Origin of the sequence: Chloracidobacterium sp. N (assembly GCF_018304765.1) — a bacterium.
In the GTDB taxonomy this organism is placed as follows: domain Bacteria; phylum Acidobacteriota; class Blastocatellia; order Chloracidobacteriales; family Chloracidobacteriaceae; genus Chloracidobacterium; species Chloracidobacterium aggregatum.
In genome coordinates, this window is the sequence record NZ_CP072642.1 from 1,662,226 (window position 1) to 1,719,896 (window position 57,671).

General features: G+C 62.6%; 42 protein-coding genes, 1 tRNA gene and 1 pseudogene (2 of these 44 only partly in view). 23 read left to right on the plus strand and 21 right to left on the minus strand.

Features of this window, described 5'->3' with window-relative positions; all coding sequences use genetic code 11:
* Window position 1: a 1-nt sliver of an ABC transporter ATP-binding protein gene (locus J8C05_RS06860; protein WP_211421513.1), read on the plus strand. 1,793 nt of this gene lie to the left of the window's left edge; only 1 of the gene's 1,794 nt is visible here; its start codon lies off the left edge, out of view; the stop codon is cut by the window's left edge — 1 of its three bases falls inside, at window position 1.
* A gap of 74 nt (window positions 2-75) precedes the next feature.
* Window positions 76-984 (plus strand): decaprenyl-phosphate phosphoribosyltransferase, encoded by a 909-nt coding sequence (locus tag J8C05_RS06865; protein ID WP_211421514.1) that lies wholly within the window; start codon window positions 76-78, stop codon window positions 982-984.
* Between the two features lie 3 nt (window positions 985-987).
* Here J8C05_RS06865 and J8C05_RS06870 read toward each other — a convergent pair whose 3' ends face one another.
* Window positions 988-2,154, minus strand: coding sequence for a redoxin domain-containing protein (locus tag J8C05_RS06870; protein ID WP_211421515.1), 1,167 nt, complete (start codon window positions 2,152-2,154; stop codon window positions 988-990).
* 192 nt (window positions 2,155-2,346) lie between these two features.
* On the opposite strand from J8C05_RS06870, the gene J8C05_RS06875 reads away from it, so the two are divergent.
* Window positions 2,347-4,125, plus strand: coding sequence for a SpoIIE family protein phosphatase (locus tag J8C05_RS06875; RefSeq protein WP_211421516.1), 1,779 nt, complete (start codon window positions 2,347-2,349; stop codon window positions 4,123-4,125).
* 381 nt (window positions 4,126-4,506) lie between these two features.
* The gene (locus J8C05_RS06880) at window positions 4,507-4,965 is read left to right on the plus strand and encodes a peptidoglycan-binding domain-containing protein (protein WP_211421517.1); all 459 of its coding nucleotides are present in this window, start codon (window positions 4,507-4,509) and stop codon (window positions 4,963-4,965) included.
* A gap of 43 nt (window positions 4,966-5,008) precedes the next feature.
* On the opposite strand, the gene J8C05_RS06885 is transcribed toward J8C05_RS06880, so the two are convergent.
* The 5 genes from J8C05_RS06885 to radA all read right to left on the minus strand — a co-directional run bounded on the left by J8C05_RS06885 (window position 5,009) and on the right by radA (window position 10,067).
* On the minus strand, window positions 5,009-5,935 hold the full coding sequence (locus J8C05_RS06885) for a YihY/virulence factor BrkB family protein (RefSeq protein ID WP_211421518.1): 927 nt from the start codon (window positions 5,933-5,935) through the stop codon (window positions 5,009-5,011).
* Window positions 5,936-5,964: 29 nt separating this feature from the next.
* Window positions 5,965-7,242 carry a glucose-1-phosphate adenylyltransferase gene (locus J8C05_RS06890; protein WP_211421519.1) on the minus strand — a complete coding sequence of 426 codons (1,278 nt, stop codon included), beginning with the start codon at window positions 7,240-7,242 and terminating at the stop codon, window positions 5,965-5,967.
* Between the two features lie 99 nt (window positions 7,243-7,341).
* On the minus strand, window positions 7,342-7,740 hold the full coding sequence (locus J8C05_RS06895; RefSeq protein WP_211421520.1) for a hypothetical protein: 399 nt from the start codon (window positions 7,738-7,740) through the stop codon (window positions 7,342-7,344).
* 204 nt (window positions 7,741-7,944) lie between these two features.
* The gene (locus tag J8C05_RS06900; protein WP_211421521.1) at window positions 7,945-8,595 is read right to left on the minus strand and encodes a CvpA family protein; all 651 of its coding nucleotides are present in this window, start codon (window positions 8,593-8,595) and stop codon (window positions 7,945-7,947) included.
* Between the two features lie 83 nt (window positions 8,596-8,678).
* A complete protein-coding gene (gene radA / locus J8C05_RS06905; protein WP_211421522.1) occupies window positions 8,679-10,067 on the minus strand; it encodes a DNA repair protein RadA in 1,389 nt (462 codons plus the stop codon).
* 97 nt (window positions 10,068-10,164) lie between these two features.
* Here radA and queA point away from each other — a divergent pair, with 97 nt between their 5' ends.
* The 5 genes and pseudogenes from queA (at window position 10,165) to J8C05_RS06930 (ending at window position 16,907) form a co-directional block, all read left to right on the plus strand.
* Window positions 10,165-11,208, plus strand: a complete 1,044-nt coding sequence (queA, locus tag J8C05_RS06910) for a tRNA preQ1(34) S-adenosylmethionine ribosyltransferase-isomerase QueA (RefSeq protein WP_211421523.1) — start codon at window positions 10,165-10,167, stop codon at window positions 11,206-11,208.
* A gap of 99 nt (window positions 11,209-11,307) precedes the next feature.
* Window positions 11,308-14,106: a M16 family metallopeptidase gene (locus J8C05_RS06915; protein WP_211421524.1), complete on the plus strand. Its 2,799-nt coding sequence runs from the start codon at window positions 11,308-11,310 to the stop codon at window positions 14,104-14,106.
* A 120-nt stretch (window positions 14,107-14,226) separates the two neighbouring features.
* Window positions 14,227-14,439: pseudogene (locus J8C05_RS06920) on the plus strand (recombinase family protein); the annotation flags it as partial.
* Window positions 14,436-15,659, plus strand: coding sequence for an RNA-guided endonuclease InsQ/TnpB family protein (locus J8C05_RS06925; protein WP_211421525.1), 1,224 nt, complete (start codon window positions 14,436-14,438; stop codon window positions 15,657-15,659). The pseudogene J8C05_RS06920 and the gene J8C05_RS06925, both read left to right, overlap by 4 nt.
* Window positions 15,660-15,845: 186 nt before the next feature.
* Window positions 15,846-16,907, plus strand: a complete 1,062-nt coding sequence (locus J8C05_RS06930; RefSeq protein WP_211421526.1) for a PDZ domain-containing protein — start codon at window positions 15,846-15,848, stop codon at window positions 16,905-16,907.
* 84 nt (window positions 16,908-16,991) lie between these two features.
* Here J8C05_RS06930 and J8C05_RS06935 read toward each other — a convergent pair whose 3' ends face one another.
* On the minus strand, window positions 16,992-17,654 hold the full coding sequence (locus tag J8C05_RS06935; protein WP_211421527.1) for a glutathione peroxidase: 663 nt from the start codon (window positions 17,652-17,654) through the stop codon (window positions 16,992-16,994).
* A 194-nt stretch (window positions 17,655-17,848) separates the two neighbouring features.
* Entirely contained in the window at window positions 17,849-18,448 is a 600-nt protein-coding gene (locus J8C05_RS06940) for a zinc ribbon domain-containing protein (RefSeq protein ID WP_211421528.1), read from the minus strand.
* A gap of 386 nt (window positions 18,449-18,834) precedes the next feature.
* Here J8C05_RS06940 and J8C05_RS06945 point away from each other — a divergent pair, with 386 nt between their 5' ends.
* From J8C05_RS06945 to J8C05_RS06960, 4 genes are all read left to right on the plus strand, one after another.
* Window positions 18,835-19,038 (plus strand): type II toxin-antitoxin system HicB family antitoxin, encoded by a 204-nt coding sequence (locus J8C05_RS06945; protein WP_211421529.1) that lies wholly within the window; start codon window positions 18,835-18,837, stop codon window positions 19,036-19,038.
* A gap of 2 nt (window positions 19,039-19,040) precedes the next feature.
* A complete protein-coding gene (locus tag J8C05_RS15700; protein WP_459543842.1) occupies window positions 19,041-19,205 on the plus strand; it encodes a type II toxin-antitoxin system HicA family toxin in 165 nt (54 codons plus the stop codon).
* A gap of 188 nt (window positions 19,206-19,393) precedes the next feature.
* Window positions 19,394-19,723, plus strand: coding sequence for a DUF433 domain-containing protein (locus J8C05_RS06955; protein WP_211421530.1), 330 nt, complete (start codon window positions 19,394-19,396; stop codon window positions 19,721-19,723).
* A 3-nt stretch (window positions 19,724-19,726) separates the two neighbouring features.
* Window positions 19,727-20,065 carry a DUF5615 family PIN-like protein gene (locus J8C05_RS06960; protein ID WP_211421531.1) on the plus strand — a complete coding sequence of 113 codons (339 nt, stop codon included), beginning with the start codon at window positions 19,727-19,729 and terminating at the stop codon, window positions 20,063-20,065.
* A gap of 186 nt (window positions 20,066-20,251) precedes the next feature.
* On the opposite strand, the gene J8C05_RS06965 is transcribed toward J8C05_RS06960, so the two are convergent.
* From J8C05_RS06965 to J8C05_RS06975, 3 genes are all read right to left on the minus strand, one after another.
* Window positions 20,252-21,391, minus strand: a complete 1,140-nt coding sequence (locus tag J8C05_RS06965; protein ID WP_211421532.1) for a response regulator — start codon at window positions 21,389-21,391, stop codon at window positions 20,252-20,254.
* A 145-nt stretch (window positions 21,392-21,536) separates the two neighbouring features.
* The gene (locus J8C05_RS06970) at window positions 21,537-22,916 is read right to left on the minus strand and encodes a sigma-54-dependent transcriptional regulator (protein WP_211421533.1); all 1,380 of its coding nucleotides are present in this window, start codon (window positions 22,914-22,916) and stop codon (window positions 21,537-21,539) included.
* A gap of 5 nt (window positions 22,917-22,921) precedes the next feature.
* Entirely contained in the window at window positions 22,922-25,888 is a 2,967-nt protein-coding gene (locus J8C05_RS06975) for a hybrid sensor histidine kinase/response regulator (RefSeq protein ID WP_211421534.1), read from the minus strand.
* 268 nt (window positions 25,889-26,156) lie between these two features.
* Between J8C05_RS06975 and der the strand changes: the two genes are divergently transcribed.
* Window positions 26,157-27,596, plus strand: coding sequence for a ribosome biogenesis GTPase Der (gene der, locus J8C05_RS06980; protein WP_211421535.1), 1,440 nt, complete (start codon window positions 26,157-26,159; stop codon window positions 27,594-27,596).
* Between the two features lie 23 nt (window positions 27,597-27,619).
* On the plus strand, window positions 27,620-28,594 hold the full coding sequence (queG, locus tag J8C05_RS06985) for a tRNA epoxyqueuosine(34) reductase QueG (RefSeq protein ID WP_211421536.1): 975 nt from the start codon (window positions 27,620-27,622) through the stop codon (window positions 28,592-28,594).
* A gap of 21 nt (window positions 28,595-28,615) precedes the next feature.
* On the opposite strand, the gene J8C05_RS06990 is transcribed toward queG, so the two are convergent.
* Together J8C05_RS06990 and J8C05_RS06995 are read right to left on the minus strand one after the other, a co-directional pair.
* Window positions 28,616-30,634: a tetratricopeptide repeat protein gene (locus J8C05_RS06990; protein WP_211421537.1), complete on the minus strand. Its 2,019-nt coding sequence runs from the start codon at window positions 30,632-30,634 to the stop codon at window positions 28,616-28,618.
* A 4-nt stretch (window positions 30,635-30,638) separates the two neighbouring features.
* Complete coding sequence (locus J8C05_RS06995; RefSeq protein ID WP_246840672.1) at window positions 30,639-31,700, minus strand: ABC transporter permease; 1,062 nt, start codon at window positions 31,698-31,700, stop codon at window positions 30,639-30,641.
* A gap of 184 nt (window positions 31,701-31,884) precedes the next feature.
* On the opposite strand from J8C05_RS06995, the gene J8C05_RS07000 reads away from it, so the two are divergent.
* Complete coding sequence (locus tag J8C05_RS07000) at window positions 31,885-32,739, plus strand: DUF445 domain-containing protein (RefSeq protein WP_211421539.1); 855 nt, start codon at window positions 31,885-31,887, stop codon at window positions 32,737-32,739.
* A 50-nt stretch (window positions 32,740-32,789) separates the two neighbouring features.
* Here the strand turns inward: J8C05_RS07000 and J8C05_RS07005 are convergent.
* A tRNA-Arg gene (locus J8C05_RS07005) sits at window positions 32,790-32,863 on the minus strand.
* A 72-nt stretch (window positions 32,864-32,935) separates the two neighbouring features.
* Window positions 32,936-33,649, minus strand: a complete 714-nt coding sequence (locus J8C05_RS07010; RefSeq protein WP_014099933.1) for a DUF2499 domain-containing protein — start codon at window positions 33,647-33,649, stop codon at window positions 32,936-32,938.
* Between the two features lie 124 nt (window positions 33,650-33,773).
* Here J8C05_RS07010 and J8C05_RS07015 point away from each other — a divergent pair, with 124 nt between their 5' ends.
* On the plus strand, window positions 33,774-34,712 hold the full coding sequence (locus J8C05_RS07015) for an ABC transporter ATP-binding protein (protein ID WP_211421540.1): 939 nt from the start codon (window positions 33,774-33,776) through the stop codon (window positions 34,710-34,712).
* Window positions 34,713-34,740: 28 nt separating this feature from the next.
* Here the strand turns inward: J8C05_RS07015 and J8C05_RS07020 are convergent, their stop codons facing one another.
* On the minus strand, window positions 34,741-36,237 hold the full coding sequence (locus J8C05_RS07020) for a mechanosensitive ion channel family protein (protein ID WP_211421541.1): 1,497 nt from the start codon (window positions 36,235-36,237) through the stop codon (window positions 34,741-34,743).
* Between the two features lie 176 nt (window positions 36,238-36,413).
* Here J8C05_RS07020 and J8C05_RS07025 point away from each other — a divergent pair, with 176 nt between their 5' ends.
* A complete protein-coding gene (locus tag J8C05_RS07025) occupies window positions 36,414-37,367 on the plus strand; it encodes an FAD-dependent oxidoreductase (protein ID WP_211421542.1) in 954 nt (317 codons plus the stop codon).
* Window positions 37,368-37,416: 49 nt separating this feature from the next.
* Here J8C05_RS07025 and J8C05_RS07030 read toward each other — a convergent pair whose 3' ends face one another.
* On the minus strand, window positions 37,417-41,253 hold the full coding sequence (locus J8C05_RS07030; protein ID WP_211421543.1) for a UvrD-helicase domain-containing protein: 3,837 nt from the start codon (window positions 41,251-41,253) through the stop codon (window positions 37,417-37,419).
* A gap of 117 nt (window positions 41,254-41,370) precedes the next feature.
* Here J8C05_RS07030 and J8C05_RS07035 point away from each other — a divergent pair, with 117 nt between their 5' ends.
* The 5 genes from J8C05_RS07035 to J8C05_RS07055 all read left to right on the plus strand — a co-directional run bounded on the left by J8C05_RS07035 (window position 41,371) and on the right by J8C05_RS07055 (window position 46,781).
* Complete coding sequence (locus J8C05_RS07035; RefSeq protein ID WP_211421544.1) at window positions 41,371-42,384, plus strand: thiamine pyrophosphate-dependent dehydrogenase E1 component subunit alpha; 1,014 nt, start codon at window positions 41,371-41,373, stop codon at window positions 42,382-42,384.
* Window positions 42,385-42,411: 27 nt separating this feature from the next.
* A complete protein-coding gene (locus J8C05_RS07040; protein WP_211421545.1) occupies window positions 42,412-43,971 on the plus strand; it encodes an FAD-dependent thymidylate synthase in 1,560 nt (519 codons plus the stop codon).
* A gap of 171 nt (window positions 43,972-44,142) precedes the next feature.
* The gene (locus J8C05_RS07045; protein WP_211421546.1) at window positions 44,143-45,024 is read left to right on the plus strand and encodes a hypothetical protein; all 882 of its coding nucleotides are present in this window, start codon (window positions 44,143-44,145) and stop codon (window positions 45,022-45,024) included.
* 33 nt (window positions 45,025-45,057) lie between these two features.
* Window positions 45,058-45,879 (plus strand): phosphatidate cytidylyltransferase, encoded by an 822-nt coding sequence (locus J8C05_RS07050; protein ID WP_211421547.1) that lies wholly within the window; start codon window positions 45,058-45,060, stop codon window positions 45,877-45,879.
* An 80-nt stretch (window positions 45,880-45,959) separates the two neighbouring features.
* Window positions 45,960-46,781 carry a tetratricopeptide repeat protein gene (locus J8C05_RS07055; protein ID WP_211421548.1) on the plus strand — a complete coding sequence of 274 codons (822 nt, stop codon included), beginning with the start codon at window positions 45,960-45,962 and terminating at the stop codon, window positions 46,779-46,781.
* Between the two features lie 14 nt (window positions 46,782-46,795).
* Here the strand turns inward: J8C05_RS07055 and J8C05_RS07060 are convergent, their stop codons facing one another.
* The 4 genes from J8C05_RS07060 to J8C05_RS07075 all read right to left on the minus strand — a co-directional run.
* Entirely contained in the window at window positions 46,796-47,755 is a 960-nt protein-coding gene (locus J8C05_RS07060; RefSeq protein ID WP_211421549.1) for an AAA family ATPase, read from the minus strand.
* Window positions 47,756-47,779: 24 nt separating this feature from the next.
* Window positions 47,780-48,652 carry a Uma2 family endonuclease gene (locus J8C05_RS07065; protein WP_211421550.1) on the minus strand — a complete coding sequence of 291 codons (873 nt, stop codon included), beginning with the start codon at window positions 48,650-48,652 and terminating at the stop codon, window positions 47,780-47,782.
* Between the two features lie 78 nt (window positions 48,653-48,730).
* Entirely contained in the window at window positions 48,731-56,296 is a 7,566-nt protein-coding gene (locus tag J8C05_RS07070) for a tetratricopeptide repeat protein (RefSeq protein WP_211421551.1), read from the minus strand.
* A gap of 191 nt (window positions 56,297-56,487) precedes the next feature.
* On the minus strand, window positions 56,488-57,671 hold the 3' portion of the coding sequence (locus J8C05_RS07075) for an aspartyl protease family protein (protein WP_211421552.1). Its footprint extends 502 nt past the window's final position; 1,184 of the gene's 1,686 nt are visible here — the last part of the coding sequence; its start codon lies beyond the right edge, outside the window; it ends in the stop codon at window positions 56,488-56,490.

The window sequence follows — 57,671 nt, forward strand, 5'->3', positions numbered from 1 at the left end:
ACCGGCCAGAGCAGCTAACCGGACCGGACGGACGCCCTACTCCCCGGCCGGGCCCGTCGGCTATAGTCACCGGCTATGCCAACTGCCGTTGTTTCATCCGGTCTCACCCTGCCCCTGGCCCTGCTCAAGGCGATGCGTCCGCAGCAGTGGACGAAAAACGTGCTGCTGTTTCCGGCGCTGCTCTTTTCGCAAAACCTCTTTCACTGGCGGGAAACGGTGCTGGTGTGTGCCGCATGCGCCGTGTTCTGCCTGCTGAGCAGCGGCGTCTATCTGCTCAACGACCTGCTCGACATCGAAAATGACCGCGCCCATCCGCTCAAGCGCCACCGGCCGCTGGCCTCCGGGGCGCTGCCAGTCCCGGTTGGCATTGCGGCCTGTGGCGGTCTGTCGGCGGGGGCGCTGGCGGCGGCCTTCTGGCTTTCAACGCCGTTTGCCTGGACGGCCGTGGCGTACTTCCTGCTGCAAGTCGCCTACACGGTACGCCTCAAGCACGTCGTCATTCTCGACGTGGGGTGCATTGCAGCCGGATTCGTGCTGCGGGCCGTTGCCGGCGGACAGGTCATCGCCGTGACGATTTCTGCCTGGCTGCTCATCTGCGCCATGCTGCTGTCGCTGTTTCTGGCGCTTGGCAAGCGGCGGCACGAACTGCTGCTGCTCGAAGACGGAGCAACGGCCCACCGGCGGATTCTGGGTGAATACACACCCGATCTGCTTGACCAGATGATTTCGATTGTCACGGCCGCGACCGTCGTCTGCTATACCTTCTACACCGTCGCCCCTGAAACGGTGGCCAAGTTTGGCACGACGCGGCTGGTGTTCACCGTGCCGTTCGTGCTCTACGGCATCTTTCGCTACCTGTATCTCATCCACCGGCGGCAGATGGGCGGCAGCCCGGAAAAGGCGCTGCTCAACGACGGCGCATCGCTGGCCAACCTTGTGCTGTATGGGCTGGCGGTTGTCGCCATTCTCTACTGGTTGCGCTGATCTCTACTGGTTGCGCTGAGCCTCGCCGGGCGTCTGGCGCACAATGGCGCATCCAATGGCCGGCCGGCACAGGACATTGACCGGACGCCCGGACAAAACCGCTTCCAGAGCTTCCTGCAACAGGTGGGCCGTCACCCGCTCCGGGTGATAGGTGTTGTCGTCAATGCGCCCGTGGTACTGGAGCCGCCCGGCGGCATCCACCAGAAAGCATTCCGTCATGCACGTAGCACCCAGCAGGTCAGTGGCCTGACGGCCTTCATCCACGACGACCGGAAAGACGAACGGCTTGGCCTTCTGCCGCTCGCGGATTTCCGTCAGGGACTCATTGGCGTTCGGGTTGAAACCGATAAAGACCACCTGGCGCGGGGCATAGGTGCCGGCCAGGGCGTTGAGGCGGGCGCGGTAGGCTTCGACGCACGGGCAGCGCGTTCCAATCGCCACCAGAACGACGATGCGGCCACGGTAGTGGCTCAGGCGGACGGTCTGCCCGTCGAGGCTCTTGAAGGCGACATCCGGGACCAGCGCGCCAATGGCGATCAGGCTGTCATCACCGGAGATGACGTGGCCAAGGTGATCGAGATCATCGCCCAGCGCGCGTCCGGTGAACACGTCGTAGCCCAATCCGGCCGCAGTCAGCACCAAAGCGGCCACGGTCAGCCCTCCGGCTGCGCCGGAAGCGGCCAGCGGCTGGAGCCGTTCCCACCACCGGCTGTTGGAAAACAGCGACCGCGCCACATCTCCGGGCAACGCGCCAAAGCCAAAGCACAGCATCGCCACGGCTGCCTGCCGGATTTCCCAGGTCGTCAGGGCAAGCAGCAGGGCTGCCAGCAGCAGCGAAGAAACCCGGATGACCACGGCAAACGGATGTCCCAGCCGGGGTGCAACCCAGGGGCGGCGTCCCAGCCGCCAGCGCCAACCCAGCCACCCCAGCGCCAACAGCAATAGCCCCACAGCCGGGACGAAGAACACCTGCCGCCCAAAACCCATCAGGAACGCCGCTTCGGCCACCCAGACACCAAGCTGTCCGGCGAGAATCCCCAGCGCCCCACACCACAGCAGGCGGGCCAAGGATTGCCCCAGAAGGACCCGAACCGGCCAGACCCGTTCGCGGGGCGGCGACCACAAACCATCCAGAATTCCCAGGACAAAGGCACAGGCAAGGAGAAACATAGATTTTGTATTGTTGATCACTGTCGGCCACAGAACAACCCGGTGTCCCCGCGCCGGCTTTCCCGGCCGCCCTTGTGCAGCCAGCATCTATGGCACCGCGCTGAAGTTCGGCCGTAGCGCCGGGCACACTTTTCGACTATTTTTTGCCGCCATGTGCTGACTTCCAGCCAACAGACGCCCGACCCAGACGCAATGTATTCCCTCGTCATTCACCTGCCCAACACACCACCGCGCCGGATATTGCTGGTCAAACCCCGCTACACCCTTGGGCGCAGCGTGCGCGCCGACATCATGGTGCCGGACTCCTTTGCCTCGCGCATCCACGCTGCACTTCAGCAGGATGGACAGACCTACATCCTGGAAGACCTCCGCAGCGCCAATGGCACCTACTACCAGGGACAGCGCCTTGCGCAGCCCATCCGCCTCCACCCAGGGGAACGCTTCCGCATTGGCGAAACCGAACTCGAACTCGTCCCCGAAACGCACTTTACCCAGACTGCCGCGCCGTCGGTGACGTACTCCCAGACTTCTGCGGCTACGGTCCCGGAAGCGCAGATCGGGATGGGGACGGTCAACACAGCAGAAGAAATTCTGCATCGCGCCTTTGAGCGCAGTTCCGGGGGACTCCCCAGAGGTTCCCAGTCTGTGCCGGAGGAAACCATCCTTCTGACCGCAACACCAGGTGCAGCCCCGGCGGAGACTTTCCCGAAAACAAAGCTGGAGCCGCAGCGCCCTGACCTGCTGGCGCTCGTGAGCAAGGTTGGTGTCACGCTGCTTTCCAATGCCAGTTTCAGTGAAACGCTGGAAGAAGTCATGAGCCTGGTCTTCGAGTCGCTGCCGGCGGAGCGGGGATTCCTGCTGACCTACAACCACGCGCAGTATCAGCTTGAATGCCGTGTGGCGCGCACCCGCACCACTCGCCTGCCTTGTGAGGAAGCTGTCGTCTGCCAGAGCATCACCGAACGGGTGTTGACAACCAAAGCGGCAGTGCTGACCTCCGACGCCCGGCAGGACCCGCGCTTCGCCGGCAGCCAGTCCATTCTGCTCGGCGACATTCGCTCCGTGATGTGTGTTCCGCTGTTGTTTCGGGAGCAGCTCCACGGGCTGATTTACGTCGAAAACCCCTACCAGCGCCGTTTTACGCCGGACGACCTGGAGGTGCTGACCACGATTGCCAGCGTGGCAGCCGTCAAGATTGAAAACACACGCCTTCTCGAAGAAGAAATGAAACGGCAGCGGCTCCAGGCCGAAGTGGCCCTGGCCGCCCGCATCCAGGCTTCAATGCTGCCCCAGTGTGAGCCGCTGATTGCCGGCTTCGAGGTGGCGGGGCTGTCACGTCCGGCAGAAGACATCGGGGGTGACTATTACGACTACATCCACGTCGGCGAGGAACGGCTGGCCGTGGTCATCGGAGACGCCTCCGGCCACGGCATCTCTTCGGGACTGCTGATGGCGCTGGCCAAAGGCGCGCTGTTCAACCAGCTTGGTATCTCGCCCGACCCGGTGCACGTGATGCAGACCCTGAACAAACTCATCCATGAAAATGGCACGCGCCGCGACCTGATGACGTTTTGCTACACGCTGCTCGACGTGCCGACCGGACATATCACCATCGCCAATGCCGGACACCCCTACCCCATGGTGTACTGCGCCGCCACGAAAACCGTCCATAGCCTGGAAGGGGGAGCTTACCCGCTGGGGGTACGGCCGATGCTGGGCAGGCTCCCCATCCTGACCCACGTACTCAACCCACAGGATGTCCTCGTGATGTACAGCGACGGTATCCCGGAACTCAAAAACCGCACGGGAAACTACTTCGGCTATGATGGGCTGAAAGCTGTCATCCACCGCCATGTCCACCTGCCGGCGCGCGAGCTGTGTGAAACCATTGTCGAAAAAGCTCTGACCTTTGCCTCCGGGTCCATCCCGGAGGATGACATCACGGTGGTCGTCGTCAAGTGCACGCGCTGACCGGGAAGGCAACCCTGGTCATCATCTGGTAAGGTTCGGGTGGTAAGGTTCAGGGCCGTCATGAGTTTCTCGAAATCATACGGAAAGGAATGTTCCATGCTGCACAGGAGTCGGACGCTGTGCGCCAGACTGGCACTCGTCATCGCATGTTTACTCGTGGGAGCCGGGCTTCCCGCCCCGATGTTTCCCGACGCCCACGCTGAAGAAGTCATCCGCCCCCAAAAACGGCGTGCGGCCGGTCAGCAGCGCGCCCAGAGCCGACGGGCCCGGAGCGGCCGCAGTCGTGGCGCAGCGGCACGGAGCCGCCGGGGACCGTCTGCCCGTGGTCGGGCTGCCCGCGGTCGGGGACGTGCCAGCCGGGCACGTGGACGTAGCGCACGGATGCGCAGTACGCGGGGCCGCAGTTACCGCAGTCGCAGTTACCGCAGCCGCCGGGGGCGTGTCGTGCGGGGACGGAGCGGACGCGCCTACCGCGTCCGGGGCGGACGCTACGGCCGCCGGAGCCGCGTGACGGCCGCCTATGGCACAGGGGCGGCTGCGCCAGCGACGCCCTACCGCCCGCCGCGCAGTCTGGTCATCCCGGAAGCGCGTACCCGCGAAATTCAGGAAAAGCTCAGGGAAGCCGGTTTCTACCAGGGCGAGATCACGGGGCAGTATGATGAAAGCACCCGCGAAGCCATGCGGAACTTCCAGCGTGCCAACGGTTTGAAAGAAACCGGCACGCCAACGGCGCCGGCCCTGCTGCGGCTCGGACTCACCCGACACACGTCGGAAGCCGGCGACACCTCGGCCCCGCCCGTCCAGCTTCCGCCGCCGACCGATCAGCCACCGCCGCAGTGAACGGTTGCCCGGCCTCCGGCGGCCCGCCTTCGGCAGCTACGTTTCAGGGAAGGTGGGCCGTCTCCGCTTTGCCGGTTTCCTCGGTCACACTGGTGAGCAGGACGGACGTGGCCTCGGCTGTGGAGAGCTTTTCCAGCCGGTGTTCAAGTTCCAGAATGGCCAGCCGACGGTTGAAAACCGCTCCGACCAGGAACACGAAGGTGATGACGTACATCCAGACAAGCAGCACGATGACCGTGCCGATGCTGCCATAAATGCGGCCGTAGGCGCTGAAATTGGCCACGTAAATGCCGAAACCCAGCGTGGCCAATCCCCACAGCGTCGTGGCAAAAACGGCCCCCGGCAGAATGTGCCGCCAGCGTGGCGGGCGGCTCGGCGCCAGGCGGTACAGGAGCATCTGAATCAGAAACACACTCAGCACGACCAGAAACCACCGCCCGGCGGCCCACAGATAACCAAAGGTGACGTAACCGCCGCTCCAGCGGGTGATGAGGTGTTCCAGATGGGCGCCGACCACGCCGGCAATGGACGCCAGCACCAACGGCAACCCGACGACAAACACCAGCTCCAGGCATAGCAACTGCTCCCGCCAGAAGGGGCGCCGGGGGGAAATCCCATAGATGCGGTCCAGCGCCCGCGACAGCGTGGCAATCAGCCCGATGGCCGGCAGGAGCGTGGCGACAAAGGACAGCAACGCCACCCGTCCGGGCCGTCCCTGCATAAGCTGCTGCAAGTAGCTTTCCACCACGCTGAACGTTCCCGGCGGCATGATGCGCCGCAGGGCGTCCAGAATCGCCGCCGTCTGCTCGCTGCCCAGCGCCGCAAACGCCGCCACAAAAAAGAGCAGCAGCGGGAAGAAGGTCAGGACGAAGGAATAGGCCGCTTCCTTGGCAAAGCCGATGCAGTCGTACTCAAGCGTATCGAGCGTCGTTTTCCAAAGCAGTTCCCGCAGTTGCCGAAGTCGGCCCATGGCAGCCACTCCCTTCGTTCCTGCCGCGTTCAGATGGTGGTGTTGTCCGGGATAACGGCTTCCTTGGGGATAATGATGATACCGTCACGGATACAGTAGTTCGGACCGTCGGCCTCCCTGACGCCGCTTTCATTCAGCAGACGGACGTTGTTGCCAATCCGCACCCCCTTGTCGAGGATGGCGTTCCGCACCGTGCAGAACTTCCCGACGCCAATATCCGGCCGCCCGGCCGCCCGGTTCTGCTGAAGTTCATCCACGGTTTCATATTCGTCAGCCCCCATCATCAGCACGTGGTCAAAGTGGGTGCCGCTTTCAATCCGGCTGCGGATGCCAACAATCGAACGCCGAATCGTGGCTTCGTTGATGATGCACCCTTCGTTGATGATCGAGTTGATGATCTGGGCGTTGCGCACCTTTGTACCGGGCAGAAACCGGGGCCGGGTGTAGATGGGCGCAGACATGTCGAAGAAGTTGAAGCGGGGCAGGACATCCGTCAGCTCGATGTTGGCGCGGAAGAAGGCACTGATCGTCCCGATGTCTTCCCAGTAGCCGTTGAAAAGATACGCTCCCACCCGGTGGGTTTCGAGGGCGTGCGGAATGACCTCCTTGCCGAAATCCACCCGGCTGGTGTCGCGCAGCAGCGACTCCAGCACATCCATTTTGAAGACATAGATTCCCATGGAAGCGAGATACGGGCGCTTGGCCGCTTCCTCCGGCGCAAGGCCAAACCGGGTCGTGTCCACGCGCATCTCCTCAAGCGCCGCACCCGTGGGCTTTTCCCGAAACTCAATCACCCGCCCGTCTTCATCCACCTTGAGCAGCCCGAATTCCGAAGCCTCGTCGGGAGGGATGGCCGTGACGGAAACCGTGATGTCATTGTCGAACGACTCGTGGTAGGCAATGAACTTGGCGTAGTCCATGCGGTAGAGATGATCGCCCGACAGGATGAGAATCGTCGTTGCGTGCGTGCTTTTCAGATGGCGGAAGTTCTGACGGACAGCATCGGCCGTGCCCTGAAACCAGTCGGGATTTTCCGGCGTCTGCTCCGCCGCCAGGATTTCGACAAAACCATTGGCGAACTGACTGAACCGATAGGTACGGGCAATGTGGCGGTTCAGGGACGCCGAGTTGAACTGTGTCAACACCAGTATCCGTGAGATACCGGAGTTGATGCAGTTGCTGATGGGAATATCCACCAGACGATACTTGCCGCCGAGCGGGACAGCCGGCTTTGAGCGTTCCCGCGTGAGCGGATACAGGCGGGTGCCTTTGCCGCCGCCCAGAATAACAGCCAGAACTTTTTCCATCGCGCCAATCATCGGACTGCTCCCACAACGTAGTCGTTGTCTTTGGTCTGAGATGCCGGCCGGGTCAGGTGGCTTTGGTGAAGGCTGGGGCGGGTTCTCTCAGTCCTTTGGCAGACGTGGACGCGACGCGACGAAAAGCCGCCGGTGGCGATGTGTCCACGCGCGACGCCCACGTGGCACCGGAGGTGTCATACTGCCCCGGCGCAGCAGGGCTATGTCGGCCGACAGACGTTCAATCTGCGCCCGCATGTACCGCTGCTCGGCCTCCAGCTTTTCCAGTACGTCAATCGAGCGGGACTGCACATTCACCAGGCGTCCGAGCGTTTGCTGAAGGGAGTTCGAGAGGCGCGTCCCGATTTCCGCAAACAGACGCTCGACACACTCCACCAGATACGCTTCAAACCGCTGCTTGGCCACGCCATCCGACCGCTCTACCGCACCACCGGACAGCGCACCCGGCGCATCCGGCCCGGCATCAGAAAACGATTCCTTGGACATTGGATATGGATGAGAACTCTTCCACAGAATTTTTGCGTCCGAGGTGTCGCCCCCGGCACGCCTCATGCTAACACTGCCTGACCAGCCGTGACCAAGCCCTGACGCATTACCTGCATAACATCCGGCGCTGCGCGCGCCTGTCATTCAGCAGCTCACCAATCAAACGGGCGACGTATCGCCGTCGTCACCAGCAGTAGCAGCGTCTTACCGTGGCCAGGTCGGTGGCGTCGTTGTCGTACGGCGGGATGAAGGCGGCGTGGCAGGCGCGCCCGGGCTTCCTGCACGGCCCCCGTCGCGCGCCACATCCGGCGACGCGCCCGGTTTTTTCGGGCGCAGCGCGGTTTCCTTCATCCGGCGCAGTTCGGCAATCCCCTGCTCGAAACGGTTTTTCAGGTCGGCTTTCCCAAGTTCGGTCAGAAGCCGCGCGCCGGGTTTGACCAGCGGCGTGACCCGCGCATGAAGCACAAACGCCGGTTGCGCCGGAAAAGCCGTCAGCACCAGATAGATGACCGACAGTACAAGCCAGGCACGTCCGATGCCCAGCGCGCCGCCACCCAGGCGGTCAAGCGTGGCCAGTGGCGTTTTGCGGAAGCGCCGGCGCAGATGACGCACCAGCCACCACCCGCCCAGCCCTGCCAAGGCCACCGGCAGCAGGAACCCCACCCCGTAAGCCACCGGTGCCGTGATACCCAGGTGCTTCAGTCCGGCAGCGAGGTCATCGTAAAACACCAGCGCCAGCGCCAATCCCATGAGAAAAGCGACGCTGGAAATGACCGTTTTCGTCAGCCCCCGGACAGCGCCGCTCACGGCCGAAAACGCCACGACCACCAGCGCCAGCCAATCAAATGCCGTCACGAGCAACCTCCACGTGGAAACACTCCCCGTCACACACGCCTCGCCTCTGCTTTCGCCCGCCGGGGCCCATCAGAAGGGGCACATCAGAACAGGACATCGAGCGCCTCCAGAACCGACCGGACGCCAATGACCTGCAACCCGTCCGGCCATTCCAGACCTGGCACATTTCCCGCCGGCATCACCACCCGCGCAAAGCCCATGGCAGCCACTTCCCGGAGCCGCGTGGCCGGCTGGCTGGTGGCACGCACCTCGCCCGCTAGGCCGACTTCCCCAAAGACGACCGTCGTCGGATCAACCGCCGTGTTCCGAAAGCTGGACGCCAGCGCCGCCACGATGCCCAGGTCCGCCGCCGGCTCGGCCAGCGTCAAGCCGCCGGCCACGTTGACAAACACATCATCACCCAGCATGTGCAGCCCGGCCCGTTTTTCGAGCATGGCAATGAGCAACGCCACGCGGTTGGGTTCGACGCCTTCGACCGTCCGGCGACCCGTCCCGTACTTGCTGCTGCTGACCAGCGCCTGCAACTCCACCAGCATCGGGCGCGTGCCTTCCATGCAGGCCACGACGACCGACCCGGCCACGCCAACCGGACGCTGCTCCAGAAACAGCGCCGACGGATTGCTCACCGGCACAAGTCCCGCGCCGGTCATCTCAAACAGGCCGAGTTCGTTCGTCGCTCCAAAGCGGTTTTTGGTCGCACGAATGAGGCGGTGGTTGTGGTGGCGCTCCCCCTCGAAGTAGATGACGGTATCCACAATGTGTTCGAGCGTCTTCGGCCCGGCCAGAACGCCATCCTTGGTGACGTGCCCGATGAGAAAAATGGGAATGCCCTGCTGCTTGGCAATCAGCAGGCACTGCCCGGCGGTTTCGCGCACCTGGGAAACACTGCCCGGTGCACTGTCCAGCCGTTCGGAATAGGCCGTTTGCACCGAATCCACCACGATGAGCGTCGGCTTGAGGTTCGTGACCACCTCCCACACGCGCTCCAGACAGGTTTCCGGCAACAGGTGCAGATCGCCCGGACGCAGGCCCAGCCGGTCTCCCCGCAGCTTGATTTGCCGCTCGGATTCTTCCCCGCTGACATACAGCACCCGTTCCCCGGCAGCGCTTAGGCCCGCGGCCATCTGAAGCAGCAGCGTGGATTTGCCAATGCCCGGATCGCCGCCGATGAGGAGCAGGCTGCCCGGCACGATGCCCCCGCCCAAAACACGGTCCAGCTCGGCGATGCCGGAGGAAAGGCGCGCGTCATCCTGGCTCGGAACCTGCTCGTAGCGCGTCGGCGCAATTTTTGCCTTTGCGCCTTTGCCGGACGCCCCGCCCAGCCCACGCGCCAGCGCCGCCGCCGAAAGGGTGCTGTCTTCGCGTTCCTCGACCAGCGAGTTCCACGCGCCACAGTCCGGGCAGCGCCCCAGCCACTTTCGGCTTTGGTAGCCACACTGCTGGCAGGTATAAACGGTTTTTTCTTTCGGCATGGCGGCTTGCTTCCGGCGCCTGATTTCAGCAATGAACCACTGGCCCGATGCCAAAGCTTTTCACGAACCCGTGCTTTCCGACAACGCCCCGTAACCAATGCGCCTTTCCGACCTGCACTACGACCTTCCCCCGGAACGCATTGCCCAGCATCCCTGCGAACCGCGTGACCAGGCCCGCCTGCTGGTGCTGGATCGGCGCACCGGCGCACTTGAAGATGCACACGTCAAGGACCTTCCCCGCTGGCTGTGCGCTGGCGATGTTCTCGTACTCAATGATACGCGCGTCTTCCCGGTGCGACTCATCGGCCGGCGCGAACCGACCGGCGGACTCGTTGAGGTGTTCCTGGTACGTGAAACCGCCCCGCAAACCTGGACGGCGCTCGTCAAACCCGGACGCCGGGTGCGCGTCGGCGACCGGCTCACCTTCGGTCAGGACGAGCTGCGGGGTGTTGTCACGGGCCGGCTGGAAGACGGACGCCGTACGATTGCTTTTACCTGTGAGGGTGATTTTTTTGCACTGCTCGACCGGATCGGGCGCACGCCGCTACCGCCCTACATTGCCCGTGAAGCCGACACCCCGTCCGACCGGGAACGATACCAGACGGTCTATGCCGCCACGCCCGGCTCGATTGCGGCCCCGACGGCCGGCCTGCACTTCACGCCGGAGCTGCTCTCCACTCTGGCTGCCCAGGGCGTGGAGATTGTCAAGCTGACCCTGCACGTGGGTTACGGAACGTTTCAGCCCGTCCGCACGGAAAATCTGGCGGCGCACCGCGTCGAACCGGAAGTCTATGTCGTGCCGGAAGCCACAGCGCAGCGCATCAATGCAGCCAGGCGCGAAAGGCGCCGGGTCATCGCCGTCGGAACGACCTCGACGCGCACGCTCGAAACCGTGGCCCAGGACGGCGTGGACGGCAACCTTGTCCGTGCCGGCCAGGGCATGACGGATTTGACGATTGTGCCGGGCTTCCGCTTCCGGGTTCTCGACGGACTGCTCACCAACTTTCACCTGCCGCAGTCGTCCCTGCTGGCGCTGGTCGTCGCCTTCGGCGGCTATGAACCCGTCATGCGCGCCTACCGCCATGCCGTGGCGGTAGGCTACCGGTTTTACAGCTATGGCGACGCCATGCTGCTGATATGATTCGGTGTTGCCATAATCTCTCTGAAACCCTTACAGTCTGCCCACGTTTGTAGCGTTGGCAATACTCAATCATCCTTTCTGTCCGAGGTTTCCCGCCTTATGAAGTTCGCCTTTTTGCGTGGGCTGGCCAGTGTTTGTCTGGCAACCGCCCTGTGCCTGCCAAGTCCCCTGCTGCTTGTGGTCGTCAAGGCCGACACGCCGGCCAAAACCATCACCCTGCCGCCTGGCGTCACGCGCGTCACGAGTGTGGAAGGCATCACCGAGTACCGTCTGGAAAACGGGCTGCGGGTGCTGCTCTTCCCCGACGAATCCAAGCAGACCATCACCGTCAACATCACCTATCTGGTCGGTTCGCGTCATGAAAACTACGGCGAAACCGGCATGGCGCACCTGCTGGAACACCTTGTGTTCAAGGGCACCCCACGCCACCCGGACATTCCCAAGGAACTGACCGAGCGTGGCGCGCGCCCGAACGGGACCACCTGGCTTGATCGCACCAACTACTTCGAGACCTTTCAGGCAACCGAGGACAACCTCCGGTGGGCGCTCGATCTGGAAGCCGACCGCATGGTGAACAGCTTCATTGCCAAGAAAGACCTCGATTCGGAAATGACCGTCGTGCGCAACGAGTTTGAGGCCGGGGAAAACAGTCCCTACCGGGTGCTGCTGCAACGCACGCATGCGGTGGCCTACGACTGGCACAACTACGGCAACTCGACGATTGGCGCGCGGGCGGACATTGAAAACGTCCCCATCGAGCGGTTGCAGGCGTTCTACCGGAAGTATTACCAGCCGGACAACGCCGTGCTGCTCGTGGCCGGGAAGTTCGATGAAGAAAAGACCCTGAAGATGATTCACGAGTATTTCGGCCCCATCCCGAAACCCACCCGCGTGCTGGAGCCGACCTACACACTCGAACCAACCCAGGATGGCGAACGCACCCTGACGATTCGGCGCGTGGGCGATACCAAGGTCATCCTCGTCTGCTACCACGTGCCGGCCGCGGCGCATCCCGACAAACCGGCCGTACAACTGCTGGCCGGCGTCATTGGCGATACCCCAAGCGGACGGCTCCACAAGGCGCTGGTCGAAACCAAAAAAGCCGCCTTTGTGCAGGGCTTCAGCTTCGATACCAAAGAGCCGGGGCTGGTCAATTTTGCGGCCATTTTACCGACCAGTGCTGACATCGAAGCCGTCCGTCAGACCCTGCTGGCGACCATTGAAGAAACTGCCGGCAGCAAGCCGCCGACGGCTGAAGAAGTGGAACGCATCCGGCGGCAGTACCTGGTCAGCATCGAACAGACCCTCAACAACTCCGAGCGGCTGGGGCTGGAACTCAGCGAGTGGATTGCTGCTGGCGACTGGCGGCTCTTTTTCCTCAATCGGGACCGGCTCAAGGCCGTCACGGTTGAAGACGTACAACGGGTGGCCAGAACCTACCTCAAGCCCGACAACCGGACGGTTGGCATGTTCATTCCGACTGACAAGCCCGACCGGGCCGAAATCCCGCCGACGCCGGACATCACGGCGCTTCTGGCTGATTACAAAGGAAGTGCGGCTGTTGCTGCCGGTGAAGCCTTTGACCCCACCCCGGAAAACATCGAAGCGCGATCCATCCTGCCCAAAGCCCAGGGTGGTTTACAGATGGTGCTGCTGCCGAAAAAGACCCGTGGCAATACGGTAACGTTGACGATGTCCATCCGGTTGGGCAATGAGCAGGCCCTGCGCAACCAGCGGGAAGTCGGATTCTTTGCCGGAGCCATGCTCGACCGTGGCACGAAGAAGAAAACCCGGCAGCAGATCAGCGATGAATTCGACCGCCTCAAGGCACAGGGGGGCGTTTTCGGCAGCGCCAGGCAAGCGAATTTCAGTGTCACGACAACCCGCGAGCATCTCGCGGACGTCATGCGGCTGGGCGCGGAAATTCTGCGGGAGCCATCGTTCCCGGAAAGCGAGTTTGAGCAGCTCAAACAGGAGATCATTACCAGCACCGAGCAAAACCGCCGGGAACCGACCAGGGTGGCCGTCAGGGCCTTTTCACGCCACCTCAATCCCTATCCCAAAGAAGATGTACGCTATACCCCTCTGCCAGACGAGGAGATCGAACGCATCAAGGCCGTGACGCTGGACGATGTCAAACGCTTCTATGAAACGTTTTATGGCATCTCCAACGCCCAGATTGCCGTCGTCGGGGACTTCGATCCGGCTGAAGTTGAAAAACTGGCGACGGAACTCTTCGCCGGCTGGACCGCCAAAACGCCCTTCGCACGTCTGGAAAACCGGTTTCGTCCCATTCCGGCTGCCGATGAGACCTTTGAGACGCCAGACAAAGCCAATGCCTTCTTCATTGCCGGCATGCCGCTTGAAATGCGCGATGATGACCCGGACTACCCGGCGCTGGCGCTCGCCGTGTACATTTTCGGCGATGGTTTCCTGAACTCCCGCCTGGCCGTCCGCATCCGGCAGAAAGAGGGCATCAGCTACGGTGTCGGCGCCGGGTTGCAGGTTGGTTCACTGGACCGCCTGGGCACATTCACCGTCTCGGCCATTTACGCGCCACAAAATCTGGCCCGTCTGGAAGCGGCCTTCAAAGAGGAAGTCGAGCGTGCCGTGCGTGAGGGCTTCACAGCCGAGGAGGTCGAAACCGCCAAGACGGGCTACCTGCAGGATCAGCAGGTGTCGCGGGCGCAGGACCGGGAACTGGCGTCAAGACTGGAGAGCTATCTCTATCTCGGACGACGTCCCACCTGGGACGCTGAATTCGAGGCCAAAATCAAGGCCCTGACGCCGGAACAGGTCTCGGCGGCCTTTGCCAGGTACATCAGCTATGAGCGGATGAGCCGCTTCAAGGCCGGCGACTTTGCCAAGGCCAAAGAGGCCAAAGCCACGCAGCCGTAAAGCCACGGTCAGCGGACAGACTGACATAACCCCTGCCAGGGTTTGAACAGCTTAAATAAAAGTTGACCTTTATTGCTCAGTAGTGTGCATTTTGCGCATGTCGCGCAAGATAGTCAGCACTTTGGCGCGGAACTGGTGTTCGCCATCTGCGAGGCGAAGAACGTCGCAGTGGTGATCCTAAACCAAGGCGAGGACACGCGCTTCGAGGAAGACTTGGCGAAGGACGTGCTGGAGATCATCACGGTCTTCAGCGCCCGGTTGTATGGTAGTCGTTCGCGCAGGAATCAGAAGCTGCTCGATGGCGTGAAGGCCGCCGTGGAGGCTGCGCAGTGATCATCGCACACCGCATCGCGCTCGATCCGAACAACGCGCAGGCAACTTACTTTGCGCGCGCATGTGGCGTCGCGCGCTTCGCCTACAACTGGGCCTTGGCCGAGTGGCAGCGCCAGTACGAGGCGGCAAAGGCCGATCCAGCGCTGCCCAAGCCGTCGCAAGCGGCGCTGCGCCGCCAGCTCAACGCCATCAAGTGTGAGCAGTTTCCGTGGATGCTGGAAGTGACCAAGTGCGCGCCGCAGATGGCGATCATCCAGTTGGGCAAAGCGTTCAGGAACTTCTTTGCGGGCCGGGCCCGCTATCCGCAGTTTCGCAAGAAGGGCGTGCACGACCGCTTTACGCTTTCCAACGACCAGTTCGACATTGACGGCTGTCGCATACGCATCCCCAACCTTGGCTGGGTGCGCATGCGCGAGTCGTTGCGTTTCACTGGCAAGATCATGTCGGCCACCATCTCCCGTGTGGCCGACCGCTGGTATGTCAGCATCACCGTGGACACACCAGACCGTTCGCATCTGCCCAAAGCTGAGAACCAAGGCGCAGTGGGCGTGGATGTGGGTGTCTCTGCGCTGGCCACGCTCTCGACGGGAGAGACCATCCCCGGTCCCAAGCCGCACACGGCTTTGCTCAAACGCCTGCGCCGGCTTTCAAAAAGCCTGTCCAGAAAGTGCAAAGGCTCGCAGAACCGCAAGCGGGCTAAGGCGCGGCTGGCCAAGCTGCATGCGCGCATCGCCAACATCCGCCAGGACGCCTTGCACAAGCTCACGACCAGCCTCACGCACCGATTTCACACCATCGGCATCGAAAACCTGAATGTGCGCGGCATGGTGAAGAACCGGCATCTGGCGCGCTCCATCATGGACATAGGCTTCTACGAATTTCGGCGGCAACTGGAATACAAGGCCGCGATGCGAGGCGGGCAGGTGGTGGTGGCGGATCGCTTCTTTGCCAGCAGCAAGACGTGCTCGGTATGTGGGCACAAGCTCGATGATTTGCCACTCTCAGTGCGCGAATGGACTTGCCCGGATTGTGGAAGCATCCACGACCGGGACGTGAATGCCGCCAGGAATCTCCTGGCGTATGGCTTGGCCGCCCTCAGCGGGCCTACGGCGAGTTCCGCCGGATGTCAAGCCTGTGGAGAGGAAGGCTCTGGCCGCCGTCGCAAGACGGCAGCGAAACCGGCCTCTGTGAAGCAGGAAGTCAGCTTTGTTCCTGTGTGAGCAGGAATGAGTAAGTCTGATGGAACGGTTTGCCAAACCCTGGCAGGGCACACCACCGGGCAGGAATTCCCTGGAACTCGCTTTGATGGTCGTCGTGTGTGAAGGCAGATGACTTCACGCTGTGGGCAGCCCTGGTGCCCGCACGGTCAGGCTGCCACAAGTTTTTCCATGTTGAGGCTCAACACCATGTCGTCCACCTTGTCGTCGTTCACTCCCGTTTCCCACAGTCCGGCGCGGCTGATTCGGCGTTTCTGCCAGACTCTGTTGACGCTGGCGCTTCCACTGTCGCTCGCAACGGCCGCACTGGCGGCCGATACCCGGCCGGTGGAGGACGCACCGGCCGGACAGGGGCCGCAAACGCCCGGCGCGTCACCGGCTGAACCCCGGACGCCCGGCATCTACCTGGGTGTCTTTCCACAAACGCTTTCCGAGCAGCAGGCAGCAGACCTTGGCGTATCACCGGCCCAGGGGGTACATCTGATGAAGGTCATTCCCAGCAGTCCGGCGGACAAAGCCGGGCTTCAGCGTGGCGATGTGATCGTTTCCATCAACGGCCAGCCGGTCGTCAACGTCGAGCACTTCCGGGACCTGCTGCGCAAACAGACGCCGGGACAGGCCATGACGCTGGGCATCGTCCGCAACAAACAGCTCAACACGGTCACGGTCGTGCCGGAAAAGCCGCAGGTCAGCGTCATGATGCTGCCGGACGGACCATTTTCCATCACCGTCCACCCGCCACTTGACGCCGCACAGCTCCAGGAAATTAAGGAGATGGCTGAGCAGATGCGCAGGCAGGGTGAACAATTACGGGAAAAACTCAAGCCGCAACCGGAATTTTTCACCTTCTCAGTGAGCGACCGGGGACGGCTCGGTATTCGGACGCAGCCGCTGTCCGAACAGCTTGCGCGCTACTTCGGCGCACCTGGCGGTCTGTTGATTACAGAAGTGAGACCCGGCTCGCCGGCGGACAAAGCCGGTCTGCGCGCGGGAGATTGCATCCTCAAAATCGGCGACCGGGAAGTGCGCAGCAGCCGCGACCTGCTCCAAGAGTTGCGCCAGGTTGAAACCGGTGACGTCAAGTTGACGCTCATCCGTGACAGACAGCCGCTGGTTGTCACCCTGAAACCGGAGCCGTGCGCTCCGCAGGGCGCTTACCGGTACGATTTCCGTGTGCCGTTGAACGGGACCATCACCCTGTCCCCCTCCGTGCAGGTCTGGTGGGGAACGCTCATTCCGGGTCTGATGTGAGCACGGGCACAGGGCACTATGATGCCGGGTCGGGGGAAATTCCTCCGGCCCGGCAGTTTTGTGTCCGGCGGTTTTTGTCAGGCTTTACGCCGCCGGTTCGGCCAACGCGGCTTCAATGGCCTTTGTCAGCTCATCCGACATCGGATCAACGCTTGATGGGAACACCGCCCGCAGCTTGCCATCCCGTCCGATGAGATACTTCTGAAAGTTCCAGCGGACTTCGCCGGCCAGCTTTTCATTGCCCCCGCCAGAGGTGAGGTACTGGTAAAGCGGGTGCTTGTTCGGTCCCTTGACGGTGATTTTCGAGAACATATCGAACTGCACACCATAGTTTGAGGTGCAGAATTCCTTGATTTCCGCATCCGTGCCCGGCTCCTGGGCGCCAAAGTCGTTGGCTGGAAAGCCCAGCACCCGCAGCCCCCTGGCGCGGTACTTCTGGTTGAGGGCTTCGAGTCCCTTGTACTGCGGCGTGTACCCACAGCGGGAGGCGACATTGACGATGAGCAGGACGTTGCCCTTGTACGCACACAGGTTGATGTCCTTGCCATCAATGCTCTTCATCGTGAAGTCGAGCGCCGGTGGGCAGCCGGGCGTAGGATTGGGATTCGTGTCAGCAGGGCTGGTCACAGGTGAGGTACCTCCTTCGGGTTGGGACGTTGCGGATGACCGCGCCGGGTCGGCCGCGGCCATGCAGCCGGCACCGAGCAGTGCCGTCAGCACCAGTGAAAACAATACATTTCGGTTCATGACGAACTTCCTCAGCAACCGAATCCGGCATCGTCGGGGGGATTCGGCAGGTTTGACGCGAGCGGGTCAGGAGCAATGTGCTTCGTGGGCGCGAACCTGACCGTACGTTTGCCCCCACTTGGCTCACTGAAATGGCTTTCTGAAAAAGCCACCCGTTTTGGAAACACGCAACCTGTCCGTCCTATGTCTTGGGCCTATGCCTTGGGCGAGGACTGATAGGGATCGTTGAGCAGTTGCGTCGTGTGCTCGGTCACACTGGGCGGCGCGGCAACGGTTGGCGGCGCCGGGAAGGCTCCCCGGTAAGGTGTCTCGCCGCCGGAAATGGCGGAAGGTGGCGCAGCGGCACTCCCCAGCGGACCTGGCGGAGGCGTCGGAACGATGACGACCTGCGGAAGCGGTTCCGGCTTGAACGCCATGCGTGCATACACGAGCAGGAGGATGCCGGCAAAAAACATCAACCCGCCAAAGCCACTGAAAGACACAACGAAACGGGCCAACCAGTGGCTGATGTGCTCCAGTACCGAGGCGGAAATGCCGAGTGCCGCGGACAAAAGCGGGCCGCCGACCACAAGCCCCCACTCGGCCCGGCGCAACTTTGTTCGCCACAGGCGGTCTTTTGAATGCTGGAGGCTGGCCAACTGCCCGGCCACCGCTGCTGCCATATCGCTGCCTGCACCAGATGGACCGGGACTCGCCTGCAAGGCACTGGTGACGAGGGTCAGGTTCAGGCCGCAGGCCTTACAGAAGTTTTGCTCCGGCAGTTGGGTCGGCGTACCACAGGTCGGACAGAACATAAGCGGATAAAGCCCCGAGAGGAGATAGTCAACAAAAGCACAATCCGTCGCGGTTGGCTACGTTGACGGGGCACCACGGGTTTCACCATTCGTTCGGGCTGCGGCAGCCGACGAGTGAAAACGCGGGATGAGACCAGCATCCCGTGTTTGGCATCCCGCGTCTTTCCTTTGGTCCAGGCAGACCTCATTGGGGCAAGATACCTGGGTGGAGTCCATGGCATTCCTCCCTGGTTGTAAAATAGATTAAGGATATGCTACGGACACCGCCAATTTCTTCAACTTTCAGCCCCTGTCACGGTTTTGCGAACACCTGCCTAGTAACTCGTGGAATACTCTTTTTTGTGGTGTACGCGAATTTCCAAAGATAGTTTGTAAGGAGAGGAATTATGCGCTTCAAAGTTGTACTTGAGGCAAGCGACGAAGGTGGGTACACAGTTTACGTCCCGTCTTTGCCTGATTGTATCAGCGAAGGAGAGACAGTAGAAGAAGCCTTGAGAAATATACAAGAGGCGATTGAACTGTGTCTTGAGCCAGTCGAAGATGATCTGGTTATGGATGAGAACACGCTGGTGCACGAGATTGAATTGTGAAAGTGCCCAGTCTGCCATATCAGCAAATTATTCGTGCCTTGCAAAGAAACGGGTGGGCCGTGGTACGTCAGCGCGGCAGTCACACTCGGTTACAGAAACACACAGGGATCGAAGTGCTCAAGATAACGGTAGTCCAGTCAAATGCTCTACATTGGTACATATTTTAAAGCAAGCACGACTGGAGGTTGATGATTTCCTGAAATTGTTATGAGTAATACAAAAGAGAAAAAGCCCGCTCAACCGGCATCCAGCCGACGTCACTCTGCTGCGCCTCGTGGTGCGGCTGAAGTGCTGGCCGTTGGTCGCACTTTTAGGTATGCTATGTGTACGGTAGCGAGATATGGAGCGAAGCTTTATGAAGACCCTTCAAGAGATTGAACAACTCCTCACCAAGATCACACCTGCAGAAAAGGCGCAAGTATTGCAATGGATTGTGCGTGATTTGGGAGATGCCTTTCCTGGGGTCGAGAGTATACCGAACGTTTGTGGTAGTGAACCGTGCATTGTACGTACACGAATCCCTGTGTGGGTGTTGGTGCAAGCCAGACGACTGGGCGCGAGTGAGGCAGACCTATTGCGTAGTTATCCCAGCCTGCGGTCAGAAGATTTGGTCAATGCCTGGGCTTATTACCGCCTCCATCGAGAAGAAATTGAACAACAGATCGCTGAGAATGAGGCGGCGTAAACAATGGCACGTTTATATGCCAATGAAAATTTTCCTCTTCCAGCCGTGGAGGCATTGCGACGGTTAGGACATGATGTGCTCACCAGCTATGAAAGTGGTCGGGCGGGGCAGGCAATCCCCGATGAAGAGGTGCTGGCGTTTGCTGTAGCGGAAGCGCGTATCCTGATAACGCTCAATCGTAAGCATTTTGTTCGTTTGCATCAAAGGTATGTGGACCATACGGGTATCATTGTCTGTACCGTTGATCCAGATTTTAAGGCTTTGGCGCAGCGTGTTCATGCTGCGTTGATGACTCAACATCAAATGGCAGGACAACTGGTGCGCATTAATCGTCCCGGATAACCAGCAGGATATGCACCCAACAGGCGCTTGCAACCGAGGGACCGCTCGGTTCCGGTAGCAGCATGCTGTTCCACCTTGTATCTTGTGGACAAGACAACCAATCGTTCAGGCTGCGGCAGCCGACGAGTGAAAACGCGGGAGGTATTCAGCCTCCCGCGTTTGGCACCAATGCCTGGGGTTGCCCGTTCAGACCTCCAGCTTGGCTTCGATCTGGGTCAGCTTGTGCCGGGCCAGCGCAAGGTTGCCGGTGTCTTTCTTGATGGCCACGTAGAGAAAAAGATTCGGCGCGCTTTTGAGCAGGCGGATGAGGTGATACTGGGTGTCGAGGGTGATGAGAATGTCCTCGATGGTTTCCTTGAGGTTGAGATTGGCCATGGCTTTCATTTTTGCCCGGATAACCTCGGTATTTCCCGCAGCGGCAATTTCGAGGTTGTAGGTCGGCGTGCCGCCAATCGTGCCAAGGCACATGCCGCTTTTCCAGTCGGCCAGTGCCGCACCGACGGTGCCTTCAATTTCCATAACAGCGACCAGGGATTCTTTGATGTTGCCCATAGTGAAGTTCTCCTGTGAGATGTGACCGGCCCGGGGGCCGGTGGGTTGAAAGGGTTCGACCGGAGGGCCAGATGTTTGGCCTTCCGGCGAAAGAACCTGTTCCCGCACCTGCTCATCCAGCATCTGGTGTGCATTCAGCAGCAGGTGGTCGAGGGGGGTATGCACGTTTACCGGCTGCTTTTTGACAACGCCGGACATCTCGATTTCAGGCTGTGACCAACCGATGACCTCATAGACCGCCGCTTCACCTTCCCGGTGTTCGGTCCGGGCATTCACCAGTTCGCCTTCCTGGAAAATGAGTGTCGCAAGCTGTTGCCCCTGGCGGATGTTGAGCGTGCAGGTTTTGCGTTCGATATTGAGCAGTTGCAGGAAACTTGACAGGTTGATGCCCCGCAAAAAACCCGCGCTGCGTTTGGCCAGCGTGTTCTCGACGAGGCTGGCCAGCGCATGCAGATCAATGGGCTTTTCGATGTAACCAATGGCCCCGATTTCCCGGACGCGCTTCTCGATTTCGCTCGTTCCAAAGGCGGTCATCACAATCGCCGAAACCTGTGGCTGCTCCGACGCCACACAGGCCAGCAGGTGAAAGCCATCCATCACGGGCATCTTCAGGTCGGTCACAAGCAGGTCCACACCCCCCTGACGGATGATCTCCAGCGCCTCAGCCCCCTGGTTTGCCGTCAGTATCCTGACCCCATCCAGGAGATTGGCGATCCCTTCGGAAACACTGCTGAGGAACAGCTTTTCATCATCCACGATGAGCACGGTCGGCATTGGCTTTACCTGCACCACAGAACGGTCTGCCCACTTGCAGCGCAAGCTCTGTGCCAGCACCGGAAAAATCCGTAAACCACTGGAAATCAAAGATGTATTGGGAAAACACCGGCTGACTTCGTGGCGCAGATGCCAGCCTGACGTGTCATTTTGAAAGGGGGGCTTCCAAATTGGCAGGGGATGCGGCAGCCGTGGGGCGCACCCCATATTCGGTCAACTTGCGCCGGAGCGTGGACAGGGAGATGTCCAGTGCTTGGGCCGTCGCCGTCAGGTTGCGGCCGCAGCGTTCAAACACGGCGAGGATGTGCTGCCGTTCGACATCAGCCAGACGCCGGAGGGGTTCCGCCGGGTGCGGCTGGGACGCCGCCGCCGGGTTGAAAATCAACCGGCACGGGAAAATGTACTGCCCGTCGTGGAGGATCAGGCTGCGTTCAATGAGGTTGCGCAGCTCGCGGACGTTTCCGGGAAACGTATATTCAGCCAGGCGCGCAATTTCGTCCTCCGGGATGTCCACGGCCCGTCCCGGCGCCAAGGTGGCGATGAAGTGCCGGCACAGGGCCGGCAAGTCGTCGAGCCGTTCCCGCAGCGGCGGCAGGTGGATGTGGATGACATTCAGCCGGTAGTAGAGATCACGCCGGAACGTGCCCGCCGCAATGGCCTTTTCCGGGTCAACGTTGGTGGCGGCCAGAACGCGGACGGACACCGTGCGCTGCACTTCACTGCCCAACCGGCGCAGGGACTGGTCTTCGAGCACCCCAAGCAGTTTGGATTGCAGCGCCAGCGGCATTTCGGTGATTTCGTCGAGAAACAGCGTCCCGCCATCGGCCAGCTCAAACAGTCCCTTGCGGGTGGCTGTGGCCCCAGTAAAGGCCCCCTTTTCGACGCCAAACAGCTCGGCTTCAATGAGCGATTCCGGCAGGGCCGCGCAGTTGACGCTGATGAACGGTTTTTCGGCCAGACGCGAGGCGTAGTGAATCGCCTTGGCGACGAGGCTTTTTCCCGTCCCCGTTTCACCGGTGATGAGCACCCGCACCTCGGTGGCCGCCGCCCGTTCGATGAGGCGGTGGATGTCAGCAAAGCGCGCCCCGGCGCCAACCAGCAGCGCCGTCCGGCTCTCCTGATGCGCCTGAAAACGGTGAACTTCCTCGACCTTTTCCAGCGCCGTCGTATGCAGCAGCCGCTCGACGGTCAGGATGACTTCCTCCACCTCGACCGGCTTGGAAAGATAATCGTGAATGCCGGACTTGAGCGCCTGGACGGCATTTTCATAACTCGGAAACGCCGTCAGCAGCAGGATTTTCACGGCGTCATTTGACCGCAGAAGTTCCGGGACCAGCGCCAGTCCGCCGCCATCCGGCAGCTTGTTGTCGAGCAGTACGATGTCAAAGGGCATCCGGTGCAACAGTTGCCGCGCCGCCGCCAGGCTCGACGCCAGGGAAACCAAAAAACCCCGTCCGCTGAACACCTCGGCCAGGGTTTCCCGAAACAAAGGCTCGTCATCAAGGATGAGCATCCGCCTGGACATCCGGCCTATTCCTTCGGAGCAACGGCTTCGAGCGTCACAATGGCTTCACATCCGCCGGTCGGCCCGGGACGCAGTTCGACCGTACCGTTCATCTTGGTGATGAGCTTCCGGGTGATGACGAGTCCCAGACCTGTGCCGTGCGGCTTCGAGGTGTAAAACGGCTTGAAGAGCTGGTCAAGCTGCTGGGGCGTCAACCCAACGCCGTTATCCGCAATGACAATACTCACCAGATGCTCGCGCCGAAAAACGCGCAGCGTAATGGTCGGATCATCGCAGCCCTCAAGGGCATCCGCTGCATTGGTGACGAGGTTGAGCAGGGCCTGATGCAGCGCCCGCTGGTCGGCGCGGACCGTACCGGCATCCTTTTCAAACCGGTATTCCAGCCGGATGCCGCGCTTGGCAAAGTCCTCCTCGATGAGTGAACAGAAACGCTCCAGAAACGGCGCAACCGGCAGCGGCTCCAACACCGGCGTTTCGTACAGGCTAAAGGAACGCAGGGTTTTGAGCAGGTATTCCACCCGGCTGATTTCTGCCAGCGAACGGTCGAGATACTTTGCGATGGTGGCGCGCGAAGGATTCTCCATCTGCTTCAGTACTGTCAGTGCCGTTTTGACAGAGTTGATGGGATTGCCCATTTCGTGCCGGATGCCGGAGAAGATATATCCGGTCGTCTCCATGACATTGACGGCCTCGGCAATGGATTCGTAGCGGAGCTGTTCGGTGACATCCCGGCACACGGCGACAATGTTCTGGAGACGGCCGGCTTCGTCCCACACGGGAGACACTGAGGCTTCTTCCTGGTAGGTCGTGCCGTCTTTGCGGCGGGCCGTGTAGATACCGTGCCACTCGCGCCCGGATTGCAGCGCCCGGAAGATTTCGTCGCGGAGGCTGGCCTGAACGGGGCCCACCGGCAGCTCAAAGAACTGGCAGCCATAGGCAGACTCACGCACCAGCCCCGTGGTCTTTTCAAACGCCGGATTGACGTACTGGACATAGCCGGAGCCGTCCAGCATGACGACGGCCTCGGCAATCTGCTCAATGGCCGCCGTCAGCCGCCGCATCGCACTGTCTGCCTGACGGCGTGCAGTGATGTCCTTGATGACGTGTACCCATCCTGTTCCAATCCCGCGTTCCTGCGGAATCCAGTAGCTGCTCATCTCAAACCACTGATCGCGGCCGGGAAACTGAAACTCCGGCTGGTCGCCGACGGCTTCACGCAGGGTTTTGGCTGTGGCGGACAGATGCGGAAAGAAATAACGAACGGTCGGCTGGCCGATGAGGCGCTGGTAGGTCGCGCCGAGAAAGGTCGTTACCGCCCGATTGCACCGGCGCAGCCGTCCTTGGGAATCCTCCAGCAGGATGAGGTCTGAAATGGCATCCACCGTGGCCGACCATTCCTCATCGCGGCGGCGGAGCACCTCCACCATGGCCTTCTGTGGCGTCAGGTCTTCGACAATGACCACGAGAGTCTGGTCGGACATCACCGGCACCAGGGACAGCCGAACCGGCACAAAACATCCATCCTTTCGGCGTACACTGGTTTCGATGTCTTCGACGCCACCACCCTGGTGCAGCAGCCGGCGGACGGCTTCCCGCAGGGCGGGGCGACGGTGACGGGTCAGGAAGCCGCTCACGCGCTGACGGAGAAGTTCTGACGCCGGAACGCCCAGGATGTGGCTCAGCGCCCGATTGGCAAGCTTCAGGCGTCCGTGGGCATCCAGCACCCCGATGCCGTCGGGAATGGCCTCGATGACCCGGCGCATAAACTGGTTCGCCTGCTGGAGTTGCTCCCGCGCCAGGTGTTGTTCAGTAGATTCCTCGTGGGCCACGACGATCGGCGCTTCCGGCAAATCCGCCAACCGGGCAACGCGCGCTATGAACCACCGTCTGGCCCATGGGCTGTGACGGGGATACTCCAGGGTGTAAGCCGCCTTTCCAGCCATGACCTGCCGGATGCCACGGGCCAGGGCGTGAGCAACCTCGCTTTCAGGGCCTGTCGCCTGCTCACACAGGGCCAGATAGTTCATCCCGATGCCGAAGTTGCCAGTCTGAAGCCCGTTTTCCCGCGCAAAGCGTTTCCACGCTTCATTGACCTCCAGAATGACGCCGTTCTGATCCAGAACGGCAATGTGGGCGGACAGGGTATCGAGCGTGGACTGGAGCATCACCTGCCACTCCCGAAGCTGGTTCTCGGCCTTTTTGCGCTCGGTGATGTCCCGGACAATGAGGGTATAAAACCGCCTGCTGCCGGAATGAAACTCCCCGGCTGTGACTTCAACCATCCGCCCCGGCGCACCCGGAAAACAACTCTCCGTCTCCACCGGGAGCGCGCCCAGGTTTTCCGGTGCGATGGCAAGCAGTTCACCAATCGACCGTCCGATGAGATGCTCCGTCGCCGCAGCAAACAGGTGCGCCGCTGACGGATTGGCGGAAACGACGGTCAGTGTCTGGTCAAGTGTCAGGATGGCATCCGACGCATGGCGAATGACGGATTGCAGCCGGGTTTCTGTTTCGCGCAGTTGACGGTTGCGGCGGTGGGCATTGATCAGTCCGGCAGCCCGAAACCGAAGTGCCAGCGGGCTGGGCGGTTTGGTCATGTAATCGGTCGCGCCGGCGACAAACGCCTGCTCAATGCTCTCCTCCTCAATGACCGCCGTCAGCATCAGGATTGGCGTGTGGGCGGTTTTCGGCCGTTTGCGAAGCTCGGCGCAGGTCTGGATGCCGTCCAGGTGCGGCATGTGGATGTCGAGCAGCACGAGGTCGGGGGTGATGGTTTCCACCAGCCGGAGGGCTTCCTCACCATTCCAGGCTTTCAAGACCTCAAAGCCGTCACTTTCGAGCAGGTCGCCGAGAAACTCGCAGAGCTGAAAGTCATCATCCACCACCAGAACGACTGGTGTCCCATTCGGTGCAGAGGTGGCTTCCACAACCGGATACAGTGCCGGGTTTGAAGTGGCGCAAGCCGAAACCATGGTGTCAACGCAGCATTTCCGATGAGATACGGCATCCCGGAACAGGGCCAAGGCCAGCGGGGGCGCTTCCCGGAGTGTATTCCACTTGCTGACACGTTTGCACGCCTTTTTGTGATAAAAAACACACTTGATATAAACAGGCGAGGTATATCTGGAAAACACCACGACGCAGCGCATCCAGCAACGTGTATCATCTGCCTTTGCAACTGCGCCACGGCGGGAACGTCCTCCCCTGGCGACGCCTCCTGTCCCCTGGCCCAAACCAACGATGCCGCACCCAACCCCACCACTTCTGCCCGAAAGCACCACGCCCGACGACGGGATTCCCATCGAGCAGCTCTCCGACCTCGTGGATGAGCTGCCGCCCGCGCTGCAACCGCCCCAACCGTTACCCAGTGTGGTCATCCTGGGGCGGCCGAACGTCGGCAAATCCACGCTGTTCAACAAGCTGGTCGGCCGTCGTCAGGCTATTGTCGGCGACGAGCCGGGCATTACCCGTGACCGTCACTACGGCGTTGTCGAATGGCTGGGGCGCAGCTTTGAACTTGTGGACACCGGCGGCATCGTGCCCGATGAGGAAGCCATCATCCCGGCCAATATCTTCAAGCAAGCTTCGCGCGCCATCGGGGAAGCCGATTTACTGCTGTGGGTGGTGGACGCGCGCGAAGGCATCACACCGCTTGACGAAGAACTCGCGCGGCATCTCCATACCACGGGCAAGCCGGTGTTTGTCGTGGCCAACAAGGTGGAGTCGGACCAGGTCCGTACGGCTGCCGGTGAGTTTTACCGGTTTGGCTTTGACCAGCTCTTTCCGGTCTCAGCCGAGCATGGGACCGGCACGGCCGAACTTCTCGATGAGATTCTCGCCGTGACGAACGCTCCGGCAGCGGCACCGCCGCGGCCGGAGCGCATCCGGGTGGCTGTCATTGGTCGCCCCAACGTCGGCAAGTCATCGCTGGTCAACGCCATCCTCGGCGAGGAACGGGTTATCGTGAGTCCGATTCCCGGCACGACCCGCGACGCCATAGATACCGACCTCATCCACAACGGACGGCCCTTCACGCTCATTGACACGGCCGGCATCCGCCGCAAAGGACGGACCACCGCCATGGCCGAGAAACTTTCGGTCATCATGGCGCGCAAAGCCCTAGCGCGGACCGATGTGGCCATTCTGCTGCTCGATGCCGTGGAAGGCCCGACCCATCTGGATGAAGTCATTGCCGGCTACGCCCTCGAAAGCGGCACATCCATCCTGATTGCCCTCAACAAATGGGACCTCGTGGAAAAAGACACCCACACCGCCAGACTCTACGAACGACAACTGCGCGAGCGGGTGAAGTTTCTGGATTATGCCCCGGCGGTCTTCGTTTCGGCCCTGACCGGGCAACGGGTGACGCGCCTGCTTGACCTTGCCGCGCGTGCCTATGACGCGCGTTACCGGCGGATACCCACCGGCGAACTCAACCGTTTCTTTGCGGAATACCTCGAAACACCGCGCGCCACCCTGCCGAGCAACACGCCGGTCAAGGTGCACTATGTGACGCAGGCGCGCAGCGTGCCGCCGACGTTCGTCCTGTTTACGAACACGACCGAAAAGCTCCATTTTTCTTATGTCCGCTATGTGGAAAACCGGCTGCGCGAAAACTTCGACTTTTTTGCGACGCCGCTGCGCATTGTGTCGCGCCCCCGGACGGCCAAAAAACGCTAACCCCCCATCGTTTGCATCTGCCCATGCCGCCTCCTGCCGATGACCAGCCAGCGGCGGTAGCCGCGTTTACAGCCCGCCTCAAAGCCCAGGCGCTGGCGCTGGGGTTCTCCAAAGTGGGCATTGCGCGCGCCGAACCACTGGCGGCCGAAGGCATGCGGCTCCACGAATGGCTTGCCCGTGGCTACCACGCCACCATGCACTGGATGGCGCGTACGGCGGACAAGCGTACGGACCCGGCTCAACTCCTCCCCAACGTCAAATCAGTAGTGGCCGTGGCGCTCAACTACGACACGCCGCCGCGCCACGTCGAAGCCCCGGACATCGGCAAAATTTCGCGCTACGCCTGGGGCGATGACTACCACGATGTCATGGGCGAAAAGCTGAAGGCGCTGCTGGCGTGGGTGACAGCCGAACGCCCGGAAGCCCACGGCTACATCGCCGTGGACGCCCAACCCGCCATGGACAAAGCCTGGGCCGTGCGCGCCGGACTCGGCTGGCTTGGCAAGCACGGCAACGTCATCACCCGTGAGTTTGGCTCGTGGGTCTTTCTCGGCGAACTGTTCCTCGACATTGACCTCGAACCCGAAACGGAACTCGTTCCCGACCACTGCGGCACGTGTACGGCCTGCCTGGAAGCCTGTCCGACCCAGGCGATTGTCGCGCCGTATGTCGTGGACGCCCGGCAATGTATTGCCTTTGCCACCATCGAGTCGAAAAGCGAAACCCCGGAGCTGCCCACGCACGGGTGGGTCTTCGGGTGCGATGTGTGTCAGGACGTATGTCCGTGGTCACGGTTTCGCCAGCCGACGACCGAAGCGCGCTTCCTACCCCGCCCCGGCATGGTTGCCCCACGTCTGGACGAACTCGCCGCGCTGACGCCGGAAGCCTTCCGGGAGCGGTTTGCCGGCACGCCCGTCATGCGCGCCAAACAGCGCGGACTGCTCCGCAACGTCGAAGCGGCACGCCCACAGACCACCGCGCCGGAGCAACCGGATTGAAAATACCGTGGAAAGACCGGCTCAGGGTGCCAGCGCGGCTTCAAAGCCTTCGAGCGAGCCATGCAGACGCTTGTACACGGCTTCCAGTTTGGTGCGGCGCTCGGCAGCCGTCGGGGCCTGGGCGTCGTAGCCGAGCCGGTACGCCTCGAAGGCTTCCGCGTCCTGCTTCATTGCTTCAAGAACCGTCCCTAACCGCCAGGCGGCTTCACGGCGTGACGGCGCATTCGGATAGGCTTTCACCGCCTCCCGCAGCCGGACGGTGGCCGCTGCCGTCTCGCCCTGCCGGTAGAGTATCCAGCCCAGTGTCATCTGTGCGCGCACGTAAAACTCCGCCAGGCGGTCTTCGGCCCGTGGGCTGTCCACGCCTCCCCCGGCCACGCGCGCGGCATCCGACGTGGCATCAATGGCCTGCCGGGCAAAACGTTCAGCCATGCCGAGTTCACCCACTTCGGTCAACATCCCGGCGGCGCGCAACAACCGCCATCCGCGTCCGGGGTCCTTGCCGGCGACAAATTCCTTGGCCGCAACTTCAAGCGGCGACTCGGTCAGTCCGCCTTTTGGCAGGCTGCCGGCGCGGGCCTGCTTGGCCAGCATGGCAAAGCGTACGTAACGCTCGATAAATGCCATTTCCTCGTCGGTAAGCAGCGGGGAAGCCACCAGCAATGAGGCGCGGCGTTCGAGGTCGAGCAACCGCGAGAGACGTGCGCTGCGCACCGGCAGCGTCCCGCCCAGAACGGCCTCAAATTCGCCGTCGGGTGTGACCTTGAGGAAGGCTTCAAAGGGTTCCAGCGCCTGTTCGTAGGCGTTGGCCAGAATCAGTGTCGCCCCCAGTTCAAACTGGAGCGTGGCAAACTGGGCGGTTTGCAGGGCTTCGCCCAGAATGTTCTCCGCCTCGGCCAAGTCGCCGGCCCGCCGCATCAGATGGGCTTCGACGATGCGCAGCCAGGGATAGTTCGGCTGAAGGCGCTTGGCCTGCGTGCCGGCGGCAATGGCGGCGGCCACATTCCCGTTGGCAGCCTGCGTGTAGGCCAGTTGGGTCAGAAAACGCACATCCCGGGGATTGATGGTGAGCATGCGCGCCATAGGGGCAATGGCTTCGCTTTCCTGCCCCCGGGCCAGATAGCACATGGCCAGCCCGCCCCACGCCGTCGGGTGCTCCGGCTCGATGTCAAGCTGTCGGCGGTAGTTGGCTTCAGCTTTTTCGTAATCCCCGGCTGCGCGCTGGAGATCAGCCAGCGCCGCCCAGGCCACCCGGCTTTTTGGATCGAGTTCAAGCGCCCGCTGAAAGGCGGCAGCCGCATCGTCCAGACGGAGGCCCATCTGATAGGCCACGCCCAGACTGTGCCACAGCGTTGCAGATGTGGCATCAAGTTCGAGAGCGCGCTTGAACACTTGCTGAGCGTCGGCCGGGACTTCCAGACTCAGGTAAAACAGCCCGACCTGTTCGAGCGCTTTAGCTTCATTCCAGGCCCGTGGCTGGAACTCGCGCATCAGCAGGACGGCTTCCGTACGTCGCCCCTGAGTCGCCAGCAGCAACGGCATCGGCAGGATGAGCGATTGAAAGACCGGAGCGGCTTCCGCTTCGGGCAACGTGTTGAACGCCTGGCGAAACGTGCGCTGCGCCGCTTCGACATCCCCGGCGCGCAACTGCCGCTCACCAAGCTGGCCCTGCACGCGCACGAGTGCCTGCCGGGCCGCACGCTGGAGCGGCGAGGCCGGGTGGGTCCGCAAAAACGTCTCAAGCTGGCGGGCCTGTTCGTCAAGCGTCGCGGCGGCAAGGGCTGCGTCGAGGTCCGTCTGCTCACGCAGCAGGTCAATGGTGGTCGTGGGGGGCGTCAACACCACCATGGACACCGGCGGTTCATCACGGGTCGGTTCCGCCGCGGCCGGCGGCTTGGGGCGGGAAGTGCCGGCCGCCGCGCCGGATTGGGCTGGAACGAACTGGGCCACGGCCACGGAAGCCGGCCAGCCCAGAAGACAACACAGGGAAACACAGCGGACGGCACGGCGCAGCACAGTGGCAGGTACAGCAGACAGCATAGGTTCAGACTTCAGACTTGGTGAGCCGGGCGAAGGCCGCACGCACCGGATATTCGCAAGCCACGCACAGGATGATGACCGCCTGTAAAACAATCGTCAGGTCCTTGGAAACGCGGTCGGTAAAAATCCCGATGAAAAGCTGGGAGCGAATCAACGCGCCGAACAGAATCGCCGCCAGCACGATGCCCACCGGATGGTTGCGCCCCAGCAAAGCGACGGCAATGCCGGTGAAGCCGTAGCCCGGCGAAAAGCCATCGTAGTACCGATGCCGGTAGCCCAGCACCTCGCTGGTGGCCACCAACCCGGCCAGCGCCCCGCTGAGCGCCATGGCCAGCACCATGTTGCGTGGCACACTGATGCCGCCATACTCGGCGGCCGTCGGGCTGCTCCCGACGGCGCGCAGTTCATAGCCCCATTTCGTTTTCCAGAGAAAGACATAGACGGCCGCACAGGCCAGCAGGGCGATGAAAAAGCCCAAGCTCAGCGGGATGCGTTCGGGAATGGCCGGAATCAACCGGTGCATGCGCGCCAGCCAGGCCCCCGGCGCAATTTCGTGCGTCTGGAGAATCGGATCGCCGACCTCGCGGTAGTGATACTGCACCAGGTAACTGACCAGACCGGCAGCGATGAAGTTCATCATGATGGTGTTGATGACTTCATGCGCGCCAAAGCGCGATTTGAGCAGGCCCGGCACGGCCGCCCACAGGGCGCCGGCCAGCATTGCCGCCAGAATGCAGGCCGGCAGCAGCAGTGGTGACGGAAGACCCGTCAGCGTGAAGCCCACCCAGGCGGCCGCAAAGGCTCCGACGGTGAGTTGTCCCTCCGCGCCGATGTTGAGCAAACCGCACTTCAAGGCCACCGCCACGGCCAACCCTGTAAAGATCAGCGGCGTCGCGTAAAAGAGCGTGTAACTGATGCCATCCAGTGAGCCAAAGGCGCTTGAAAAGAACAGCTCATACACCGCCAGGGGGCTGTCGCCCATAACCAGAACAATGCCGCCCCCCAGAACGAACGCAAACACGACAGCCAGCGCCGGAAACAACAGATCGAGAACAAACTTTTTCATCAGTGCCCTACCAGACATCACCACCGGGATGCCCTACGATACCACCAAATCCCGCGCCTGATTTCCAGATGCAAAGCAGCCCGGCGGCGGGTTACACTGCCTGACGCAGCCACCGGCGCGCGGCAGCCACGGTTTCACCCGGCCGCGTGCAACCTTGTCCCGGCATCCTACACGGCGCACGGTCATGAACTTCCTGCGCTTGCTTTTCGATTGCAGCCCCCTGCTCATCGCTACGGCGCACGGTTACGGCGCGGCCTGGCTGGCGGTCAGGATGCTCTTTCGCCCGCTCAAGCCGGTCTATGTCTTTGGCTGGAAACTGCCGTTTACGCCGGGACTGCTTCCGGCCGAACGGGAACGTTTCGTGGATGCCCTGGCCGGCGTCATCGCCGAAAAACTCCTCACGGCGGACATCCTGGCGGCCGCTTTCCATGAACTCCGGCTGGACACCGACGTGGAACGCCTCGCCCGCTCGCGCTATGCCGAACGGTCGCAGCCCGACGCCCTGCTTCCGGTCGTCGCCGGACGCATCACGGAGATGCTGACCACGCTCAAAAACTCCTCCGAGGCCAAGTGGCGTATTGCCCACGAACTGCGCGCCGTGGTCATCCGGCGGCTCGAACGCGATTACCACCCGGCTGTCCGCCAGACGGCGACCTTTCTGGTGGGCGATGCGCTGGTGTACCGCATTGTGGACCGCGCTATCAACAACCTGGCTGACCAGCTCTCCGAAAGTATGGCCATCCGGGAAGTCATGGACGAAGCCCTACGCCGCCTGCCGGAAGCCATCTTCACCAGCGAGCGCCCCCTGCAACAGCGCATTGCCCAGGACATCGTCCGTCACCTCAGCGAACGCCTCGACATCAAGGGCATCATCAAGCGGCGTTTTGAGACCTTCTCGAATGACATCTTTGAGAGTCTCGTCTATGAAACAGCCGGACGGGAACTGCGGGGCATCATGGTGTTTGGAACGTATGTCGGTTTTGCGGTCGGCGTCCTGCAAACCGGCGTCAACCTCTGGCGCACTCTGGCCGGTCATTAGCTGCCAGCAGCCACTCCCACGGCACGGCTTCGGCCATACCCACCGGTGGATGCGCCCGGAGAGACTCGAACTCCCAACCCTCAGATCCGAAGTCTGATGCTCTATCCAATTGAGCTACGGGCGCAGACGCGGCCGGCGTTCTGCCGTATAGCGCGCCGCGGCCCGGCTTTTCAAGCGTCTGCCAAGGGAACGGTTTTCAGGCTGGGACAGTCGTCGCCAGCGCTGGCGCAGTTTCCAGCGACCGCAATGACCGCCGCAACCCAAGCACCAGCACCAGGTTGGCCACCGTCATCGTGCCCTCGGCAATGCCGTGCAGCCAGTCCACATGGGTCAATGACGGCGCGCGATAGACCGTCCGTGCCACAATGCTCAGGGCAATGGTGACGACGACAAACAGGATGAGCAGCCCGTACCCGACAATCGTCTGGACGTTGAAGGCCGCGCGGTCCCACCGCCGGTTGACCGCCAGAAAGACCACGAACAGCAGGTAGGCCAATCCGGCCGACTGAATCATTGCGCCCCGCGTCCCGCCATAGGGCAGCCAGGCCCGCGCCAGCAGAAAGCCGCCGACAGTCAGCGTCGCCACGGCCGTGGCGGCCAGAACGAACCGGGGGTAGCGCCGCGGCCATTCGCGCAGATGCAGCGCAGCCGTCGCCAGCCCGACACTTCCGATGAGTGTCAGCAGTTCGTGCGTACGTGGAATCCACATCAGGCTGGTGTTGTCATTGGTGGCATGCCAGGCCAGGACGCACATCCCGGCGCCCCAGTGCGGCAGCATCGCCACGGCCAGGCGCCGGATGTCTGTCCGGCCCAGCACCGTTCCCAACCGCCACACCAAGGCGATGGCCAGCGTCCACTCGGTCACGCTGGCAATGTGAATGCCCCATACCGGGGGTGACAGCAAACTCATGGCGGCACCTCCCCACGAACGAAGTGGCCCACAAACGAAGTGGCGGTTGAATCAACCTCCCGTTTTCACCATACTGCGCCCACCGTACGAAAAGGGCCAGAAATGTTTGCGGAAAAAGCCAGCGATGCGACCGGTCGTTGAAATCGAGCAGCTTTCCATGGAGTACGTCACTGGCTTCTGGCGCAACAAGCGCGTCCGGTCACTGGTTGACCTGAGCCTTGAAGTCTATGCCGGCGAAGTCTTCGGGTTTCTCGGACACAACGGCGCCGGAAAAACGACGACGCTCAAAATCCTCATGCGGATTGTCTATCCGACGGGTGGCACGGCGCGGATTCTCGGCTGCCCGCTGGATGACATGAGCATGCGGCGGCGCATCGGCTACCTGCCGGAGTCGCCGTACTTCTACGACTACCTGACCGGGTGGGAACTGCTTGACTACGTCGGCCGGCTCTGCGGTCTGGATGCGGCGCAGCGGGCCCGGCGCATTCCCGAAATGCTGGCGCTGGTTGGCATGCAGCATGCCGCCCACCGTCCGCTGCGCAAGTATTCCAAGGGCATGCTCCAGCGGATCGGCATTGCCCAGGCTATTCTGCACGACCCGGAAGTGGTCTTTCTGGACGAACCGATGACGGGACTTGATCCCATTGGACGGCGGGAAGTCCGCGACATCATGGCCAACCTGCGGGACCAGGGCAAAACGGTGTTTTTCTCGACGCACATCCTGTCGGATGTCGAGGCGCTCTGCGACCGCGTGGCCATTCTCAAGCAGGGCCGCCGCGTGGCCTATGGGACGCTGGCGGAAATTCAGGCGGGCCGGGCGGCCACGCTTGAAATCGTGGCCACGGAGACGACACCCGAAGCCGTGGCGGCACTGGAGCGTTTTGCGGCCCGCCTTCGCCGGACAGCCGCCGGGTTGCACTGCGAGTTGAAATCAGCCGACCAGGTGGGCGAAGCCGTCGCCGAGCTGCACCGCCATGGCGGACGCCTGGTTTCCATCACGCCGATCAAATCCGCGCTGGAAGAATTTTTCGTCCGGGACGAAACCCTCAGCGAGACCTTCTGACCGCCGGCGGGAGATGTTTGCCGGCGCGTCATTCCAGCGCGAACAACCGCTTGATTTGCGCCAGCAACTGCGTTGATTTGCTGTCCATGTGGGCCATATCCGGCACGGCCGCCGAACGTGCCGCTTCAAGGCTCAGGCGACGCGCTTCCAGACGTTCCGCCAGCACCCGGCTGAAGGTCTCCGCCAGACGGGGGTTGGTTCGCAACAGGTGACAGAATACGTCCCGGTGAATGGTGCGGACGGTCACTTCCCCAACCGCGCGAATCGTGGCCGAACGCGGCTCACCGGTCATCAGCGCCATTTCGCCAAAGCAATCGGGAGCGTGCATCTGTCCGACTTCCAGCCCATCCACTTCAACGCATACCGTCCCGGCTTCCAGAATGAACAGGGCGTCTCCCGGCTCACCCTGCCGCACCAGGGCTTCGCCCGGCGCATAGCGCAACAACCGCATCCCTTCGGCTGCGACCAGGCGTTCGGACTTGGACAGGCAGGCCAGCAACGGCACGGCCCCAAGCAACTGTTCCGAGGCGGCCACAAGCTGCTGCTGCTTCACCTCCGGCGACACCGGCCGCCGCAGCTCGATTCCCGTCAGGGGCAGCGGCAACTCAACCGCCGCCCGGTCCAGGGCATACCACGCCCGGTCGCGCACCAGACTGGCAATGGCTTCCCGCCGCCCGAAGTTCGCAATGAAGTAGCGGATGGCGTAGCGGATAGTCGCATTTTCGAGAAAAGCGAAGGTGGCCACGACCGGCGGCGGGTCGGCACAAATCTCCGGGATGTCCCGTATCGTCGTCAGAATGGCCGCCCGTACGTGCTCCGGTGGAATGTGATAGGGCGCCTGCACAAAAACCGTCTGCCGTGCCAAGGAGGACGGTTTCGTATAGGTCACAATCTGGCTTTTGGCCAGCAACCCGTTGGGAATGGTCACTTGCTCCTGATCGAGAGTGAAAATCCTGACGGCGCGCCAGTTGATTTCCACGACTTCGCCGGCCCGCTGCCCGTCATCGAGCTGAATCCAGTCGCCGACTTCAAAGGGCTGCTGCACCTGCAGGGTCAGTCCGGCCACGATGTTGCCCAGCGTATCCTGCAGGGACAGACCAATGATGGCCGTAAACAGTGCCGATGTGACGAGCAGGGATGTCACCTGCACGCCAGACCAACTCAGCGCCAGCAGGGCCACAGCGGCATAGACAATCCCCTGAATGATGTCCCGGAAAATCCGTTCTGCCGTCAGCCCCAACCGCCGGGCAATCCCGGCATCAAAAAAGGCCAGAACCGACAACCGTCCCAGCGCCAGAGCCAGACCGATAGCCGAGAGGTGACGAAAGAGCGCCGGCGGGGCAAAGCTGGACAGGAAGGCATCCGCCAGCGCCGCCGCCACCGCCACGGCCACACACCACGCTGGAAAACGGAGCGCCTCCCGTACTTCCGCCGGGGCGGTTTTCCTGATGAACAGCATAGTCAGCGCGGCCGTCAGCACACCAACCACAATCCACCAGTAATAGGTAAAGTCCGTCGGGTTCATTGGACGCTTTCCATCAGGGAAGTCTGCGCCCCCGGTTGTAAAGGCCACGGGCCACGGCTGGCAAGCGCCACACCGCCACGGCAGCGCGATTTCCCCGGCCAGTTTGCGTGACTTTGACTCGCGCCGTCCTGCCGGACATCATCGGTCACTGACATTTTTCAACCGCTCACCCCACTATGGTTACTTCCCGTTCGGCACTGGTCATCGGCTGTGGCATCTCCGGGCTGGCCTGCGCCCGGCGACTGCAAGCCGCCGGCTACCACGTCACCATCATCACCCGCGAACAGCCAAAATCCACGACTTCCAACGTCGCCGCGGCGCTCTGGTATCCCTACCGCTGCGCTCCCCGCGAAAAAGCCCTGCCATGGTCGAAGGCCACCTTTGAAGAACTCCTGCGCCAGCACCGGGACGGCGTTCCGGGCGTCACCCCGACGACATTCATTGAGCTTTTTGACCACAACCGCCCCACACCCTGGTGGGCTGAAGCGACCGGCGGCGTCACCCGTCTCACCGGAAACGACCTGCCGCCCGGTTATGCCGTCGGCTTTGCCGCCACCGTACCGGTCGTGGAAACACCGCTGTATCTCCCCTACCTCGTGGCACAGTTCTCAGCGGCAGGCGGTACACTCCAGATCGGCGAACTCACCAGTCTGGATGAGGCCTGCGCTGCGTACCCGCTGGTCATCAACTGCTCCGGTCTGGGGGCACGGACGCTCGCCAATGACCCCGAAGTGTTTCCCATCCGCGGGCAGGTCGTACGGGTTTCCAATCCCGGCGTACGGCGTGCCCTGACCGATGACGACGGCCCACGCCGCATCAGCTACACGATCCCACGCCAGACGGATGTCATTCTGGGCGGCACGGCGCTGTCCCACGTCTGGGATACCACTCCCGATGCAGCGACAACCGAAAGAATCTTGCGCCACTGCCGCGAGCTTGAGCCGGCGCTGGCCTCAGCACAGGTGCTTGAAGTGCGGGTCGGGCTGCGTCCGGGGCGGACGGCCGTCCGCCTAGAACGGGAACACCGTGGCGTGGGCGTCGTCATTCACAACTACGGCCACGGCGGCGCGGGCTTCACCCTCGCCTGGGGCTGTGCGGACGAGGTGCTTCACCTGGCGCGTGCAACGTAACCTGCCCCCGGCGGCGGGGCTTCACACCGGCTGACACGGCGCGTACGGCTTAGCGGATGGCATCGGCACAAACATTGGCATAGCGGCAAAGCTGACACCGCGCGCCGGGTTTGGCCTCGAAGTCGGTTTCGGCAAACGTCCGAATCGCCACCAGCTCGTTGATGACCTTGTTGACGGCGTGGGCAGCGGCTTCCTTTCCGGCCTGATTGGCTGGCAGCTCAAACTTCTCATCCGGGGCCAGAAAGTGCAGCGTGGCGCGTACTTCCTTCACCTTGGGCGTCAGTTCCCGCAGCGCCAGGGCGTAGATTTGCAACTGCAAGCGGTACCAGGCGACCTTTTCGGCCTTTTCCGCCTCGAAGCCCGGCTCTCCGGGCCGGGTCGCAAAGGCATTGGTTTTGAAGTCCACTATGTGCGCCGTCACCCCCTGCCCGCCGGAATGGGGCATAATCAGCACCTTGTCCATGGCTCCCGTGACCAATGCTGCACCGCACCGGATGGTGAAGACGCGCTCACTCCAGACTTCGCAGCCGCTGGACGGCTCCCGCGCCTGACGCTGTACCGCATCAATTTCCTTCCGAAAGTCGCTTTCGGCATATCGCTTTGCCAGCCACCACACGTCGTCCAGGATGGCCTCGTCATCAAGCATCACACCTTCCAGCCGTCCCTCCGCCCGCAGCGACGCCACGGCGCGTTGCAGGGCCGCCCGCAGCGCCCGGTTATCGGTATCTTCGGGTTGCAGATCCTCGCACAGCCTGTGAACGATGAGACCACGTATGGCCGGCGAAAGCCGCGCCTGCCCCTCCGGGCGTTCGGTATCTTCGACGGGCCGGCGCTCCGGCCCGGCCTCGTCTTCCAGCGGGTCGAGAAAGCGCGCAAAGTAGTATTGGCGGGGGCAGTGGGCAAAGCTGTTCAACTGGGCCACCGAGTAGTGGTACCGCCCCACCATGGCTTCTGGGTCAGGCTCAACCGTTTCCAGTTGGTCTTCGAGTTGCCGGATGAGTTCCCGGCGCGCCCATTCGCGCTGCCCGGCGTCGGCTGCCGCCTGCACGACAAACGCCTCCCGGCTGGATGGTTCCGGGTGAGGGATTGGGGCGGCATCCCCGGCCACGACCGGCGCGCTGTCCCGCAGGACGAGAATCCGGGCCGCGTCGAGTTGCACTTCCGTTCTGGCGGAACCGGCTTCCGGCGCAGCACTTCCGGCATCCTCTTTGGGCAGCAGCCACGGACTCAGCCAGTCCAGAAAACTCTGGACGGAACTGCCTTCCGCGTTTCCGGTTTTGGGTCGCGCCGCGGCCGAGAGAATGAGGGCGTCTTGGGCGCGCGTCATGGCGACGTAAAGCTGGCGCATCCGCTCGAACTGCTCCCGGCGCTCAATCCTTTCCAGCGCCATGCTTTTCAGCGCCGTGGGCCGCCGCCGGCCCAGCATGTCGGGCACATCGAAGCCCAGGCCGCTGTTCCGCTCGAAAACGAACTTCCCGGCGCTTTGCCGCCAGCGACGTTGCAAATCCGGCAGGACGACAACCGGAAACTCCAGCCCCTTGGACTTGTGAATCGTCAGCAGCGCCACGGCGTCGAGACCAAGTTCAAGCTGGGCTTCGGCTTCGCGGGCATCGAGGCGGCGAAACTCGCGGATGTAGGCAACGAAATCCCGCAGCAGATGCGTCTCGCGGCTGGCAAAGCCCCGGGCCAGCGCCACCAGCTTGTCGAGATTGGACAACCGCTGTGGGCCGTCTTCGGCTCCGGCGCACACGATGTCATAGCCTGTCCGGCGAATGGCCTGCTCGATGAGGTCAGGCAGCGGCAGGCGGTTCCGTACGGCCAGCAGCTCTTCCAGAATTTCGACAGCCTCTTCCAGCAGCGCGCGCTGCTCACTGGCAAGTGCGGCCTGTTTCTGTTCGGCTTCGCGGCGCAGTTGGCTGTACAGCGAAACCCACTGGTCGGACGCATTGGCAGCCGTCCACCGCAGCCACAGCAGGGTTTCATCCGACAGCCCGAACAGCGGCGAGCGCAGGATGCCGGCCAGGGCAATGTCATCGGCACGATTGTCGAGAAACGCCAGCAGGTTCAGCAGGTCAGAGACCTCCGGGCGTCCGTAGAAGCCGTGCCCGGCGACGACATAGCACGGCACACCGGCCCGCCGCAGCGCGCGTTCGTAGGTCTTGACATCCGTCAGCGCCCCAAACAGGAAGGCAATGTCGCGGTAGGTCGGCGGCCGGGGCGTCCCCTGCGCGGTATTGACCAGCGGGATTTGCTGCTCCACCAGCTCCCATACGTACCTGGCCAGCCGTTCGGCCTCAACGTCGCGCAGCGATTCGTCGTAAGGCGACGGATTCTCATCGCCCTTGGGCATTTCCGTGTAGAGAAAGACTACCGCTGGCTGCCCTGTGTTGAGCGCCGCGCGAAAGGCCACGCCCGGCTCGTGCGCCACGAATCCGCTCTGCCGCAGTTCGGCCGGCTGGCTTCCTTCCGGCGCGGCCATGATGCGGCTGAACACAGCGTTGAAAAAATCCACCAGGCGCGGGTCGCTGCGAAAGTTGACCTCCAGCCGGAGATGCTGCCCCCCTTTTGCCGTCACCGAATCAATGGTTTCATCGAAGACCTCGACTTCTGCCCCGCGAAAGGCATAGATGGATTGCTTGCGGTCGCCGACGAAGAAAAACGTCCGGTTGCCCCGGGTGCAGGTGTTGGCAAGGGTATCGAGACCAAGAGCATCAATGATGCTCCGCTGGAGGTGATTCGTGTCCTGAAACTCATCCACCAGAAAGTGCCGGTAGCGTTCCTGGACGCGCCGTCGGATGTCGGCAGACTCCAGCAGCTTACGCGCCCGCAGTTGCAGGTCCTCGAAATCGAGCGCCGCCGATTCGCTTTTGGCCTTGGTGTAGAGAAACTCCATGCCCCGCAACACCTCGAAGACAACCTTCTGATACGCCTGTGCGCAGACATCGAAATAGATGGCTTCGAGCTGTCCCCCGCCCTGGCTGCGGGTTCCGAGCGACTCCTGCAGCGGTTTGACCGCCTTGCCCACATTGCCGCGCGCAGCCGGCAGGGCTTCGCGCAACCGCGCCAGCGCCGCCAGAAACGCCGGCAACCCGTTCACTGACGGAGCCGCCGCCTGCAACCCATCGGCTTCCCGGTTCCAGACCGCCAGAAACACCTCGGCTGCTTCCAGGGTTTTGCCGGTCTTTTTGGCGCGCTTTTCCTCGTCAATGGCCGTTTTCAGCGCCGCCACTTGCTGCCTCGTGGACTCCAAGGCAGTTGTGTAATCAGCCAGCGTCAGGGTGTTCTGCGTGGTGATGCGCTCGGCTTCCTCCAGCGGAATGCCCAGGCTGCGGAGCTGGTTGAATACCTGCTTGAGTTCGGTGACGAGTGTTGCCCGGCCGTAAGCGGCCACCAGTTCCGCCACCAGGTCATCGCCTTGGTCAATCGCGCCGGTGACGGCCTGCTGTGCCGCCTGATCGAGCATGACAGCGGCCGTGTACTCATCGAGCGTGGTAAAGGTCGGATCAACTCCGGCGGCAAGCGGAAATTCGTGCAGCAGCCGCGAACAAAAGCTGTGAATCGTGCCGATGGCGGCGGCTTCGAGCTGGCGCTTGCGTTGCCGCCACTGAAGCTCGGCGCCTGTCCCCTGGTGCTTCACAATCTGCGCCTCGATGCGCTGCCGGATGCGCTCGCGCATTTCGTTCGCGGCCTTGTTCGTAAAGGTAATGGCTACGATGTTTTCGACGCCGACACCCGGCTGTTCGAGCAGGTGCAGGAAACGCTCGGTCAGCACGCGCGTCTTGCCGGCGCCCGGTCCGGCCGTGACGACCAGCGGGCGGTCAAGGACCTCGATGGCCGCCTGCTGGGCATCCGTCAAGCCTGTCGTGGGATTGAGTGTGACAACCATCGCTTTCACCTGAAGAACCAACCTGCCGGGGCGACGCGCCGAAAACAACCGTTCGCCGGGCCGAAAGGATTAGGCTATAGTCCGGCGTTCCACTTCATACCGTTTCACCGTCCTGCCATGTCATCCGAACTTGTAGAGTCACCGCCGGCCACCGTACCGCACCCGTCCCTTTCACGGGAACAACAGCACGAAATTTACCACTACCTCAAGCTCACCCGGTTGCTCGAGGAGCGGCTCGTCAACCTGTACCGCCAGACGAAAGTCGTCGGCGGGCTGTACCGTTCGCTGGGGCAGGAAGCCACCGCTGTCGGGAGCGCCTACGCAATGGACAAGGCGCACAACGACATGATTGCCCCGCTCATTCGTGACCTTGGGGCGATGCTCGTCATGGGCGCGACGCCACGGGAACTGCTCCTGCAGTACATGGCCAAGCGCGACAGCCCCACCCGTGGGCGCGACCTGCAGATTCACTATGCCGATTTGCAGCGGGGCTTCATCGGTCCCATTTCCCACCTGGGCGACATGCTGCCGGTGATGTGCGGCATTGCGCTGGGCTCCCGTCTGCGGCGCGAATCGCGCGTCTGTCTGGTCTATATGGGCGATGGCGCTTCCTCGACCGGCGCGTTTGCCGAAGGCATGAACTTCGCCGCCGTGCAGCGGCTTCCTGTGGTCGTCATCGTCGAAAACAACGGCTACGCCTACTCGACGCCAACCAGCCGCCAGATGGCCGTCGAGCGCATCGTGGACAAAGCCGTGGGCTTTGGCGTCCGGGGCGAGCGGGTTGACGGGAACGATGTTCTCGCGGTGTACGATGTCACACGGCGCGCCGTCGAGCACGCCCGTGCCAGCGGCGGTGTCACGCTCATCGAGGCCGTCACTTTTCGGATGAAAGGCCACGCCGAGCACGACGACCAACGCTACGTGCCAAAAGAACTGCTGGCGGCGTGGGCCGCCAAAGACCCTCTGCAACGCTATGAGCGGTATCTGCTCGAAACCGGACTGGCGACGCCGGACGAACTGGAAGCCATCACGCAGCGGATTTCCCGGCAACTCGATGACGACGTAGCTTTTGCCGAAGCCAATCCCATGCCCGAACCGGCTTCGGCGCTGCTCGATGTCTATGCGTCCTGACCACCATCTGCCACGAAAGGTCTGGTCATGTCCGTTGCCCTTCCGTCGCCTTCGTTTCGTTCCGCGCCGCCGCTGGTCAGCCTGACCAAAGCCTTTCCGACGCCTTTCAAAAACGTCATTGCCACGGCGCGAACGTGCTATTCGGCGCGCGGCATCGTCCGCGACGAAGACATCCAGACCGGATTTGAGCCACTGGCGCAGAGCATCTACGAAGCCGGACACCACACGACCTACCAGCACGCCCACTTCCAGTTTGCCCTGGCGAACGTGTCGCGGCAGTTCATCTGGAGCTTTCTGCACGCCCACCCGTTTTACAACTCCGAGCAGGTCAGCCAGCGGTACGTGCCGGTCAAACCGGGGACGTACTTCATTCCCGCGCTGTCTGGCGAGGCGCTGGCGGTGTATGAAGCGGCTGTTGCGCGCCAGTTCGACGCCTACCGGACGCTGACCGAACGCTTGCAGCCGGTCGTCGCGGCCGAGTACCGCAAGCTGTTTTCCAAACACGACCCGCAGCACCCCAAAGTACGCCGCAAAATCGAGAAGCGCGCCATGGAGGTCGCGCGGTACGTCCTGCCCGTGGCCACCTTTGCCTACCTGTACCACACGGTTTCGGGCATCACGCTGCTGCGCTACTGGCGGCTGTGCGAGCAGTACGACGCACCTGAAGAAACGCGCGCCGTGGTAGGTGCGATGGTGGCGGCGCTGCTGGCGCACGATCCGCTCTACCAGACGGTGCTGGAAGAACCCCTGCCGCTGGAAGCCACGCTGGAGTTCGACTTTGCCGGGTGGGGAACCTCTGACGGGCAGCGGCAGGTCTTCCGGCAGGAATTCGATGCGAGCCTGGGCGGGCGGATTTCGCGCCTTGTGGATTGGAAGCCGCAGAATGAAACCCTGCTGGCGGCGACTGTCCGGGAAGTTCTGGGACTGCCGGCGGCGGCGCTGTCCGACGATGACGCCGTGGCGCTCGTGCTTGATCCGGCGCGCAACCGGCTGCTGGGTGAAAAACTCAACCTGACAACGCACGCGAAGCTGACGCGGGCGCTGGCGCATCCGCACTACACCTTCCGCAAGAAACTGAGCCACACGGCGGATTCACAGGACCAACGCCACCGGCTGACGCCCGGCTCGCGCCCCCTGCTGGTCGGACATCTCGACGCCGAGCCGGATTACGAAACCCCGGCGCTCATTCGTCTCGACGAACAACTGGGACGGTTTTACCGCGAAACCATGGCGCGGACGTGGGAAGCCATCGGACGGCTGAAGGCGCTGGGCGTGGCGGCCAGCGATGCGGCCTATCTGCTCCCCAATGCTGTCTCGATCCGCTTCACGGAGTCGTCCGACCTGCTCAATCTGCACCACAAGCACCGCATGCGGTTGTGTTACCTGGCGCAGGAAGAGATCTGGCGGGCATCGGTCGAAGAAGCCCAGCAGATTCGGGAGATCAACCCCCGGATTGGGCGCTGGCTGCTTCCGCCCTGTGGTCAGCGCGCCGCAGCCGGAGTGCGTCCGATTTGCCCGGAGGGCGAGCGGTTTTGCGGCGTCCGCGTGTGGAAGCTCGACCTCGCGGATTACCAGCGTACGTTTTAGGTCCGGCCGACACGGCGCGGGCTGCGGAGGGCTCATGACGTACAGGCTGGCGGGAAAACCCCGTGTCGGCTAAGCCCCGTCGCAGTCCCAGGAAAAGCCCGTTGCTTGACATGCTATGACCGGGCATCTATGTTCGGTCACTTGACTTTTATCTGAGGCAAGGATTGTTTCATGGCGATTGGTGTCAAGCTCACGACCACGCGCAACCAGGAAAAAGCCAAAGCGAAAGCAGCGCAGGCCGCAACGGCCGCGCCGCCGATGACGCCGGAACGCGAAGAACTGCTCCGGCCGCCGGCTTTTGACCTTTTTCTCCAACGCATCCGTCAGGCCGTCGAAGAGACTGAAATCCCGTTAGGCAAAATCGGGCTGGCGCTGCTCATGGTGGTTGTGGTTTCAGGCGGGGCCTACTGGTTTTACAGCTACAACCAGGCGAAAGGCGAGCAGGCATTTGCCGAGGCGCTGGCGATGTACAACGCCGAAGTCAGGGAAGCGCCAAAGGAAGGTGAGGCAGCCGAAGATGAGCCGCCCGTTCCCGGCAAAAAGACCTACCCGGACGAAAAAACCAAGTACACCGAAGCCGCCGCCGCCTTTGACAAAGCCGCCGGCTACGCTTCGCAGAGTTTCATGAGCCGCTACTATGCGGCTTTGTGCCGGCTCAAACTCGACCCGGCCCAGGGCATTCAGGCCCTGCGGGACCTCTCCGTAACTCCTGGTGCCGTCGGTCAGCTCGCCACCCTCGCGCTGGCGGATGCCCTGGCCGCCGAAGGCAAGGTGGATGAAGCCATTGCGCAGTATCAGCAACTCCGTGAGAAGTGCGCGCAGGCTGGCAACAATGCCGTGGTTTCGCCGGAGGTCATTGCCTTCGCACTTGGAAAGCTCTACGAAGCCAAACAGGACCCGGCAGCGGCCGTCAAAGAGTACGCCATTGCAGCCAAGTCACGCAGCATGGCACTGCTTGGGCAGCAGGCTTACCAGCGCCTGGCGGCGCTCGACCCGGAAATGGCCCGTCAGATTCCTGAACCCAAACAGGGGGGTGAAGACGACACCTTCTGAGGCGCTCGCTCCGACGGCGCAGCGCCCTGCCCAATGTCCAACCTTGCCTGGCGCGTCATCACGGCGCTCATCGCACTGCCGCTGTTGTTCTGGAGTATCTGGCTCCCGACGCCCTTTCTCTTTGTCGGATTCGTCATTCTCGCCACGCTGTTCGGGCTGGTCGAGTACTTTCACCTCGCCGAAAAACTGGGCTTCATTCCCTTTGTAAGCATTGGCATCTGCGGACTGCTCGGCGTCCATGGACTGTTCTACGCGCGCGCCATTGAATTTTTGCCGGCGCTGCTGGGCCTGCTGCTCGGCGCCACGATGGTGCAGGGCGTGCTCACCGAACGCGATTTCAAAAAGTCACTTCCTTCCCATGCGGCCACGCTGCACGGCGTCGTCTATGTAGGGGTGCTGTGTGGTTTTCTCATCGGCCTCAAGCGGCTTGAACCGCCCGAACTGGGCAGCCGGTTTCTCACCTTTTTCTTTGTAGTCATCATGGCCGGGGACGTTGCGGCGTATTTCGTCGGACGCGCCTTCGGGCGGCATAAGCTGGCGCCGCTGGTCAGTCCCGGAAAAACGATTGAAGGGGCGGTGGGCAATGTCGGTGGCAGCCTGGCGGCGGCCGTGGCGGTTCATTACGGGTTGTTTCCGGCACTCCCCCTCGCCCACGCCTTGGTTCTGGCCGTCGTAATGAACATTATCGGACAACTCGGCGACCTGTACGAATCGCTTCTCAAACGCGGCGCTGGCACCAAGGATGCCGCTGCCGTGCTGCCCGGCCACGGCGGGCTGCTCGACCGACTCGACAGTTTGCTCTTCAATGCGCCGGTGCTTTATTACTATGCACAGTACGGCCTGCCCCCGACCTGACCGGGGGCAGCCCCAATGGATGTTTGACCAGGATCGGGCCTGCCGCCCCAGCCCATGCGCCCTGGCCCACAAGACAAAGCATGAAACCATCCACTCTGGCGGTTGCCGTGACGTGCCTCGTCATCGGCTTTTTCATCGGATTTGCCTACACCAACAGCCGCAACCGGGAGTTCATCCGCGAGCAGGCTGAGAAAGCCCGCGCCGAAGCCTTTGCCGCCAGCAACCGGACGGCCGGCGGCGCAGCACCCGATGATGACCTGCACCGCAACCCGAACGTGGAGACGGCGCTGGCTGAAGCCGCCAGCAAACGGGATGACTTCGACGCCCAAACCCGGCTGGGCATCTTTCTGGCCGAAAACGGCCGCATTCCCGAAGCGCGGGAATGCTTCGAGGCCGCCGTCAAACTCCGCCCGGACGACTGGCAGGCGCTGGCCATTCTGGGACGGTTGCTCGCCGCCGAATCGAAATACCCGGAAGCCATCGCCCGGTTCGAGGCGGCCTACAAGCTGCAACCCAACAATGGGCAGATTGTGGTTGGGCTGGCCAACGCGCTCTTTGACGCCAAACGCTACGAAGACGCCCAGAAGTGGTACGAAAAGGCGCTCACCCTGACGCCCAGGGATGTCAACGTCATCACCGACCTGGGACTGACGTACTACTTCCGCCGGCCACAGCAGTTGGACAAGGCCATGGCGTACTTCCAGCAGTCGCTCAGCATTGACCCAAACCACACCCTGACGCTTCAGAACTACGCCATTGCCCTGCTGGATGCCAATCGTCCCGCAGAAGCCAGGCCCATCGTGGAAAAGCTGGAACGACTCGCACCCCAGAACGAAATGCTGCCGGCCATCCGGCAGCGGCTGGCCCAGGCGAACACGACCGGCAACATTCCGCCCCACTGACGGGACGGCCCAAACTAGCGTGGGACAGCCAAGCGCCGGATGATGTCCGTGATGATTTCATCGGGCGTGATGCCGTCAATCTGGGCTTCCGAGCGCAGGACGACCCGGTGCCGCAGCACCGGCAGAGCCACGGCCTTGACATCATCCGGCGTGACGAACGTCCGCCCATCGAGCGCCGCCTGGACTTTCGCCGTGAGCAGCAACGCCACGGCCGCACGGGGACTGGCCCCCCACGTCAGGTTGGGTGCGGCCGGCGGACGTGTGGCACGAACGAGATTGACCATGTAGCGGCGGATGCCTTCCTCGACGACGACATCCCGAACCGCCGCCCGGCACTGAAGGATGACGCTTGAATCCGGCAGGCACTCCAGCGGGAGCACGTCGAGCCGCCGGGCATTGAAGCCGCTGCTCCAGTTGGAAACCACCTGGACTTCCTCTTCGAGCGAAGGGTAATCCACGAGAATTTTCAGCAGGAAACGGTCAAGCTGGGCTTCGGGCAGGGGGTACGTGCCCTCGTACTCAATCGGATTCTGCGTGGCCAGCACCATAAACAGCGGCGACATGCAATGGGTTTCGCCATCCACCGTCACCTGCCGTTCCTCCATGGCTTCGAGCAGCGCCGACTGGGTTTTGGGCGGTGTGCGGTTGATTTCATCCGCCAGCAGCAGGTCGGTGAAAATCGGCCCCCGGCGAAAGGTGAACACCCCGGTCGCCGTGTTATAGACGTTCGTTCCGGTCACATCGGCCGGCATCAGGTCAGGGGTGAACTGGATGCGGTTGAACCCGGCCCCGATGACGCGCGCCAGGGTTTTGACGAGCAGCGTCTTGGCCGTGCCCGGCGGCCCTTCAAGCAGAACGTGACCTTCGGTCAGAAGTCCGGTGAGAATCTGGTCAATGATGGCGTTTTGCCCAACGATGACAAGACGCAGTTGCCGCCGGATGAAGTCGGCGACTTCCTGCACAGATGGCCCCATAAGGTTTCCTTTCCCGACCGTGGTTTATGTGCCGTTGGCGTCGAGTCCCAGTTCGCGCAGCCTGGCCGCCAGACGTTGCAAACGTGCTTCAGCGGCTTCCGCCCGATGACGTTCCGCCTCAGCCTGCTGCCACGCTGCCTCCGCCCGTTGCCGCTCGGCTTCCGCCCGCTGCCGCTCGGCTTCCGCCCGCTGCCGTTCGGCTTCCGCCCGCTGCCGTTCGGCTTCGATCCGTTGCTGCGCCAGGGCCGCTTCCTGGGCAGCTTGCGACAGCCGCTGGAGTTCTTCCCGCAGGAGGTCTTCGGGCATGGGCGGCGCCAGAATGGTCTCAACTGGCAGGGTCAGCCCGGCCAGCACCTGCGATGCGAGCACATCCCCCGGCTTGAGCACCTGCTCCTGATAGGTTGTGGCATCCTCCGCCAGATACAGCGCCACAACCTGTTTCCGGCGGCCGTCCACAATCCAGTACTCTGGAATCCGCCGCTGCTCATACTCGGCGCGCTTGTCGTAGTAATCGTCTTTCCAGTTCTCGCTTGTGACTTCGACGACCAGACGCATCGGCTCGCCGAGTCGCAGGACAGCCGGGCCACCCTGCTTCAGCAGACGTTCCCAGTCGTGGCGGTCATACACGGCAATGTCCGGCAGGCGCGACGTGTCTTCCTCGGTCTGGACGCCGGCATTGACCCGCACGACAAAGGGAAGGTCATGCGCGGCAATGAAGCGCATCATCATCGCGGCCAGAAAGCTGATGAGCAGTTCGTGCGCGGCAGTGGCCGTGGGCATAGGAACCAGCACCCCGCGCACCAGTTCGTAGCGGGTGTCCGTGCCATCGTCAAAACGCAGGTATTCCTCGAAGGACATCCGGCGTTCAACGGGCGGAGCCGAAGGCGCGCGTGACATCGTGCATCATCTCCCCAAAGGTTCTACGGTCAAGACGACCGGTTTCGAGCAGGCCGGTTCAGGAGCAAAGCCTGCTGGCTACAAACCTTCACCGACCGCATCGGTAAAGTTCAACTCACTGGTTGGCGTCAAGCCAAACAGGTTCTTCCGCACCGGTTGCTGCTCAAGACGCCGGCGCACTTCGGCCAAAAGCTGTCTGGCTTCATCTGTGGCGGCCGGTGAACTGGCGGCCAGCGCGAGCAAAGCCTGGGCAAACGTCATCGCCAGTTCCTCATCCTGCTGCGCCAGTGCTGCCGCCGCCAGACGGGACAACAACTGCCGCTGTGCAGCAAGCCGCTGGTCAGCAGCCTCCCGGCTGGCCGATGTGTACGCTGCCGCCGGCCAGGAAACCACCGGCTGCTCATAGACCAAACCGGCGGCCGGCAGGCCGGCGGAAGGCGTTTGCGGGACAAACTGCACATTGCGCGCCAGCGCCAGCGCCATTCCGGTCTGGTTGGCCGCCAGTGCTGCCCGAATGACCTGCTCCCGATCAGATGAGGCCCCTTCGCGCAGGGCCTGCACGTAGGCCGGGATGGCCTGCCCTGGCCGGTTCGTCCGTTCCAGAAATTGCCCGTAGGCTTCCCGCGTGCCCGTGGCGTATGGCATTTGCGCCGCCTGCTCAAAGGTTTTCTGGGCCTCGGTCGTACGCCCCAGCGCGTCCTGCAACACAGCCAGGCAGGTCAGACTTTCCGCATCAGAGGACGCGCGGGCTTTACCCAACAGCGCCTCACCGACTGCCGGCTGCTGAAGCACCATGGCGGCCAGTTGCTGAAGTCCGCGCTGCCGTTCCTCCGCCTTCAACCGGCGGTCCTGAGCGAGTTCATAGAGTTGCGTCGCGGCTGCTCCCAGATCGCCCGTACGCGCCAGCAGCCGCGCCATCTCAATCCGGTTTTCGGCATCTCCCGGAAGCAGCCGGTAAAGACGCTCACGCCACTTCAGGGCCGGCGCATAAGCCCCATATTTGGCCGCCAGCGCTGCCGCCTCGGCCAGCACCTGCGGTTCGGGGCGGCGCTCAACCAGCCGGCTGAGCTGCCGCAGCGCCACCTCGGTCTGCCGCCGCATCAACTGGGCTTCGATGTAGCCCAGGGCAACCCCCAGGCTGTCATCCTGGGCCATCTGCAACTGGTAGCAGGTTTCCAGAAACGCCGTGGCTTCCTCCGCTTTGCCTTCGTTCAGCAGCAGGTAGCAGGCATGTTGTGCCCGCTGAATGGCTCCCGTGTCGTTCGGCGCATCCGGCGTGGCCGCAGCCGGAGCGGCGACAAACGCCTTGAGGCGTTCGACGGCCGCCGCCGTGCGCCCACTGCGTATAGCCACTGCCGCCTGCGCCATGACGAGCCACTCGGGTTCGACCGCGACCGTCTCCGGCTCGGAAATGTACAGGTCAGGGGGCGCCTCCTCGCGCATTCGCCCGAACAGCGTCTGGCGCAGCGTCACCATGTCGCGCAGTTCGCGTTCGGCCTCGGCGTAGGCTTTGGAAGCCACCAGCGCCGTTGCCCAGGCCCGCTGCACCTTGGATAGCGCACCGGCAAGGGTGTCGCTGCCAGGGACATCGTCGCTGTACAGGTCATAGTCGCCACGGGCATAGGCCGTGATGATCTGGTTGGCCAGGCGCTCGCTGGTCAGACGGTACAGCGGCAGCCGCGTCCGCTCCGGCAGGGCCTCGGTCAGGGTCAACTGCAGGCCAAGGCGGATGTCATCCGGGGTTGCCGCCAGAACCTGTACCAGCGCCGGCACGATCAGCGACTCCCGACCGGACTGACTGCGGGCCAGCGTGCAAAGCAGCGTCACCAGCGGTTCATAGGTGTCCTCATCGGCGCGCTCCCGCAGCCGGGCGACAAGATAGGCTTCCACCGGCGGTAGGGCTTCGTTGAGCAGGTCGTACCGGGCCAGCACTGAGAGAAACGTCAGGTGGGCGGCAAGCTGGTTGCGTCGTCCGGCGAGCATCCGCCGCCACGTCCCCAGGGCGGCTGTCCGGTTGCCCATTTCATAGAGGGCGGCGCCTTCGGCCGCCATGGCTTCCGGGTCTTCCGGGGCCAGTTCACGCGCCAGCCGCGCATGCTCCAGGGCTTCGGGGTGGCGTTTGCGCGCACACAGAAAATAGGCCAGTGCCGTCTGTGCTGATGCCGAACGGGGAGAAGCTTCTGTTTCGGCCACCAGGAAGCGCAGGGCATCCGCCGCCCGCGAGTCATCCAGAGTCAGCCAGACGCCATAGTTGCGCGCCGTGCGAAACCAGTCTTCCCCGGTGAGTTCGCGTGCCGGGTCCGGCTTGCGGTTGGCCTGCTCGCCTATCGGCCGGATACCCAGCACCTGCCGGTACAGGTTTTCGACCTCCGGCGACCGGTTTCGGAAGTAGAGTTCAAGTTGCGCCAGCCGCGCCTGCTGCCAGGCAACCGGCTGTCCGGCGTTCTCAATGGCCAGCCTTGCCAGTTCCTTCTCGCGCACATAGACCAGAAAGTTGATGAGCTGAAGCTGATAGGGCGAATAGCTGGCAGCCAGTTTCCGCATGGTTTGCCGATCCCCCTGCTGGTGGAGCAGCTCCAGAAGCCGCATCACAAGCGGATTTTCTTCCGTGACAAGCGCGCCGGTACGTTGCTGGTAATACTGCTCCAGTACCGTCCGCTCGGCCGCCACATCCCCAACGTTGCGGCAGAAGTCAGCCTTGGCGGCCGTGAAGTCGAAGGCCCCGGGAAAGCGGGCACGGGCTTCCTCAGCCGTCAGCAGCGCAAGCGCCGCCTTGGTGTCCAGACGGGATTCATAGAAGGACAGCAGCGCCCGCAGGGCATTCACATAGTTGGCATCTTCTGCCGACGTCTGCTTTGCATAAGCGTCATCCTTGCGGCGCAGCAGCGCCTGCTCCGTCGCCCGGTACAAGCCCAGATTGGCGGTGATGCTGGCCAGACGCTCAAACTCGGCCGACCCGACAACAGCCCGCGTCAGGCGTTGCGTCAGCGCCTCATCCAGTTGGGCAAGCTGGGCCGCCGTGGCATAGCCGCGGATGACCTGGGGGAAACGTGACGGCCGCACTGTGTAATCGAGCAGGCCGCGTCCACGCTGGACAACTGCATTCTGCGGGGCCTTGGCCAGAGCAGCCTCAAGGGCTTCGAGCCGGCCGAGCGCTGCCACGGCCGATTCACGGTACAGAATGGTCTGCAACCACGCGACCACGGCATCCTCATCGAACGTTTCCGTCGGCGGCGACTTCATGACGCGCGCAAAGCCCTCGTCATAAAAGCTGCCGCCCTCGGCAACGGCGCCGGCCGTCAGCAGGGTCTTTCCGGCGGCAAAATACACCTGCGCCGACAACTGTTTCCGCCTGGCAAAGGACTCCCGCAGCGCCGCGATGGCGCGTTCGGTCTGGCCCTGTTCGAGATACACCTCGGCCGTCGCGGCTGCCCAGCGCGGGTTTTGCGGCTCCAGCTCGGCCGCCCGTTTGAGCGTGGCCAGAGCTTCGTCGTAACGCCCCGCCTGGCGATAAAGCGCCGCCAGGGTACTCCTGAAATCACCCCGCTGCGGCTCGTTGACAATGGCCCTGGCATACTGTTCCGCCGCGCCGCCCAGATTGCCCTGAAACCGGTAGATTTCCGCCAGAACGACATTCCAGCGGTAGTTGCGGTCCGCCTTGGCAGCCAGTTCGGTGTAGTAGCGCGTCATCCGCTCCAGCAGGTTCTGCTGCTCGGCATACCGCAGGGCCACCTGCAACCGGGACGAGTCTTCCGGCTCGCGGTTGATGAGTTCGATGTGCTGGTCAACGGCTTCCTGATGCCGGCCAAGGCGCGTCAACACTTCGATGTAGCCTTTCCGCAGCTCGAACTCATCGGCCCCGGCGGCCAGGTTGGCCAGCCCCTGCTGGTACAACGCGGCCAGATCGGCATCGCGTTTGGCGTCTGCCAGAAGCCGGGCCAGTTCGGTGAAGGCTTCCGTATCCGTGGGATTGGCGGCATACCATTCGCGCAGCGTCGTCTCGGCCGCCGCCACCTGCCCGCTTTCGCGCTGCCGTCGCGCCAACTGGAGCGTCAGACTTCGCCGGTAGTCGCCGGTGGCGATCTGGCGCGATGCCTGGGCCAGTGTCACCGCCTTGTCCACAGCCCCCAGCCGCCCGTAAAAGCGTCCCACTTCCTGCACGACACCCAGATTGTTGCGGTAGTCGCGCGCCAGACCGTCCAGCGTCTGGAGCGCCTCCCCACGCTGGTTGCGGGCTTCAAAAAAGGTTGCCAGTTGCAACCGGTACTTGATGTTTTCACGCTCGTCCCGCGCCAGGGCGACGAGACGTTCCAGCACTTTCCGCTCATCGGCCGCGCGCCCGGCAGCGCGAAACTCATCCCGGACGGCCTCCAGAAACGGAATTTCCGGCCGTCGCGTGGCCTCACGCGCCAGCAGATCAAGTGCGGCATCCCGCCGTTCGGCCCGCTTGAGATAGTCGGCATAGCCGAGAATGAGTTCCGGCGTGTTCTGTTTCGCCAGACGCGCCTGAAAGGCAGCTTCGATGGCGGCCGCCCCATCCTTGCGGCGGGAAAGCACAACCAGACGCTCGATGGCCGGTTCCCGTTCGGCGCCGCCGCCAACCGCAGCCATGTATTCGGCCAGTGCCCGCTCGCGCTGCTGCCGCTCCTCATAGAGCGCACCAAGCTGGTAGGCATAGAGGGTGTCATCGCCGACCCGCTGGCGCAGGGTTTGCAGTGTTCGGATGGCGTCGTCGTAGCGGTAATAGTCCCAGTAGAGCGTCGCCAACTCCAGGTAGGCTTCGGGATCACCCGGCGCGCGTCGGACAATGTTTTCCCAGTGTGCGGCGGCCCCTTCCCAGTCTCCGGCCTCGGCCCGCACTTCCCCGGCCAGCGTCAGAAAGCGGTTTTCAGCCGGATAGACCCTGGCGAGTGCCGCCCATTGCTGAGCGGCTTCGTCCCGCGCGCCAGGGCGCGTCGCAGCCAGCGAGCGCAGCAGCGTGGCCAGTCGCTCGGCGTAGTAAGTCTCCCCCGGATAGCGCGTCACGAGTTCACGGTAGGCGTCAACCGCTTCCTCATGACGCGAAAGCCAGAGCGCGGCATCGGCGGCAAACTGCCGGTGACTGGCGTCATTCTGTGCCCTGGCTTTGGCATAGCTGGTCGCTAGGCGGTTTTTCTCGGAAAGATAAGCCAGATAGGCACTGCGCAGCGTCGGGTCGGCAAAATAATACTGTGCGGCAAGGCGTTCCCACTCGGCCAGGCGGTTCGTTGCCCGGTAGTAGTTCAGCAGTCCGCGCACAAAAAACAGGTTCGTGGGAAAGCGGTCGTGCGCCATGCGGAAGAGTTGCAGGTACAGCCGGGCGTCATTGTTGCCCTCTTCGAGCTGAACATCCTCGAAAAACGCCTGCAAATAAGCGGCCAGGTCTTCGTCGTCGAGTGCTGCTGAAAGCTGCTTCGAGTACTGGGCAAAGGCCGCCTGACGGTCATTGCGGATGAACCACCGCGCCAGACGATGCCGCCAGGTGTTGTCGCCAAAACGTCGGACGGCCTCCTGGTAAGCGCGAAGCTGCTCATCCACCAGACTTTGCTGCCCCAGCCAGCGCAACAACCGTTCGTACAGCCCTTCTTCACGCGGATGTTTTTTGATTTCACCGTACAGAAAGGTCAGGGTCGGGTTGAGGCGTGGCGGCTTACCCGGCGATGACTCGTCAGCAGGGTTCTGCGCCTCGGTCGCAAAGCTGGCAATGACCCGCTCCAGCACCGAAGCATAAGTGACGGTTTCTTTCGGCTCGACTGACCGCCCCAGGTAGTCGGTCTGGTAGTCATAGTCCTGAAAATCCTGGGACTCATCCGAATCGTCGGTGTCGGTCAGGTCGTGGATGCGATAGGCCGACGACGAAGCCACATCTCCCTGTCCCGGTGTGTCCGTTGGGACAAACACCCACCGGCGCGTGGAAACCGGCATCAGCGGCGCCCGCTCCGGTTTTCGTGCCGCAAGCCAGTCGAGCAGCGCGATCAGGCGTTTCCGTTCGGCATTGCGCCGTCCAAGGCGCGCTTCAGCCTCGGCGACCCGCAACGTCACATCGGGAAAGGTCGGCGCGTCTGGAAAGGCACGCAGGAAATCCTCGCCCAGCCGCACGACGGTCTCGTGTTCACCCATGGCGGCAAAGGCTTCAAGCAGTTTGGTGTGAAGTGGCAGCAGCCGCCCGGAACGGGGATACTCGGACTGAAGCGCCGTGAAGAACCGATAGGCCAGCGCCCGGTTGAAGTAGGCCGTTGCCGAACGGTTCGCGCGGGCATACTCGCGGGGAATGTTGTTGCCGGCCAGAATGAGTGACAGGACGCCATTGAGAAACCCGGCTCCCTGGTCAACCTGGGCAATGTCGGCGTACAGGGACAAATCCCCGGCGCTCAGGGTCGTCCCGACTTCGTTGGCGTCGAGCAGGGCCGCCGTGAGTTTGGCCAGCGTCGCCTCGCGCTCCGGCGAGCCGGGACTGGCGCCGCCCATGGCGTACAGGGAGTAGAGAAACCGCGCCGCCAGATCATACTGCCCGATGTTGAGACACATAGCCGCCGCGCGGTCGAGTTCCTCACGCGGCCAGCCGGTCTTCTCGCGGCGTTTTTCGAGCGTGGTCAGGGTCTGCGCGGCTGCGGACAGGTTGCCTTCGTAGGCCAGCACATTGAACAGCCGCGCCGCCGTCCCAAAATCGGACGCCCCCTGGCGAAAACGCTCCTGGAGCTGGCGGCGGTAGGTGCGATAGCGCCCGTACTGGCGCAGCCGCTCATACCAGTCACGGACGATGGCCCGCGGCCAGAGCGGATCGAATGCCTGGTCATAGACGGCCACGACCACATCCCGCTGACCGCGCCGGTCATACAGGCGCGCCCGCAGCTCAAGAAAGAAGCGCATCTCGTCAGGATACTTCGGCTGCCACATGTCCAACGCGCGCAGGGCTTCATCCGCTTTGTCATCCGCCACCAGCCGTTCGAGATAACGCTTCAGGAAGGTGATGTCTTCGGGGCGCTGCTCGATGAGCTGCCGATACCAGTCGGCCACATCCACACCGGTCAGGGCGCGTTTCTGAACCAGCCCGGAGACGCGGTCGGCAACGGCCTGGCGCTCAGCCGCCGAAGGCGTCAGCAAAGCCAGCCGTTGGAGCGTACGGACTTCTTCACTGTAAAGCCCACGCCCGTGGTAAAAGGCCGCCAACCGCCGTACGCCATCCGTGCTTTCCGGCCGCAGGTTGGCGTAGCGCGTCATGAGTTGCAGCGCCCTGGGGATGTTGCCCAATCGCTCATTGAGAAAAGCCCCGTAGCGCAACAGCCGGACATCGGCCGGATACCTGGACTGCAAAGCGGTGATCGCGGCTTCGGCTTCGGCAAACGGCCGGGGGACGAGCGTGGGAACGCCCAGGAAGGTTTCCGTTGCATAGAGGGCATCCCGCAGTTCGGCTGGCGTCGCCCGCGTGGCATCCGTCGCCGGCGGCGCCGACGGTTGGGATGGCTTTGCGGTCGGCGTCCCGGCCGGGGATTTCGGACGCGGCCGGTTCTGGGCCCCAACCATCCACCACGCAACGGGCATCACCACCAGCCCCGCCGCAAGAATGACGAACAGAAAGAGAAAAAACCGCTGCCTGACGGGCTGGGTGGAGCGCGAGCCATCCATACGCGAATCCCCTGTCGGAGTGAACTTGGTGCCGTGTGTCTTTATTACCGGGCCGTGAGAAGTGAACCACAGGACTTGTACGGCATTGTTACTGAAATCACCAGAGACAGGCAAAAGAAAGGCGGTGCGCCGGCTGCGCACCGCCTTGGTCTGGAAACGTAGGCTTGAGTCGCCAGGAAGAACGCACCGGTTCAGCGGGTGGGTTCTGTGCCACTGGCTGTCGGCTGCACCTCGATCTGGCGTCTGACAATACCGTTCGGAGCCGGTGTGAAGGCAATCTGCTGCTGCCGGAAATCAATCTCGATACGGCAGTGGCTCAGGAAATCGCCCCCCAGGATACCGCTCTGTTCAAAACCCGATGACTCATTGAGGCGGCGCATGTCAATGACCGGCAAACGGAGATCAGGGCGCACAAGGTCATAAATCCGCATGGCACCAATCGCCAGAACCGGCACTTTTTCGGATGACCCGGCCGCGCCGACGATCCGCACACACTGATCGGGAAGAATCTTGGACTGCCAGTTGTGCCGCTCGACGACCGATTGATCCACAACCGAGGCACTGGCACCCGAATCCAGGATGAAGTTAAGGATGTGGCCGTCATCGAGCTGTGTCTCAACACTGATGAGTCCGCTTTCCGTCAGGCGGAAAGGCAGACGGGTCGCACCATCACCTGCCGGAGCCGGCTGGGACTTGGGCGCAGCATCGCGTGGAGCGTAACGCAAGCCCAGCGTTCGCTGTGAATAGTCAAGGGTCAGAACAAAATCGGCGAGCGTTGACAGTCCCAGAAAGCCATCCACCTTGGCGCCGTGGCTGTTCAGGCTCTGAATGTCACGGAGATAGACCGGCACGGTTTCAATCTTGATCGGGCCCAGTTCAAGCGACTTCAGGACGCCATAGACGATAGGAAATGTCCCGCTCCCGCCCACGGCCCGGGCCTGTCCTCCGGCGGCCACCGGACGGATACCGAGTTTGGCGGCAGCCTCGTTGGAAAGCACACAGGAACTGGCCCCGGTGTCGAGAACGAAGTTGAACGGCCCCTTGCCGTTGATGCGCACACTGATGTGCGGCCGCCGCCCGTGGAGTTCAAAGGGAATGAGGGCATCGGCGCGTTCCTGAACGACGTTGATGCGTGAGGTTCCAAGGTAGGTGTAGAAACGAATCACCCCTTCGATCCGCTCACGCCGCTCGCTGTCCGTGCGTGGGGCAAGCCGCAGGAAGTTGCGCAGGGAGTCGGCCGCAAAGTGAAAATTCTCCAGCCGGGAGGCAATCCGCGCCGCCAGCAGGTGATAGTCCGGCTCTTCGGGGCTTTCACTGATGGCGGCCATGATGAGTTGCGCCGCCATGGGAAGCTGATTCTCATAACAGGCCAGCT

Bases quoted from the DNA above. Each gene is read 5' to 3' on its own strand.
- J8C05_RS06865 (WP_211421514.1), top strand. From the start codon at position 76: ATGCCAACTGCCGTTGTTTCATCCGGTCTCACCCTGCCCCTGGCCCTG.
- J8C05_RS06870 (WP_211421515.1), bottom strand. From the start codon at position 2,154: ATGTTTCTCCTTGCCTGTGCCTTTGTCCTGGGAATTCTGGATGGTTTG.
- J8C05_RS06875 (WP_211421516.1), top strand. From the start codon at position 2,347: ATGTATTCCCTCGTCATTCACCTGCCCAACACACCACCGCGCCGGATA.
- J8C05_RS06880 (WP_211421517.1), top strand. From the start codon at position 4,507: ATGCGCAGTACGCGGGGCCGCAGTTACCGCAGTCGCAGTTACCGCAGC.
- J8C05_RS06885 (WP_211421518.1), bottom strand. From the start codon at position 5,935: ATGGGCCGACTTCGGCAACTGCGGGAACTGCTTTGGAAAACGACGCTC.
- J8C05_RS06890 (WP_211421519.1), bottom strand. From the start codon at position 7,242: ATGGAAAAAGTTCTGGCTGTTATTCTGGGCGGCGGCAAAGGCACCCGC.
- J8C05_RS06895 (WP_211421520.1), bottom strand. From the start codon at position 7,740: ATGTCCAAGGAATCGTTTTCTGATGCCGGGCCGGATGCGCCGGGTGCG.
- radA (WP_211421522.1), bottom strand. From the start codon at position 10,067: ATGCCGAAAGAAAAAACCGTTTATACCTGCCAGCAGTGTGGCTACCAA.
- queA (WP_211421523.1), top strand. From the start codon at position 10,165: ATGCGCCTTTCCGACCTGCACTACGACCTTCCCCCGGAACGCATTGCC.
- J8C05_RS06915 (WP_211421524.1), top strand. From the start codon at position 11,308: ATGAAGTTCGCCTTTTTGCGTGGGCTGGCCAGTGTTTGTCTGGCAACC.
- J8C05_RS06930 (WP_211421526.1), top strand. From the start codon at position 15,846: ATGTCGTCCACCTTGTCGTCGTTCACTCCCGTTTCCCACAGTCCGGCG.
- J8C05_RS06935 (WP_211421527.1), bottom strand. From the start codon at position 17,654: ATGAACCGAAATGTATTGTTTTCACTGGTGCTGACGGCACTGCTCGGT.
- J8C05_RS06940 (WP_211421528.1), bottom strand. From the start codon at position 18,448: ATGTTCTGTCCGACCTGTGGTACGCCGACCCAACTGCCGGAGCAAAAC.
- J8C05_RS06945 (WP_211421529.1), top strand. From the start codon at position 18,835: ATGCGCTTCAAAGTTGTACTTGAGGCAAGCGACGAAGGTGGGTACACA.
- J8C05_RS06955 (WP_211421530.1), top strand. From the start codon at position 19,394: ATGAAGACCCTTCAAGAGATTGAACAACTCCTCACCAAGATCACACCT.
- J8C05_RS06960 (WP_211421531.1), top strand. From the start codon at position 19,727: ATGGCACGTTTATATGCCAATGAAAATTTTCCTCTTCCAGCCGTGGAG.
- J8C05_RS06965 (WP_211421532.1), bottom strand. From the start codon at position 21,391: ATGCCGACCGTGCTCATCGTGGATGATGAAAAGCTGTTCCTCAGCAGT.
- J8C05_RS06970 (WP_211421533.1), bottom strand. From the start codon at position 22,916: ATGTCCAGGCGGATGCTCATCCTTGATGACGAGCCTTTGTTTCGGGAA.
- J8C05_RS06975 (WP_211421534.1), bottom strand. From the start codon at position 25,888: ATGGTTTCGGCTTGCGCCACTTCAAACCCGGCACTGTATCCGGTTGTG.
- der (WP_211421535.1), top strand. From the start codon at position 26,157: ATGCCGCACCCAACCCCACCACTTCTGCCCGAAAGCACCACGCCCGAC.
- queG (WP_211421536.1), top strand. From the start codon at position 27,620: ATGCCGCCTCCTGCCGATGACCAGCCAGCGGCGGTAGCCGCGTTTACA.
- J8C05_RS06990 (WP_211421537.1), bottom strand. From the start codon at position 30,634: ATGCTGTCTGCTGTACCTGCCACTGTGCTGCGCCGTGCCGTCCGCTGT.
- J8C05_RS06995 (WP_246840672.1), bottom strand. From the start codon at position 31,700: ATGAAAAAGTTTGTTCTCGATCTGTTGTTTCCGGCGCTGGCTGTCGTG.
- J8C05_RS07000 (WP_211421539.1), top strand. From the start codon at position 31,885: ATGAACTTCCTGCGCTTGCTTTTCGATTGCAGCCCCCTGCTCATCGCT.
- J8C05_RS07010 (WP_014099933.1), bottom strand. From the start codon at position 33,649: ATGAGTTTGCTGTCACCCCCGGTATGGGGCATTCACATTGCCAGCGTG.
- J8C05_RS07015 (WP_211421540.1), top strand. From the start codon at position 33,774: ATGCGACCGGTCGTTGAAATCGAGCAGCTTTCCATGGAGTACGTCACT.
- J8C05_RS07020 (WP_211421541.1), bottom strand. From the start codon at position 36,237: ATGAACCCGACGGACTTTACCTATTACTGGTGGATTGTGGTTGGTGTG.
- J8C05_RS07025 (WP_211421542.1), top strand. From the start codon at position 36,414: ATGGTTACTTCCCGTTCGGCACTGGTCATCGGCTGTGGCATCTCCGGG.
- J8C05_RS07030 (WP_211421543.1), bottom strand. From the start codon at position 41,253: ATGGTTGTCACACTCAATCCCACGACAGGCTTGACGGATGCCCAGCAG.
- J8C05_RS07035 (WP_211421544.1), top strand. From the start codon at position 41,371: ATGTCATCCGAACTTGTAGAGTCACCGCCGGCCACCGTACCGCACCCG.
- J8C05_RS07040 (WP_211421545.1), top strand. From the start codon at position 42,412: ATGTCCGTTGCCCTTCCGTCGCCTTCGTTTCGTTCCGCGCCGCCGCTG.
- J8C05_RS07045 (WP_211421546.1), top strand. From the start codon at position 44,143: ATGGCGATTGGTGTCAAGCTCACGACCACGCGCAACCAGGAAAAAGCC.
- J8C05_RS07050 (WP_211421547.1), top strand. From the start codon at position 45,058: ATGTCCAACCTTGCCTGGCGCGTCATCACGGCGCTCATCGCACTGCCG.
- J8C05_RS07055 (WP_211421548.1), top strand. From the start codon at position 45,960: ATGAAACCATCCACTCTGGCGGTTGCCGTGACGTGCCTCGTCATCGGC.
- J8C05_RS07060 (WP_211421549.1), bottom strand. From the start codon at position 47,755: ATGGGGCCATCTGTGCAGGAAGTCGCCGACTTCATCCGGCGGCAACTG.
- J8C05_RS07065 (WP_211421550.1), bottom strand. From the start codon at position 48,652: ATGTCACGCGCGCCTTCGGCTCCGCCCGTTGAACGCCGGATGTCCTTC.
- J8C05_RS07070 (WP_211421551.1), bottom strand. From the start codon at position 56,296: ATGGATGGCTCGCGCTCCACCCAGCCCGTCAGGCAGCGGTTTTTTCTC.